This window comes from Pseudomonas sp. MLB6B, from assembly GCF_054508135.1.
On the sequence record NZ_CP199313.1, the window covers coordinates 1713698 to 1771368 of the forward strand.

Sequence of the window (57671 nt, forward strand, 5' to 3'; positions counted from 1 at the left end):
GAAGGCGGCCATATCGGGCAGCCAGGCGGTGAACCCGTTGCCTTTGAGCGCGCTGACGGTCATCCCCAGGCGTTCGCAGACCGCCACCTTGGCTCCGATGTCGTCGCGGTCGGCCTGGCGCGACGCTTCGATCAGCGCGCGCAGCGCCGGGTCCGCCGCCACTTGGCCGTGGATCAGCACCGGCCCTTGATCCCAGGCTTCCAGGGGGCAGTCCTTGGCTTCTGGGCTCAGGGGAATATGCGGGTTGATTTCCATGGGGTAGATGCGACAGACCAGCGGGCGCGTTTCGTAGATGGTGCACAGGTCGGCCGTGTCGAGGTGCATGCAGCGGCCAGGATTGAAGGCCGCGAAGGTGACCGCGACCTGTACCTCGCCCGTGCCGCACGGCACGCCCAGCGAGCGGCGCATGGCATGCTCGCGCTGCTCGACCGGCATGCCGGGCCCGTCGGCGACGAAACCTTCGATCAGCACGATGACCTGCCCGCCGGCCTGCGCCCATTGCCGTGCCTCGCCCAAGGTCAACGGCACGTGGTGGCCGGTGCAGCATTTGCCGCAGCCGGTGCAGGCGAAACGCAAGGCGGCGCTCATGACTTGCCGATCACCCACTCGCTGACGAAGGCTTTCTGCACGCGCCGGTCATACAGGCACAGCTCGGTGCCGATCTTGCCTTTTAGGGCCTTCTGCGGATAGACGCCTTCGATGAGCAAGGCGCTGTAGCCGACCTGGTCGTCGAACTCGGCGGGCTTGCCCAGCACATGGACGTCCTTGAGCTGGCTTGCCGCCAGGCAGGACTTGAGCAGCGCCTGGCGATATTCGTTCCAGGCCTGGCTGCTCGACGCATGGGCGGCGCCGCTGGCCAGGGCGCAAGTGATGAGGAGTGAGCAGAAGAACTTCATATGCGATACCGGCATTTTCATCTGAAGACGCTGGATTATGCCCGACTGAGGTCAGGCATCAACCCTGAGGCTGTGTCTTCATCTGTACGCCAGCGGCCTAACGCTACGGCTCGCCGAACACCACCGCGCGTGCCGCCACCAGCAGACAATCGGTCAGTTCCGGCGAAGAGAACTTGGTGAGAATGGCGTTGGCCCCGGCCAGGCGCGCCTTTTCGCTGCTCATGGCACTGTCGAGCGAGGTGTGCAGCAGCACGTACAGGTGCTTGAAGTCCGGCGTTTCACGCAGTGTGCGGGTGAAGGCATAACCGTCCATCTCGGACATTTCGATGTCCGACACCACGATGTTGATCTCGCTGGCGGTGCCTTGCAGTTCCAGCAGCACTTCGATGGCGTCTTTCGCGCTGCGCGCCGTGCGGCAGTCGATGCCCAGGTTGCGCAGGGTGTGGATCGACTGCTGTAACGCCACCTGGCTGTCGTCGACCACCAAGATGTTGGCGGCGGCCAGCAGGCTGGCGGCATTTTCGTCCAGGCCATTGCTGGGCGCCACGGAGGGCGGTGGGGCGATGCCGTGGATCACTTTCTCGATGTCCAGCACCTGCACCAGGGCGTCGTCGACGCGCGCGACGCCGGTGATGAACGAACGGTTGCCCGAACCGAACGGCGGCGGTTTGATGTCGGTGGTGCGGCAATGCACGATGCGCACCACGGCCTGCACGTGCAGTCCCTGCCGCGAGCGGCTGATCTCGGTGACGATCAGGCAACCGCCGTTGGGATCTTCCAGCGGTCGCTCGCCAATGGCCCGCGACAGGTCGATCACCGACAGTGGATTACCACGCAGGGTCGCCACGCCTTTGACGTGCGGGTGGGCCTCGGGCAAGCGGGTCAGCGCCGGACAGGGAATGATTTCGCTGACCTTGAGCAGGTTGATCGCCATCAGCTTGCCGCTGCGCAGGGTGAACAGCAGCAGCGACAGCGAGTCTGCGCGGGCATTTTGGGTAGCCATGGGGCGAGCTTGCACTCAATGAGGGAGGATGCCGGGTTATCGGCTTGAACGCGCGGGGCTTTAGCCCGTGCCGGCAAGCGCCTTTGGCATGGCCGCCCCACGCTGGAGCGCAAGCGTGTGCGAGTAGTCAGGCGACCCTAAGACGTTGTACCTCTACCGCTATTGCCTCGCCGTGCTCGGATTGAGCTTTCTGCAACTCGTAAGTCATTTGTAGATTGAGCCAAAACTCCGGAGTGGTATCGAAGCAGGTTGCCAGACGCAATGCCATGTCGGCGGACACGCCGCCGCGTTCCAGGAGAATGTTGTTGACGGTAGGGGTGGAGACGTTGAGAGCACGTGCCAAAGCGGCAGCGCTCAGATTCAACTCACGTTGGAAATCTTCACGAAGCACCTCGCCAGGGTGCACGGGTCGCATACCGTTTTTAAACATGCTGCACCTCAGTGGTAATCGATGATTTGGACATTTTCAATACCCGTGTCGGACCAGATGAAACACAGACGCCATTGATCGTTGATCCTGATGCTGTGTTGTCCTATGCGGTCTCCTTTCAAGGCTTCGAGTCGGTTTCCAGGAGGAGAGCGTAGATCGCGAAGCTCATTGGCAGCATCCAGCATGGCAAGTTTACGCTCTGCAACCGCCTTGATATCGCTCCAACGCCGCGTCTTCCCAGTGACAAAAAGTGCTTGGGTGTCCGCACAACAAAAGCTTTTGATCATGAGTTGTAACGCTTAACGTTATGCTTTCTAGCGTACTTTACTCGCTTTTTTCGACTCATCAACCCTAGGTTCGCATGAACACGCGAATACGGTCGTTGGTCGGTCAACCTGGCCCTCCTACCGCTCCCGCAACGCCTCCCGCGCCCGGTTCATCGGCTTGATCAGGTAGTCCAAAATGGTCTTCTCCCCCGTGCGGATGTCCACCGTCGCGACCATCCCCGGCGTGATCGCGAACTGCTTGCCGGCCTTGTTCTCCAGGCTGTCGCGCTGGGTACGGATGAACACGCGGTAGTAGTAGATCTCCGGTTTGACCTCGTCTTGCAAGGTGTCTGGCGAGATGCCGACCACCTGGCCGTCGAGGCTGCCATACACCGAATAGTCGTAGGCGCTGATCTTCACCTTGGCCGCCTGTTCGGGGTGGATGAAGGCGATGTCGCGGGGCGAGATGCGGGTTTCGATCAGCAGGCGCTCGTCCATCGGCACGATCTTCATCACCTGCCCGCCGGGCTGCACCACGCCGCCCAGGGTGTTGACCTCGATGTCCTTGACGATGCCGCGCACTGGCGAGCGCAGGGTCAGGCGGGTCAACGAGTCGGTACGGCCGCGGATCACTGCCTTGAGGCTGTCGGCTTCGGCGCTGGCCTTGGCCAGCTCTTCGCGGGCCCGCACCAAGTAATCCGAGCGTGCCTCGGTGGCCTTGAGTTCGAGTTCCGAGCGCTGGCGGTTCAGGCGGATCACCTCGACCCGGCTGGAGGCGCCGAGCTTGGCCAGGTTCTCGGTGATCTGCAGCTCGCTGCGCACCAGGCGCAGCGAGTCCTGGATACCAGCCAGGGTCTGCTCCAGGCCACGGCGGCGGGTCTGGTACAGCGCGGTTTCGGCTTCGGTCAGCTCGGTCGAATCCTTGAGGCTGGCGGGGAAGGTCAGCGGCTTGCCGCTCACTTCGGCGCGCAGCCGCGCCACGCTGGCCAGCGCGGCGCGGTACTTGGCCTCGCTTTCGCCGACGGTGGATTCGGTCTTGGTCGGGTCGAGCTGGGCCAGCACCTGGTCGCGCTGCACCATGTCGCCTTCGGCGACGTTCATCTGCGCGACGATGCCGCCCTCGAACGACTGGATCACCTGCTCACGGGAACTGGGAATGACCTTGCCGGTGCCGGTGGACACCTCGACGATCTCGAACCAGGCCGCCCAGGCGACGAAGGCGGCGAGCATCAGGGCGCAGACTGTGATCACGCGCCCGGCGCGCAGTACCGCGTGGTCGTCCTGGCCGTCCAGATAGGAAGCGGGTAGCGACGGTTGGCTCATGCTTGGCCTCCTTGGCCTGGCGCTGTCGATGGGGCGGCGAGCGGACCATGTAGGCGCTCGCCACAGGCAACGGATGAAAACGGACGGCTCATGCCTGGCCTCTCTGGCCTAGCGCTGTCGATTCGGCGGCGCGCGGAACATATCGGCGCTCGCCACTGGCAGCGAACGAAAACCCACGGCTCATGCCTGGCCTCCCTGGCTCAGCCGCGCCAGCGCAGCGTCGCGCTGGTCGTCGATGACGATGCGCCCGCCGTCGAGCACCAGCACCCGGTCGACCCGTTGCAGCACGCTCATGCGGTGGGTGGCGATGACCAGCGTGCGGCCCTGGCAGAAGCGCTCGAGGTTGTCCAGCAACGCGCGCTCGGTGACGTCGTCCAGCGCGGCGGTGGGCTCGTCGAGCAGCAGCACTTGCGGCTGGCGCAAGAGCAGACGCGACAGCACCAGAGCCTGGCGCTGGCCGCCGGACAGGCCCAGGCCGCCTTCCAGAATCAGGTGGTCGAGGCCCTTGGGCAGTTGCCGCACGAAGGCCAGGGCGCCGCTGGCCGCCAGCGCCGCGACCAGCTCCTGGTCGCTGGCCTGGCCGCTGCCCAGGGTCAGGTTTTCCCGCAAGGTGCCGTGGAACAGCCGTGCGTGTTGCGCCAGCAGGCCGACGTCGCGACGCAGGTCGGCCGGGTCCAGGTGGGCCAGGGCGATGCCGTCGAGGCTGATCTCGCCCTGTGCCAGGTCCATGGCGCCGCCGAGGGCTTGCAGCAGGGTGGACTTGCCCGCACCGTTGCGCCCCAGCACGGCGATACGCTCGCCGGGGGCGATGTTCAGCTGGCCGATGCTCAACGCCGGCGCGGCTTCCGGGCTGTAGCGGAACACCGCCTGGCGCAGGTGGTACTCGCCATGGATCGCCGGCAGGTGCACGCGGGCTTCGCCTTCCGGATGGTCGACCGGGCTCTGCATCAGCTTGTCGATGCCTTCCAGGGCCACCTTGGCCTGTTGCCAGCGGGTCAGCACGTGGGTCAGTTGCGCCATCGGCGCCATCATGCGCGAGGCCAGCATCGAGGCCGCCACCAAGCTGCCGGTGGTGAGATCGCCGGCGATCACCATCGGCGCGCCGACCACCACCACCACGGCGAACACCGCGCCCTGGATGTTCTGCGTCCAGGTGACCAGGCCGTTGGTCAGGGTGCGCAGGCGCAGGCTGTTGTGTGCGCAGGCGGCGTTGTACTGGTTCCATTGCCGCTCGAAGCGCGCTTCGGCTTGCAGGGCCTTGATCTCGTCCAACCCCTGGATGCTTTCCACCAGCATGGCGTTGCGCAGCGCCGACTCGCGCATCGACGCATTGGCCAGACGCGCCAGGCGGCGTTGGGCGAGGAGGCCGGGCAGGAGCATCAGCACCAGTGCCGCCAGCGGAATGATCACCAGCACGCCGCCGATCAGCCAGAACACGAACAGGAACAGCAGGAAGAACGGCAGGTCGGCCAGCGCCGTGGCGGTGCTGGAGGTGATCAGGTCGCGGATCTGCTCCAGTTCGCGCAACTGCGAGATGAACGAGCCGGTGGACTTGGGCCGCACCGAGTTGCGCAGGCGCAGCGCATGGCCGTAGACCAAGTCGGAGATGCGCAGGTCGGCGCGCTTGCCCAGCAGATCGGTGACCTTCAGGCGCAGCAGGCGCATGGTCAGGTCGAACACCAGCGCCAGCAACACGCCGCCGAACAGCACGTACAGCGTGGGCAAGGACTCCGCCGGAATCACCCGGTCGTACACCTGCATGGAGAACAGTACCCCGGCCAGGGCCAGCACGTTGGCCACCAGGGAGGCGAGCATGACCTGACCATAGGGGCGCAGGTCGCGCAACACGATGCGCGCGAACCAGTGACGGTCGTAGGGCGCGGTGTAGTCGTCGGTGCGTACGTCGCGTAGCGGCCGCGCCGGACGCAGCAGGGCGACACGGACGATGCGGCCCTGCAACTGGTCGCGGTGCAGGCGGCTGGCCAGGCCCTGGTCGCCGGCGAAGACCACGGCCAGATGGTCGTCCTCGGTCACTGCCTCGACCACTGCCAGTTGGCCGTCGTCCAGCTCCAGCACCAAAGGCGTGCGCCACTGCCGCAGGCCCTTGGCGTCGAAGCGCACGAAGCGCAGGGTCAGCCCGGCCTGGCGGGCCATGTGCCGGAGGATCTCGTCCAGGGGCCGTGCGTCTTCGGCGGCGGCCAGACGGATGCGTTGCGGCGACACGTCGAGGCGATAGTGCCGAGCCACGTGCAGCATGCTTTCCAGCCAAGGGCCGAGGTCCGGGCGCTGGCCAGGGTGGTCCGGCGTAGGGTTGCCAGCGCCGGGGCCACCTGTAGCGGCGTCGGGGGTGGCAGCGACCGGTTTGCTCAGGTTCACGGTGTCGTTCATGGCAGGATCTCCACCCCTTGCAGGCGCTGGCCTTCGAGACCCAGCACCGGGCGCAGCGCGCCGTTGTTGTATAGGCAGTCGACGTTCAGGCGCAGCAGGTCGGAACGGGTGGCGGCCATGTCGAAGCGCGATTGGTAGATTTCCTGCTCGGCGTTGAGCAGGTCGAGCAGGGGCCGGGTGCCGAGCTCCAGGTACTGCCGGCCGTAGAGCATGCGCGCTTCCTGGATGCTGTCCTGGCGCAGCTCCAGCGAGCGCAGCCGGCGGCCCAGGCCCGAGGTCTGCGCCTGGGCTTCGGCCAGGCCGCGGCGCGCCTCCAGGCGTGCGGCGTCTTCGGCCGAGTCGGCGGCGCTCAGCGCATGGCCGGCGGCGCGGGCGCGGGCGCTGGTGGCGCCGCCCTGATAGATCGGCACTTCGACATTGAGGTAGATGCCGGCCTGGGTACGGTCCAGGTTGCGGTTGTCGCGGTTGTAGTCGTTGTCCAGGTAGTGGTTGACCTGCGGTTGCAGCGACAGGGTCGGATACGCCTCGGCCTTGGCCTGGGCCAGCTCGGCCTGGGATTGCGTGCGCTGGGCCAGGGCCATCAGCACCGCCGGCAGACGGTCGTCGCCAGCCAACGGGCGCTGGCAGGCCTGGCCCAGTTCGGCCGGCGCCTCGTCGCTCAGCGGCGGAGGCGAACTTTTCCCCAGCAGGGTAGCCAGTGCCGCCCGCCAGCGCTGGTATTGCGCCTGGTATTCCTCGAACACCGCCTGCGCCGCCTCGGCCCGCGACTGCGCCTGGACCACGTCGGAGCGGGTGCTGGCGCCCATGTCGCTGCGCTGGCGGGCCAGGCCGACGATTTCGCCCACACCCTGGATCTGCGCGCGGGCGATGTCCATCAGGTGCGCGTAGCGTTGGGTCTCGATCCAGGCATAGGCGGTGTCGCGCGCCAGTTCGTCGATCACCAAGAGGATGTTGGCCTGGGCGCGTGCGGCAGCCGCGTTGGCCGCATCGACGGCGTAATCGACCTTGCCGAAGTCGTAGAGCATCTGTTTGAGCGAGAGGTTGAGCGCCTGGCTGCTGCGATCGCCGCCGTAGCCGGAGTCGAAACCGGTGCGCACGCCCCCGGTAATCTGCGGGTAGTAACCGGAGCGGGCGACGTTGACGCCTTCGCCCCGACGATAGAGATCGCCGATGGCCTCGGCGATGCGCGGATGCCATTGCACAGCAAGCAATGCAGCCTCGGCCAAGCCCAAGCGATCCTGGGCCGCCGTCGTCTGCCCCGTCGGTGGTCGCGCCGGCACGGCTTGCGGGCTGTCGCGAATGGAGGAGGGGCTGATCTGGCGCAAGGCCGGATCGATATCGTCGTCGGCCAAGGCGGCCGGTTGCAGCATCAGTGCCAGAAGCCCCAAGGCGCCTGGCAACAACGGAAACAGCGAACAGCCTGGTTTCACATCATTCCCTTAATACCGTGTCGTCCGTGACCGCCGGGCACAGGCCCGACGCGCTTGCAGGTGTTGCCATCGATTCAGAAATAGGCCGGTTCACCGCACCGGCGGGATCGAGTACAGGCAGGACCGAAATCCTGCCTGTGCTCGCCTTGCGTTACCGTCGTATCAAGACGTTTCCTACAACCATAGACCAGCTTTCCTTAAACCACATGCACGCTGTTCTGGATCCACAGTTGCTGGCTCGGGTCTTGCTGGGCCGTGTACTGGTCGTAGTCGATGCCGTCCGCCACGCCCTGGCCCGCCAGGCTCCACTGCTCGCCGAGCAGCACCGAGTCGGCACCGTCGCCTTTGATCAGCAGTGGGCTGCCCGCGCCGTCGTTCAGCGCCAGCACGTCCTCCAGGCTGATGCTCAGGCTCACCGCGCTGGTGGCGTTGAGGTCGAGCACTTCCAGCGCCTGCACCTGACCGACCAGGCTGCCCAGGTCGATGCTGGCGTCGCCGCCTTGCCAGAGCAGGGTGGTGCCCTCGGCGACGTCCTCGACCTGGGCGAAGGCGTCTTCGCCCAAGGGCGCGTCGGTCGTGGCAGTGGCGTCGGCACCCTCGTCGGCCGTGGAGGCGTCCCGTGGGTCGTCGCCGACCGCCTGGGCCGACTGCTCGTCCGTCTCGGCCGCAGCGGCCATCAGCAAGGTGGCCTCGGGGTTGTCGTCCAGTGCCGCCAAACGCTGTACCCCCGTCACCGCCCCCTCGGCTACGGTGATCTTCAACTGCGCGGTGTCGACGCTGCCGTTCGGGTGGGTGAGGGCGTAGGTGAACTGATCCACCTGGCCCACCACCGAACCGCCCAGCCCGGGCTTGAGCGTGTAGCTGTAGCTGCCGTCGGCCTGCACCAGCAGAATGCCGTACAGTCCGACCACGCTGATGCCGTTGTAGCCGGGCACCGCATAGATGTTGGCAGCGGTCTGCACGCTCAGGGTGGTGAGGTTCGAACCCAAGGTGTCGCCGGTCAGCAAGTTGCCAGTGGCGACGCTGGAACGGTCGACCACGAACTCGGTAAGCGACTTGGTGCTGGTGTTGAGCGTGGAGCTCAAGCTCGACCCCAGGCCCACCAAGCCGCTGGCCTTGACCGTGACCTGATAGGTGCCGGCGCTCTGGTTGGCGAAGGTATAGCCGCGCGCGGTGTTGTTCACCAGACTCAGCAGGTCGTTGCCGTTGACGGTCTGCACGGTCACGTACTGGCCACTGGCATTGAGCTTCTGCAACTGCACCGAGGCACCGCCGAGCAGCGCCAGCAGGTTGTTGGAAGTCAGCACCACTTGCAGGTCGGCGGTGGTGCCGGCGGCCACGGTGTGGCCCAACACGCTGGATTTGACGCCTGCCAGCGCCGGCAGGTCTATGCGGGCGAAGTCCTGGGTCGCCGTCGTGACCTTGTTGGCCAGTACCACGTTGCTGCGGCCCACGTCGTCCACGGCGTCCACCAGCCTGGCCGGCGCGGCGAGGTTGCTGTCGTTCCACACCTCGGTCGCCTGTGGGCTGTCGATGCGCACGTAGAGGTTGGCGGTGTCGCTCTTGCCGTTGGGGTGCGCCAACTGATAGCTGAACACATCGACCTTGCCGACGCTCGCGGTGCTGCCGTTGGGGGTGTAGGTATAGCTGCCGTCGGCACGGATCAGCAGGCTGCCGTACTGGCCCTGGACCGTGGTGCCGGCCCCTGCCGTGACGTAGCTGCCGGCCTTGAGCACCTGCAATACGGCGCCGCTGTCCGGCCCGAGAATGTCGCGGGTGCCATCGGTGCCCAGGTCGCTGACGACGTTGCCGACCAGCGCCGTGCCCGTGCCGGTGAACTGGGTCAGGCTGGTGGTTTCGATGTCCAGACGGGTATTGACCGTGGTCAGCACGCCCAGCCCACCGGAACGCGTCACCAGTTGGTAGTCACCGGCCTGCAACGTGCCGATCGTGGCGCGCAGCCCCACCCCCGGCAGCAGCACCAGGGTCAGCAACGCCGAATCGTTGGCGGTGGCGATGTCCACCCAGGCGCCGCTGGCATTCTTCACCTGCAAGGTGAAGGTCGAGCTGTTGAGCAGGCCCAACAAGTTGTCGGTGCTCAGGGTCAGGACCGGATTGGCGGTGGTGCCGGCGGCGACCGTCCAGCTGAAGGTCTTGCTGGTGTTGAGGCCTACCAGCAGGGTGTAGCTGTCGTTGATCGGTGCTTGCGTGACGACCACCGGCGCCAGGTTGACCACGGCGGTCGCCAGGTTGTCGCTGGCCACTACCGGCAGGTTTACGTCGATGTCCGGCGCCACCACCGTGGCGTTGGCCGACACGTTGCCGCGCGGGTCGGTGAGGCTCACGGTCAAGGCCTGGCCGTTGTCCTGCGCCGGGTTCAGCACCACGCTGAACAGCCCCGTGGCGCCGATCACCACACCGCTTTGCAGCACGCTGCCGTCGGCGCCGCGCACGGTGACGCTGGCGCCCACTTCGCCGCTGCCGGTGAGCAGCGTGCCGGTGGCGTTGACCAGCAGGTTGCCCGCCAGGCTCGGTGGGGTGAAGTCGGGCGCCACCACGGTGCTCACCGGCGAGACGTTGCCTGCCCCGTCGGTCAGGGTGACGCTGAGGGTTTCGAAGTTGGCCTGTGGCGTGGTCAGCGTGACCACGTAGGTGCCGTTGGCCGCCACCGTGGCACTGCCGACGACCGCGCCATTGCTGCGCACGGTCACCCGCGTGCCGGCCTCGCCCGTGCCAGTGAGCACGGTGCCCGCCGCGTTGATGGCCACGCTCGGCGCGGTGGGCGCCGTGGTGTCGGCGGCGGTGAGGGTGGCGCTGGCCGACAGGTTGCCGGCGCGGTCGGCCTGGCGCACGGTCAGCACCTGGCCATCGAGCTGGGCGCTGGGCAGCGTCAGTTCGAACTGGCCGTTGGCACCGACCTGCACCGAACCCAAGGACACGCCGCCGCGGCCGCTGACGCTCACCAGGGCGCCAGCCTCGCCCGTGCCGACCAGGCGCAAGCCGCCGTCGAGCAGTTGCAGGTTGCCCGGTGCGCTGGGCGCTTGCACGTCCGGCACGCTGTAGTCGAGCACGACCGAGCCATTACCGGCGGCATCGGTCTGCTGCACGCTGAGGGTCTGGCCGTTGAGCTGCGGGCTGGCCAGGGTAACGACGAAGGTACCCGCCGCCGAGACCAGTGCGGTGCCCAAGGTAGCGCCCAGCGCGCTGCGTACCGTGACCGTGGCCCCGGCCTCGCCCGTACCGCTGAGCACCAGGCCGTTGCCCGACAAGGATACGACCACGGGCTGCGCAGGTGCCGTGACGTCCGCGGCCATCAGCACGAACGGCTGCGACGCGCCGCCGCTGGAGCTGGCGACGACTTCGAGCATCTGGCCGTTGAGTTGCGCTTGCGCCAGGGTGATCTGGAAGGTGCCCTGCAGGGTCGCCTCGGCAACACCGAGCTGGCCCCCGGCGGCGTCGAACACCCGCACTTCGCTGCCGGCCGTGGCGAGGCCCGTGACGACCAGGCCATCGGCGCTGAGCAACACGCCGGTAGGCGCTGGCGGTACGGGTTCGAGCGGCGTGTCGAAGTCCGCAGGCAGGGATGGATTGCCGGCCACGTCGGTCTGCGTGATCGACAGCGCCACACCCGGTGTGGCGGTCGGTACCAGCGTCACCTGGAAGGTGCCATTGGCCGCCACCACCGCGGTGCCCAGCGTCGTGGCGCCTTCGGTGACACGTACCGTGGCACCCGCCTCGCCGCGGCCGGTCAGCACGTCATAAGCGGTGTTGATCGACAGGTTGGTCACCAGCGCCGGTGGCGTGACGTCCAGAGCGACCACGGTTTGTGCGTCGGACGTATTGCCCGCGGCATCGGTCGCACTCACGGTCAACGTCTGGCCGTTGAGCTGCGCAGGCGCTATCGGCACCCCGAAGGCGCCACCGGTCGGCACTTGCACTTCGCCCAGCACGGCGCCGTTGGCGGCACGCACGATCACCGTGCTGCCCACTTCACCCGTGCCGGTGAGCAGCGTACCCGCCGCATTGAGGCTGAGGTCGAGCAGTGGCGCAGGCGGGGTGAGGTCTTGCGCGGTGAGCAACAGCGGCACCGACGGGTTGCCCGTGGCGTCCTGCGCCACGATTCTCAGCACTTGGCCGTTCTGCTGCGCGGCGGCAAGGTTCAGAACGAACTGGCCGTCGGCGTCGATCACACCTTGGGCCACGACGTTGCCCGCATCGTTGACCACCGTCACCCGCGCGCCGGCTTCGCCGCTGCCACTGATCTGCGTACCGTCGGCATTGAGGGTGGCGACCACCTGCGCCGGTGGCGTGACGTCCAGCGCGACCAGGGACGTAGGTAGCGACACGTTCTGGCTGGCGTCTTCGAGGGTGACTTGCAGGCGTTCGCCGTTGCGTTGCGCGACCTCGAGTTGCACCACGAAGCGGCCGTCGGCACCCACGCTGGCGGTACCGATCGTCAGACCTCCCAGGCTGACCCTGACCGTGGTGCCGGCCTCGCCCGTGCCGCTAAGCTGGTTGCCCGCGCCGTTGAGCGCCAGGTTGTCCGGCGCCACTGGTGGGGTACGGTCGGGTGCGGTGATCTGCACCGCCTGGCTGAGGTTGCCAGGCGGATCGGCCTGCTGCACGTCGAGGATCTGGTTGTTGATCTGCGGTGGATCGAGCTCGACGCGGAAGGTCTCGTCGGCCTGCACCAGACCGCTGCCCAGCACTTGGCCTGCGACACCGCGCACGGTCACCGTCGACCCCGGTTCGCCGCGCCCGGTGACCACGCTGCCGTCGACGCTGATCTGTACCGCGCTGAGCGGCTCGGGCGGGGTGAAGTCCGGGGTGTTGAGGACCAGCACTGGCGACAGGTTACCGGCCGCATCGGCCTGGACGAGGCTCAGGGCCTCGGCATTGGTCAGCGCCGGAGTCAGGGTCAGGCTGAAGTTGCCGCTGGCATCGACGGTCGCCGTGCCCAAGGGTTCGCCAGCCGTATTGCGCACTGTCACCACGGCGGCCACTTCGCCGCGACCGGTCAACGTCACACCGTCGGCGGAAATGCTCACGTCGCGCAGCAGGGCGGGCGCCGTGGTGTCTGGGGCCGTGAGGTCGGTGGCCGCCGAGCGGTTGCCGGCCGCGTCGGTGAGCACCACGTGGAGGATCTGGCCATTGGCCTGAAGCGGCGTGAGCGCCACTTCGAAGGTGCCGTTGAGCAGCACCGTAGCGCTGCCCAACAAGGCGCCGTCGGCATCCAGCACGCTGACCTGGGCACCCGCTTCGCCTGTGCCCAACAGCACCCCGCCACCGCTGGTGAGGCGCAGATCGGCCGGGGCTTCGGGTGCCGTGCGGTCCGGCGCCAGCAGAGCGATGCTGTCGGAGGTGTTGCCGGCCGCATCGGCCTGTGTGGCGTTGAGACGCTCGCCGTTGAGTTGCGCGGCATCGAGGGTGACGCTGAAGCTGCCGTCGGCCGCCACCTGGGCCGTGCCCAAGATCAGGCCGCCGCTACCGCTGACGCTCACCGTGGCGCCGGCTTCGCCCTTGCCGCTGAGCACCAGGCCATCGGCGGACAGCGACAACTGCGTCAGGGGCTGTGGCGCGATCAGGTCCGGCGCTTGCAGCGTGGCTGGCAGCGACAGCGTGCCGGCGGCACCCTCGGCGCTGATTTCCAAGCGCTCGCCGTTGGCCTGGCGGCTGTTCAAGGTCACGTTGAAAGTGCCGTCCGCAAGCACCGCCGCGCTGCCCAGCAACAGCCCGTTGGGGCCGTATACCTGCACCGTGCTGCCGGCGCTGCCGACGCCACTTATGCTCAGGCCGTCGTCGGCCAACAGCAGTTGGGTGGGCGTCTGTGGCGCGGGGATGGCCGGCACGTCGAAGGTCAGGGCAGGCGATGCGTTGCCGTTGGCGTCCACTTGCACGATGCCGAGCGGCAGGCCCGGTGTGGCAGGCGGATCGAGGGTGATCGCGAAGCGCCCGTCGGCATCGACCACGCCGGTGCCGAGCACGGTGCCATTGGTGTCGATGACGTTGACCGTGACGTCGGCACCTGCCTCGCCATGGCCGGTCAGGGTCGCGCCATCGGCCGACAGTGCCAGGTTGCTGACGAAGTCGGGCGGGGTGGTGTCGGCGGCGACCAGATCGGCCACCGCCGAGCGGTTGCCGGCGGCATCGGTGGCGGTCACCTGCAGCGCTTGGCCATCGACCTGTGGCGTCGCGAGGGTCAGGCGGAAGGTGCCATTGGCCTCGACCAGGACGGCACCCAGCAGCAGGCCTTGGGCATCGCGCACTTGCACGATGCTGCCGGCTTCGGCGCTGCCGGTGAGTTGCAGGCCACCGCTGGCCAGCAGCAGGTCGCTGGGCGCGGCGGGCGGCGTGAGGTCGGGGGCGATGACCGGTACGGCAGCCGAGGCGATGCCGCCGGCGTTCACCTGCACCGCGCTCAGCCGCTCGGCGTCGAGCTGTGCGGCGTCCAGCGTCAGGACGAAGGTGCCGTTGCCGGCGACCGTGCCGGTGCCGATCAACGTGCCCGCCGCGCTGCGCACCTCCACCGTGTTGCCCGCTTGGCCCAGACCGCTCAGGGTCAGGCCGTCGTTGTTCAGCACCAGGTTGCTCAACGAGGCGGGCGGTTGCAGATCGGGAGTGGTCAGAGCGATCGCCGGCGACAGGTTGCCGGCTGCGTCCGCTTGGGTCACGCCCAAGGTCAAGCCCGTGGTTTGTGGCGGTGTCAGCGTGACCGCGAACAGGCCGTTGTCGGCCACGGTCGCGCTGCCTATCAAGGTGCCCTCGGGCGTGCGTACACGCACGCTGGCACCGGGTTCGCCGGTACCGGTGAGCTGGCTGCCGTCGGCGCTCAACACCAGTTGCCCGACCGCCAGCGGTGGGGTGCGATCCGGGGTGGCCAGGGCGACCGGCTCGGAGGTGTTGCCAGCGCGGTCGGTCAAGGTGATTTGCAAGGGCGCACCGCTGACCTGGGTGATCGGCAGGGTGATCTGGAACTGCCCGACCTGGTTGACCGTGCCGGTAGCGAGCACCAGGCCGTTGGCATCGCGCACGGTCACCAGCGCACCGCTTTCGCCCTGGCCGCTGACCACCGTGGCGGCATCGTTCAGACTCAGGCCCGAGGCGATGGCCGGTGGCGTGATGTCAGGCGCATTGGCCGAAATCGCCAGCGAAAGATTGCCGGCCGCATCGGCTTGGCGCACCAGCAGGGTTTCGCCGTTCACTGGGGCTGGGTTCAAGGCCACGGTGAAAGCGCCGGTGGCATCGACCACGGCGCTGCCGAGCAGGGCGCCGCCGGAATCGCGCACGGTGACGGTCGCGCCCACTTCGCCACGCCCGCTCAAGGCCGTGCCGTCGCGTTCGACCAGTGTCACCAGTGGGGCATCCGGCGCCGTAACGTCCGGCGCGACCACGCTGACCGGCGCCGACACCACGCCTTGCAGCGAAGCGTTGACCTGTAGCGTCTGGCCGCCGAAGGCGGCGATGCGCAGGAACACCAGGAAGGTGCCATCCGAGCCCACCGTGCCGGTGCCCAGGGTCACGCCCCCGGCGACCACGCTGATCTGGCAGCCGGCCGTGCCCACGCCGGTGAGGCTGAAGCCGTCGGCGCTGAGCTGCACTTGGGAGGGAGTTTCGACGACGATGCCGAGCGGGCCGTCCACCGGTGTAGGCACCGGGTTCTCGTTGCCGGCGGCATCGACCACCACCAGCTCGGCACTGTCGCCAGCCAGCAGCGCCGGCAGCAGAGGCACCACGAACGTGCCGTCGTTGCCGACCTGTACGCGGCCCAACTCAATGCCTGCGTTACGCACGACCACCGTGCTGCCCGGCTCGGCGTTGCCGCTGATGCTGGCACCGTCCAGGCTCACCGAGACGTTGAGCGCGGCTTCGGGTGGGGTCGTATCAGGGGCGTTTAACAGCGCCTCGACCGAGGTCAGGCCGGCGCCATCGGTGGCGATCAGGCTGATCAGCTCGCCGTTGGCCAGCGCGGCGGGCAGGGTCGCGGTGAAGGCACCGTCGGCTTGCACTGGCACGGTGATCAACTCGAGCCCGGCGGCATCGCGCAGGGTGATGCTCACGGCGCCAACGGCCGTACCGCTGACGGTGCTGCCGTCGACGCTGACGCTGCCCAGCGGCGCCTCCAGCGGCGCAGTGTCGGGCGCGGTCACGTCTGTGGGGGTGGAAGTGTTGTTCGCCGCATCGGTGAGGGTCACCTGCAGGGTCTGACCCTCGTTTTGCAGCGGCGCCAGGTTGACCACGAACAGGCCGCCGGGCTGCACCACGCCCTGGCCGAGCAGAACACCTGCGCCGTTGCGTACTTCCACGCGGCTGCCCACTTCGCCCGTGCCGGACAACTGGTTGCCGTTGGGGCTGATCTGTAGGTTCTCGGGTGCCAGGGGGGCGCTGGTGTCATTGGCCGTGTAGCGTACCGCCGCCGAGGCGTTGCCCTGTGCGTCGATCACCACCACATCCAGCAGCTGGCCGTTGATCTGCGCAGGCAGAACGACCTGGAAACTGCCGTCGGCACCGACCAGGACATCGCCCAGCACCACGCCCAGCAGGGTACGCACCTCCACGGTGGCGCCCGGTTCGGCGGTGCCGATGAGCAACGTGCCGTCGACGCTGAGTGACAACCCCGCGGCAATGTCGGGCGCTTGCAGATCCGGCGCTTGCAGGTCGACGCCCGTGGACACGTTGCCGCCGCCGTCGGTCAGGGTCACAGTAAGAAGCTGGCCGTTGAGTTGGGCGGGTTGCAGCGTCACGCGGAAGCTGCCGTCTTCGGCAACGATGGCTGTACCGACCACGCCGTCGGCGTTGCGCACGGTGACGGTGGTGCCGGCTTCGCCCACGCCGATCAGCACGCTGCCGTCGGGCAGCAGTTGCAGGGCGCTGGCAGGCTCTGGCGTCTGCAGGTCCGGGGCGCCGACCGTTGCTGGAGTGGACAGGTTGCCGGCCACATCGCGTTGTTCGACGGTCAAGGTCTGGCCGTTGGTTTGCACGGTATCCAAGGGCACGCTGAAGCTGCCATCGGCGGCCACCAGCGCGGTCCCTATAGGCAGGCCGTCGGGGCCCCGTACGGTCACGGTGGCGCCTGCTTCGCCCTGACCGCTGACCGTGGTGCCATCGGCGCTGACCAGCAACTGGGTGACCGGCAACGGCGGCTCGATGTCGGGCACGGCGAAGGTCACCGTGGCCAGGTTGCCGGCGGCGTCGCTGGCTTCGATGTCCAGCGCTTCGCCGTTGCGTTGCGCCGGGTTGAGGGTGAGGCTGAAGCGGCCTGTGGCGTCGACCGTGGCGCTGCCCAGCAGGTTGCCGTCGCCGTCGCGCACCCTGAGGGTGGAGCCCGCCTGGCCGAAGCCGGTCAGCAGCGTGCCGGTAGCGTCGACGGCAAAGCCCGAGGGCTGCAGCGGGCCGAGCAGGTTCGGCGCGGTAATGCTGCCGGGCGTGGAGACGTTGCCGGCGCCATCGGTAAGGACGACGTCGATCCCTTGGCCGGCGACCTGCGCCGGGTTCAGTACCAGGCTGAAGCTGCCGTTGCCGTTGACCACGCCATTACCCAGCGCTTGGCCATCGGCGCCGACCACCTGCACATTGGCACCCGGCTCGCCGCGGCCGTTGAGGGTGGTGCCGTCGGCGCTCAGTTGCAGGCCGGACGGCGCCGATGGCGCGGTGATGTCTGGGGCTACGGCCGGGGTGGGCAACGAACTGTTGCCGGCGGCATCGACCACGACCAGGCTGAAGTCTTCGCCGTTGGCCAGTGGCGGAACGAGCGGCAACTGGAAGTTGCCCGCGGCATCGGCGCGCGTCTCGCCCAATGGGTTACCGGCGGCATCTTGCACCAGCACCTGGCTGCCCGCTGGCGCGGTGCCACTGACGCTGGCACCGTCTGCGGCCACCACCACGTTGGCCGGGCTTGGTAACACGGCCTCGCCAGGCACGTTGAGCGACAGCTCGGCAGAGCGGTTGCCGGCCGTGTCGATCTGTACCAGGTTCAGCGCATCGCCTGCGGCGACCGCAGTGTCCAGGGTAACGAGGAAGGTGCCGTTGTCGGCCACCACGGCGGCGCCCAAGAGCGTGCCATTGGCGTCCCGTACTTCCACGCGGGCACCGACTTCGCCGCGGCCGGCGACCAGCCCATCGAGCACGCTCACCACCACGCCGAGCACCAGCCCTGGCGGGGTGACGTCCGGTACGTTGTAGTCCAGCGGCGTCGAGCGATTGCCCGCGCCATCGATCACTTCGATCAGCAGGGCTTCGCCGTCGAGCAACGGGTCGTCCAGGCTCAGGCTGAAGCGGCCTTGAGCATCGACCAGGGCCTGCCCGACCAGGGTTCCGTCGGCATCGCGTACCTCCACCCGCGCACCGGCTTGGGCGCTGCCGCTCAAGGTCTGGCCGTCCACCAGCAATAGGTCGGTGGGTTGCGCGGGCGCAGTCAGGTCGGGTGCGTCGAGCGAAGCGCTGGCAGTGTTTCCCGCCGCATCGGTGAGGGTCACGCGCAGTGCGCTGCCGTCGATGACGGCCGGCACCAGGTCGAGGATGAACTGGCCATCGAGCGCCACTTGGCCCTCTGCCAGGACTTGGCCTTCGGCGTTCAGCACACGCACCGTGGTACCGACTTCGCCACGCCCGGACAGCGTGGCGCCGTCGAGGCTGATGGCCAGGGCCGTCGGTGCGGCCGGTGGCGTGGTGTCGACCGGTACGTCGATTTGCGGTGCCGTCACGCTGCCGGCCAGCGACGTATTGCCTGCGTTGTCGGTGGCGCTGACCTGCAACGGCTGGCCAGCGACCTGGGCCGGTTGCAGGGTGACGCTGAAGCTGCCCGTGGCATTGGCCTGGGCGCTGCCGAGCAGATTGCCCTGGGCGTCTCTGACCTGCACTTGGCTGCCCGCTTCGGCACGGCCGATGACGGTTCGCCCGTCGGCGCTGACCAGCAAGGCGCTGGGCGCATCGGGTGCGGTGATGTCGGGCGCGACGATGGGCACGGGCAGCGAAGCGTTGCCTGCGCCGTCGACCACGACCACTTGCAGTTGCTCGCCGTTGGCCTGCGGTGGATCGAACACCACGTCGAAGCGGCCCTCGGCGCCCACACCGACGCTGCTCAGGACCTCGCCGTTGGCGTCGCGCACTTGCACCGTCGTGCCCGGCGTAGCGCTGCCGCTGAGGCTGCTGCCGTCTGCGGCCAGCACCAGATCACTGGGGCTGAGCGGCGGCGGGGTCAGTGGCACGAGGTAGTTGACCGGGACCGACGTGAGGCCGGCTGCGTCGGTCTGTACGAAGGTCAGGGCGCTGCCTGGCAGGATGGCGTCGGTCAATGGCAGGAGGAAATTGCCATCGACGCCCACCACGCCGCTCGCCAGCAACTGGCCGCCCGCATCGCGCACGCTGACCGTAGCGCCGGCTTCACCGCGCCCGGCGATGAGCAGGCCGTCGGCACTGACCACGATGTTGCCGACCAGGTCGGGGGCGGTGCTGTCAGGCGCTTGGAAGACCAATGGCGACGAGCTGTTGCCCGCCGCATCGATCAGGCGTACGTCCAGTTGCTCGCCATTGAGCTGGGGTGTGTCGAGGATGAGGTTGAAGCGCCCGTCGTCATCGACGCTGCCACTGCCGATCAGCACGCCGGCGGCGTCGCGCACTTCGACCTGGGCGCCGATCTCGCCGGCACCGCTGAGCAGGTTGCCGTCGATCAACTGCAGGTCGCTGGGCTGTTCCGGTGCGGTGAGGTCGCGGCTGGTGATCAGGGTCGGCTCCGAGACATTGCCGGCGGCATCGACCAGGGTCACTCGCAAGGTGCTGCCGTCGATCACTGCCGGTGCGAGGTCGAGGCTGAAGCGGCCATCGGCGCCTACCGTGCTGCTGGCGACGAGGTTGCCTTGGGCGTCGCGCACCTGCACCTGGGCATTGGCTTCGCCGCTACCGGTCAGGCGTACGCCGTTCGGGGCGAGCGCCAGGTCGAGCGGCGCCTGTGGCGGCGTGACGTCGACGGGCGGTTCGAGGTTGGGCGCGGTGACAGCGGCCGGGCCGGAGACATTACCGGCCGCATCCTGGGCAGTGACGGACAGGGGTTGCCCTGCGGTCTGCGCCGGCACCAAAGGCACGGTGAAGCTGCCAGCATCGTTGACCACGGCACTGCCGATCTGATTGCCCTGGGCATCGAGCACGCGCACGGTGCTACCCGGTTCGCCACGGCCGGTCACGGACGCGCCGTCGGCGCTGACGACCAGTTCGCTCGGCACGCTCGGGGCGGTGATGTCGGGGGCTGTGAGTGAGGTGGGGATCGAGCTTTGACCGTTGGCGTCGATGGCGACCGCATCGATCAGTTCGCCGTTGGCTTGGGCCGGTTGCAGGGTAAGGGTGAAAGTACCGTCCGCCGCAGCAACGGCTCTGCCCAGCACGGTGCCGTCCGCAGCGCGGGCCTCGACACGGTTTCCGGGCGTGGCGGTGCCGCTCAGTTGGGTGCCGTCTGCGTTGAGGGTCAGTCCAGTCGGGCTGGCCGGGGCAGGGGTGGCGGGTACGGTGAAGTCAACGCCTGGAGAAACGTTGCCGGCGGCGTCGGTTTGCGTGAGGGCGATGGCTTGGTTTGCCGCTACAGGCGTGTCCAGCGTCAGTACGAAGGTGCCGTTGGTGGCTACCGTACCGGTGCCGATGAGGTTGCCGTTGCCGTCGCGCACCTGCACGGTGGCACCGGCTTCGCCGCGGCCCGACAGCGTTACGCCATCGGCGCCGACCACCACGTTGGTGACCGCCTCAGGCGCAGTGATGTCGGGCGCTTGGAAGGCCAGAGGGGCGGATGCATTGCCGGCACCGTCGGTCTGGCGCACGTCGATGAATTCGCCGTTGGCCTGTGCCGGATCGAGGGTCAAGGTGAAGCCACCGTCCGCACGCACCTGTCCTGTGCCGATCACATTGCCCAACGCGTCGCGCACCACGACAGTGGCGCCAGGTTCGCCCGACCCGCTCAGGGTGGTGCCGTCGGCCAGCGCCAGTGCGGTCGGCTGAGCCGGTGCCGTAAGGTCTGGCGTGGCGATCGAAGCGGGCGTCGAGGTGTTGCCTGCGGCGTCAGTGAGTCGCACTTGCAACGCGCTACCGTCGACGATCGCAGGGGCAAGCGCGAGGACGAAGCTGCCATCGGCGGCTACCGATCCTGTGCCGATCACGTTGCCTTGGGCATCGCGTACGGTCACCGTCGTGCCTGCTTCACCACGGCCACTCAACTGTCCGCCACCGGGGCTGAGCACCAGGTCGGTCGGGCTGGCCGGCGGCGTGACGTCGACGGGCGGTTCGAGGTTGGGCGCGGTGATGCCTACGGGCGTCGAGACGTTGCCGGCGGCATCCTGTGCGGTCACGTTAAGGGCCTGGCCCGCGGTTTGCGGCGGGTCGAGCGGCACGGCGAAGCTGCCGGCGGCGTTGACCACGGCGCTGCCGATCTGATTGCCCTGGGCATCGAGCACGCGCACGGTGCTACCCGGTTCGCCACGGCCGGCCACGGACGCGCCGTCGGCGCTGACGGTCAGTTCGCTCGGCACGCTCGGGGCGGTGATGTCGGGCGCGGTGAGCGAAGTCGGGATCGAGCTTTGACCGTTGGCGTCGATGGCAACCGCATCGATCAGTTCGCCGTTGGCTTGGGCCGGTTGCAGGTTGATGGTGAAGGTGCCATCCGCTGCGGCCACGGCGCTACCCAGTAAGGTACCGTCCGCAGCGCGGACCTCGACACGGTTTCCGGGCGTGGCGATGCCGCTCAGTTGGGTGCCGTCCGCGTTGAGGGTCAGTCCAGTCGGGCTTGCCGGGGCTTGGGTGGCGGGTATGGTGAAGTCGAAGTCTGGAGAAACGTTGCCGGCGGCGTCGGTTTGCGTGAGGGCGATGGCTTGGTTTGCCGCTACAGGCGTGTCCAGGGTCAGTACGAAGGTACCGTTGGCAGCCACCGTGCCTGTACCGATGAGGTTGCCATTGGCGTCGCGCACCTGCACGGTGGCACCGGCTTCACCCCGGCCCGACAACGTCACGCCATCGGCAGCGACCACCACGTTGGTGACGGCCGCAGGGGCAGTGATGTCGGGTACTTGGAACGCCAGCGGCACGGAGGTGTTGCCTGCTGCGTCGGTCTGGCGCACGTCGATGAATTCGCCATTGGCCTGAGCTGGGTTAAGGGTAAGGGTGAAGCTGCCATCGGCACCCACGGTGCCGGTGCCGATCAGATTGCCTTGAGCGTCGCGCACCTGGACGGTAGCGCCAGGCTCGCCGGTGCCGGTCAGGGTGACACCATCTGCCACAGCCAAATCGGTCAGCGGCGCCGGTGCGGTCAGGTCGGGTGACAGCACCGACTCTGGTTGTGAGACGTTGCCAGCGGCATCGGTCAGATCGACTTGCAAAGCACTGCCATCGATCACGGCCGGTTCCAGCGCAACGGTGAAGCTGCCATCAGCAGCGACTACGCCTGTGCCGATCAGGTTGCCTTGAGCGTCGCGCACGTTGACCGTACTGCCGGCCTCACCACGGCCGTTCAATTGGTTGCCGCCTGGGCTGACGACCAGACCGACGGGTGCTTCAGGTGCAGTGACGTCGACCGGAGCTTCCACGTTGGGCGCAGTGGCCGCGACGCTGTCCGAAACGTTGCCGGCTGCGTCCTGTGCCGTCACCGCCAATGTCTGCCCTGTGGTTTGTGGTGGGTCGAGCGGCACAGCGAAAGTGCCGGCGGCATTGACCACGGCGCTGCCGATCTGATTGCCCTGGGCATCGAGCACTTGCACGGTGCTACCCGGTTCGCCACGACCACTCAACACGGTGCCATCGGCACTGACGACGAGCTGGGTGGGTTCGTCCGGTGCGGTGATGTCCGGTGCGACGACCGAGGTAGGAATGGAGTTCTGCCCGTTGGCGTCTATCGCCACGGCATCGATGATTTCACCGTTGGCTTGAGGCGGTTGCAGGGTGATGGTGAAGGTGCCGTCCGCCGCGGCCACGGCGCTGCCCAGCAAAGTACCGTCCGCAGCGCGAGCCTCGACACGGTTTCCGGGCGTGGCGGTGCCGCTCAGTTGGGTGCCGTCCGCGTTCAGGGTCAAGTCAGTCGGGCTGGCCGGTGCAGGGGTAGCGGGTATGGTGAAGTCCAGGTCTGCCGAAACGTTGCCAGCAGCATCGGTTTGCGTAAGGGCGATGGCCTGGCCGGCCGCTACAGGCGTGTCCAGCGTCAGCACGAAGGTGCCGTTTGCAGCCACCGTGCCGGTGCCGATGAGAGTGCCATCGGCGTCGCGCACCTGCACGGTGGCACCGGCTTCGCCGCGGCCCGACAGCGTTACGCCATCGGCGCCGACCACCACGTTGGTGACGGCCGCAGGGGCAGTGATATCGGGCACTTGGAAGGCCAGCGGCACGGAGGTGTTGCCTGCCGCGTCGGTCTGGCGCACGTCGATGAATTCGCCATTGGCCTGAGCTGGGCTCAGGGTGAGCGTGAAGTTACCGTCGGCACCCACGGTGCCGGTTCCAATCAGGTTGCCCTTGGCATCACGCACCTGGACCGTGGCGCCAGGCTCGCCGGTGCCGGTCAGGGTGACGCCATTGGCGACTGCCAGATCGGCAAGCGGCGCGGGTGCGGTCAGATCCGGCGCCAGCACCGACCCCGGTTGCGAGACGTTGCCCGCGGCATCGGTCAGGTTCACTTGCAGAGCACTGCCGTCGATGACGGCGGGATTGAGCGCAACGTTGAAGCTGCCATCAGCGCCTACGGTCCCGGTGCCAATCACATTGCCTTGAGCATCGCGCACATTGACGGAAGTGCCGGCCTCGCCACGGCCGCTCAGCTGGCTGCCGCCTGGGCTGACGACCAGGTTGGTGGGCGCATCGGGCGCAGTGGTATCGACCGGCGCATCCACATCGGGCGCCGTCACCGCTGCGCCGGCCGAAGTGTTCCCGGCCGTATCCTGCGCAGTGACCGACAGCGCCTGACCGTCGATTTGCGGCGGTGTGAGCGTGACCGCGAAACTGCCGGCAGCGTTGACGGTAGCCGTACCGAGCACGTTGCCTTGTGCATCGACCACACGCACGGTACTGCCAGGTTCGGCGCGGCCGGTCAGTACCGTACCGTCGGCGCTGACGGCCAATTCGGTGGGAGTGTTGGGGGCGGTGATGTCGGGGGCTGTGAGCGAAGCGGGGATCGAGCTTTGACCGTTGGCATCGATGGCCACGGCATCGATGATCTCACCGTTGGCTTGAGGCGGTTGCAGGGTGATGGTGAAGGTGCCATCTGCTGCGGCGACGGCGCTGCCCAGTAAGGTACCGTCCGCAGCGCGAGCCTCGACACGGTTTCCGGGCGTGGCGGTGCCGCTCAGTTGGGTGCCGTCCGCGTTCAGGGTCAAGTCAGTCGGGCTGGCCGGTGCAGGGGTAGCGGGTATGGTGAAGTCCAGGTCTGCCGAAACGTTGCCAGCAGCATCGGTTTGCGTGAGGGCGATGGCCTGGCCGGCCGCTACAGGCGTGTCCAGCGTCAGCACGAAGGTGCCGTTGGCGGCCACCGTTCCGGTGCCGATGAGAGTGCCATCGGCGTCGCGCACCTGCACGGTGGCACCGGCTTCGCCGCGGCCCGACAGCGTTACGCCATCGACGCCGACCACCACGTTGGTGACGGCCGCAGGGGCAGTGATATCGGGCACTTGGAAGGCCAGCGGCACGGAGGTGTTGCCTGCCGCGTCGGTCTGGCGCACGTCGATGAATTCGCCATTGGCCTGAGCTGGGTCAAGGGTAAGGGTGAAGCTGCCATCGGCACCTACAGTGCCGGTACCGATCAGGTTGCCTTGAGCGTCACGCACCTGGACTGTGGCGCCAGGCTCGCCGGTGCCGGTCAGGGTGACGCCATTGGCGACTGCTAGATCGGTCAGCGGTGCGGGTGCGGTCAGGTCCGGCGACAGCACCGATCCCGGTTGCGAGACGTTGCCCGCGGCATCGGTCAGGTCCACTTGCAAAGCGCTGCCATCGATGACGGCAGGATTGAGCGCAACGTTGAAGCTGCCATCGGCAGCGACCACTCCCGTGCCGATCAGGTTGCCTTGGGCATCGCGCACGTTGACGATAGTGCCGGCCTCGCCACGGCCGCTCAGCTGGCTGCCGCCTGGGCTGACGACCAAGTTGGTGGGCGCATCGGGCGCAGTGGTATCGACCGGCGCATCCACATCGGGCGCGGTCACTGCCGCGCCGGCCGAAGTATTCCCGGCCGCATCCTGCGCAGTGACCGACAGCGCCTGACCGTCGATTTGCGGCGGTGTGAGCGTGACCGCGAAACTGCCGGCAGCGTTGACGGTAGCCGTACCGAGCACGTTGCCTTGCGCATCGACCACACGCACGGTACTGCCGGGTTCGGCGCGGCCGGTCAGCACCGTGCCGTCGGCGCTGACGGCCAATGCGGTGGGCGCGTTGGGGGCGGTGATGTCGGGTACCTGGAACGTCAGCGGCACGGAGGTGTTGCCCGCCGCATCGGTCTGGCGCACATCGATGATCTCGCCGTTCGCTTGCGCCGGGTTGAGGGTCAGCGTGAACCCGCCGTCGACGCCTACGGTACCGCTGCCGATCAGATTGCCAGCGGCGTCGCGTACCTGGACCGTGGCGCCAGGCTCGCCAGTGCCGGTCAAGGTGACGCCATTGGCCACAGCCAAATCGGTCAGCGGCGCGGGTGCGGTTAAGTCTGGCGACAGTACCGAGCCCGGTTGCGAGACATTGCCCGCGGCATCGGTCAGGTCCACTTGCAGGGCACTGCCGTCGATCACGGCAGGATCGAGCACGACGGTGAAGCTGCCATCGGCGCCCACGGTGCCGGTGCCGATCACATTGCCCTGGGCATCGCGCACGTTGACGCTGGCGCCGGCTTCGCCGCGGCCGCTCAGTTGGTTTCCGCCCGCGCTTACGGCCAGGTCGGTGGGCGCGTCCGGCGCGCTGGTGTCGGGTGGGGTGTTGGTCGCGGGCGCAGTGACGACCGTGCTGCCGGACGTGTTGCCGGCCGGATCGGTCACGCTGACCTGCAAGGGCTGCCCGCCCGTTTGCGGCGGCTGCAAGGTGACGCTGAAGCTGCCATCGCCCGCTACTACGCCGCTGCCGAGCAGGCTGCCGTCCGGGCCACGCACCACCACGGTGGCGCCCGGCTCGGCGGTGCCGGAGACGACCGTGCCCTGAGTGTCGATCGCAAGGTTCGTGGGCGGTTGCGGCGCGGTGATGTCGGGCGCTGTGACCGTGGCGGACTCGGAAGTGTTGCCAGCGGCGTCGGTCAGGCTGACGCCCAGCGCTTCGCCATTGGCCTGGGCCGGCGTCAGGGCGATGTCGAAGCTGCCGTCGCCGCCTACCGTACCGCTGCCGATCAGATTGCCCGCCGCGTCGCGCACGTTGACGGTGCTGCCGGCTTCGCCGCGCCCGCTCAAACGCAGGCCGTCGGCGCTGACCAACAGGTCGGTCGCAGCGGCCGGGGCCGTAGTGTCCGCAGGGGCACCGCCGCCACCGCCACCGCCACCGCCGCCACCCCCGGCCGCCGCTGCGGCGCCCCCGGCGCCGAGCAGGCCCAGCCCGGCAATGGCGAAGGTCGGTGTGGCATTGCCCGCTTCGCCCAGGCCGGCCATCAGCTGGTCGAGCGAGGCGACGTCGTCGAAGGTGAACCCGGTAAAGGCGTCGGCGTCGTAGAGGCCGTGCCAGAGCGTGCCGTCCTCGCCGACGAAGACGATGTCGTTGCCGATCCCGGCGTCGTTGACCACGAAGAAGTTGCCGAGGGTGACCTTTTCGCCGGTCTTGAGCGTGACGACTAGGTTCTGCCCATCACGCACGACGTTGGCCACACGATCGGGCGAGACCGGCAGTTGCACCAGGCTGGGCTGGTTGAGGGTGAGATCGCCCCAAGCGGACTGCGACAGTTGTTCGGTGCTCTTGTCGGCGACGACGATGTTGTCCATATGTGCTCCCTGCTGGATGGAGGGCTGTTACACCGCACAGCGGTGACCGGCCAATCCTGTTCGTCCGCATGCGCGAACGAACCCGTAACAGCCCTGTTACAGATCGTTAAAAACGTATAGGCAGAGCTGACCGAACCGACCAGTTTGTAGGGCGCGCCAAATATTCAACGGTCTAACAATTGGCGCGTCAGTCGATACCCAGACGCTTGCACAGACGACTCAGGTTGGCCCGGTCGATACCCAGGTCACGCGCAGCAGCGGCGCGGTTTTGCGCGTGGTGGGCGAGCGATCCTCGGATCAGCTGGCGTTGGAAATCGTCCAGGCTTTGGCGTAAACCACCGGCAGATTGTCCGACAAACGGTATCGCTGAGCTCTCGGTAGCCGTGGCGATGACCGCGCTGGAAGGCAGGTCGAGGTCGCTCGCGGTCAAGCTGAGGATGCGCGGACGTTGCATCTGGCGGCCCAGTGCCTTGAGTGCGCTGCGGCCGATCAGGTGCTCCAGTTCGCGCACATTGCCCGGCCAGTCGTAACGCAGCAGCGCCGCTTGCGCATCGTTGGCCAAGCGCAAGCCGTTCAGGCCCAGGCGAGAACGGTTCTGTTCGAGGAAGGTGCCGGCCAGGAGCAGGATGTCGCGCCCGCGTTCGCGCAGCGGCGGCACCCTCAGCGGGTACACGCTCAAGCGGTGATAGAAATCGGCACGCAGACGGCCCTGGCGCACTTCTTCGGCCAGGTCGCGGTTGGTGGCGGCGATCAGCCGCACATCGACCCGGTGCTCGCGGTCCGAGCCCAGACGCTGCAACTGGCCGCTTTGCAGCACCCGCAACAGCTTGGCCTGCACGGTCAGGCTCAACTCGCCCACTTCGTCGAGAAACAGCGTGCCGCCATGGGCCAGCTCGAACTTGCCGCGTCGGTCGCTATGGGCGCCGGTGAAGGCGCCACGCACGTGCCCGAACAACTCGCTTTCCACCAGGGTGTCGGGCAGGGCCGCGCAATTGAGGCTGATCAAGGGTTTGTCGGCGCGCAGGCTGGCCTGGTGCAGGGCTTGGGCGACCAGCTCCTTGCCCACGCCGGTCTCGCCGGTGACCAGTACGGTCAGCTCGCTGGCCGCGACCAGGTGCACCTGGTCGAGCAGTTGCCGGTGTGCTTCGCTCTGGCCGATCAGCTGCCGCTCGGGGTGGCTGGCCTGGCGGTAGAGTTCGGCGCGTTGGCGTTCGTCTTCGGCGCGCAGGGCCAGGTGGGTGATGCGTTCGGCGACGGTGACGGTGGCCGCGGCCAGGCTGGCGAAAGCTTGCAGCGCGTCCAGCTCGACCCGCTGGAATTGCTCAGGGCGCAAGGCGTCCAGGGTCAGCAAACCCCAGGGGCGGTCTTCGACCAGCAGTGGGCAGCCCATGCAGTCGTGTACGTGCAGATCGACCTGCGGAGCGTTGACCAGACCGTCGTAAGGGTCGGGCAACGGGCTGTCGCTGGGAAAGCGGGTAGGGGTGGGCTGGCTCAGCAGGATCTGGAAGCGCGGGTGCTCGCTGATCTTGAAACGCCGGCCCAGGGTGTCGGGCGTCAAGCCATCGACCGCCAGCGGCACCAGCCATTCGCCGTCCAGACGCAGCAGCGCGGCGGCGTCGCAGGGCAGCAGGTCGCGCAGGGCTTGCAGCAGGCGGCGGTAGCGTTCGTCCTCGGGCAGCTCGCGGGACAGGTCGCGAACCAGGGGCAGCAGAGCACGGAGCAAAGGGGTGGCGGTCATAAAGACTCCTCGTGGTCGAAATGACTATAGCTGCACAAGAGTCATTTCGACACGGGTCTCTTTTAAGGCATTGATTTAAAAGGGCTTCGGAGTTGGCACACATTGTGAAACATCCAGGCATCCGTTTCCCATATTTGCCTCCAGGAGTCACCCCATGCTCACCGCCGACCAACGCGCTATCGTCCAAGCCACCGTCCCGCTGCTCGAAAGCGGCGGCGAAGCGCTGACCACGCATTTCTACAAGATGATGCTCGACGAGCACCCCGAGGTGCGTCCGCTGTTCAACCAGGCCCACCAGGCCAATGGCGACCAGCCCCGGGCGCTGGCCAACGGCGTGCTGATGTACGCCCGGCACATCGACCGGCTGGACCAGTTGGGCGGCTTGGTCGGGCAGATCATCAACAAGCACGTGGCGTTGCAAATCCTGCCCGAGCACTACCCGATCGTCGGTGGCTGCCTGCTGCGGGCCATCAGGGAAGTGCTCGGCGAAGACATTGCCACACCGACGGTGATTGATGCCTGGGGTGCGGCCTACGGCCAACTGGCGGACATCCTCATCGGCGCCGAGGAAAGCCTGTATCAGGCCAAGGAGCACGCTAGCGGCGGCTGGCGCGGCACTCGCGCCTTCAGGCTGGCGCGTCGCGAACAAGAGAGCGCGGAAATCGTGTCCTTCTACTTCGCGCCGGTCGATGGCCAGCCGGTGCTCAAGGCCGAGCCCGGTCAGTACATCGGCTTGCAGGTGTTCGTCGATGGCGGCGAGCAGCGCCGCAACTATTCGCTGTCGACGCTGTGCGATGGCCGCGAGTACCGCATCAGCGTCAAGCGCGAGGCGGGCGGCAAGGTGTCCAACTACCTGCACGACCGCTTGCAGGTGGGCGATGTGCTGCAACTGTTCCCGCCAGCGGGGGATTTCACCCTGACGGCCAGCGACAAGCCGCTGGTGCTGATCAGCGGCGGCGTGGGCATCACGCCTACCTTGGCCATGCTGCAAGCGGCCCTGCAAAGCGGCCGGCCAGTGCGCTTCATCCACTGCGCGCGCAACGCCGCTGTGCATGCCTTCCGTGACACCGTCGATGCGCTGGCGGCGGCGCACCCGCAGCTCGAGCGTTTCTACTGCTATGGCGAAGACGATGGCGGCGCGCCTGCCGACGCGGTCGGCGTGATGAACCAGGCGCTGCTCGGTGAATGGCTGCCTGTCGAGCGCGACGTGGACGTGTATTTCCTTGGGCCGAAGCCGTTCATGGCGGCGATCAAGCGCCAGCTCGCGGCATTGGGCATCCCACCGGAGCAAAGCCGTTTCGAGTTCTTCGGGCCTGCGGCCGCACTGGCGTGAGGTGCCGTGTTGCCGTCGGTGCGTCGGGCCTCTGGCGGGCCGACGCGCCTCAACGTCGGATCAGCACCGGCAGCAGGCGCACGTAGATCAGCTCGGCGACCAGCTCCACCAGGGTCTGGGTCATCACGGCGGCGGCGGCGAGGGTGCGCAGTTCGGGCGGCAGGGCCAGGGCCAGAGGCAGCACCACCAGCGAGTTGCGTGTGGCGGTGCTGAAGGCGAGCGCGCGTGCCTGCTGCACGGGCAGGCGCCACAGCCGGGCCATAAGCAGGCCGATGCACGGTGCCAGGACGGCGAAACCCACATACACCGGCAGCACCGGCAGCAGCCGGCCCACATCGGCCACCACCTCGCCGATCTGCGACGCCACCACCAGCATCAGCACCAGCGCCATGGCTGGCACCGGCAGCCAGGCGCAGGCCCTGTCCCAGACGGCCATGCCGGCGAAACGTCGGGCGCTGGCGCTGGTGGCCACGGCCAGCAGCAGCGGCAGCGCAATCAGGCCCAGAAAGGCGCTGATGAAGGGCGTGAGGGTGAGCGGTACCGTCATTCCCTGGGCCATCATCGCGGTGACGTAGATCGGCAGCAGCAGCAATTGCACCAGCAGCAACACCGGGGTCGCGGCCAGCATCGAGCGGGCATCGCCTTTGCCCAGGTGGGTGAACACCACCACGTAGTCGATGCACGGCGTCAACAGCACCAGCAACGCGCCGATCAACAGCGCCGGATGCGCCACCAGGCTGCGCGTGCCTACCCACACCAGCAGCGGCACCAGCACGAAATTGGCCAGCAGCAGGGCCGCCATGAAGCGGCCTCTGGGCAGATTGGCGCGCAGGTCGAGGAAGGGGATTTGCAGGAACATGGCGTACATCAGGAGCGCGATGGCCGGACTGACCAGCCCGGTGAGGCCCGCTGCGGTGTTGGGAGCGAGCAACCCGACGACCGCGGCGAGCGCCACGGCAAGGAAGTACAAAGGGATCTGACGCTGTTCGAGTTGGTCTCGGGTCAAGGTGGGGCTGCCTGCGCGGTTCGGTGGGCTGCCTGGCGACGGGTGTGTCAGGCCGGACCGGGCAGGTGAGGGCTGGCATTATGCCTCAGGGGTGTGGTTGAGTTGAGGGGAATGGCCAAGGGCGCTCTGACTTACCCGTGGTGACTGACACCGTGGAGCGGCCATTGGGCCGGCGGTGCCGGCCATCGCGACTAAAGTCGGTCCCACAATGGGGGGAGGAGTGGCTCCTGAACACTTGGACACAGTCTATCCCTGTGGGAGCGGCTTCAGCCGCGATGGGCGGCATCGCCGCCCCGAGTCCAGACACTGCATACTCACTGTCGGAAAAGTGTCAGCGCCATGGGATCGGCAGTACCGGCCCATCACGACTGATCGGAACGCCGAACCGGCCGCGCCTGCAATGGGGTGGCGAAATCGGAGGCCTGGATACGGAGCGCGCAGTTCCGCTTGCCGTCAACGCTCGATGGCCAGCGCCACGCCTTGCCCGCCGCCAATGCATAGAGTCGCCAGGCCCTTGTGCGCATCGCGCTTGAGCATTTCGTGCAGGAGCGTCACCAGCACCCGGCAGCCCGAGGCGCCGATGGGGTGGCCCAAGGCGATGGCGCCGCCGTTGACGTTGACCCGCGTCGCGTCCCATTGCAGTTCCTGGCCGACTGCCAGTGCCTGGGCGGCGAAGGCTTCGTTGGCTTCGATCAGGTCCAGGTCCTGCAACTGCCAGCCGGCCTTGTCCAGGCAGCGACGGGTGGCCGAGACCGGGCCGATACCCATGACCGCCGGGTCGACGCCGGCGCTGGCATATGCCGCGATGCGCGCCAGGATCGGCAGCCCCAACGCCTCGGCCTTGGCCACGCTCATCAGCAGCACGGCCGCCGCGCCGTCGTTGAGGGTCGAGGCGTTGCCGGCGGTGACGCTGCCGTCCTTGCGAAAAGCCGGGCGCAGCTTGCCCAGGGCTTCGGCGGTGGTGCCGGGGCGCGGCTGCTCGTCGGTGGCGAAGACGGTCGGCTCGCCCTTGCGCTGCGGGATTTGAATAGGGGTGATCTCGTCGCTGAAGCGCCCGCTGTCGATGGCCGCCAGGGCCTTGCGCTGGGACTCGGCGGCGAAGGCATCCTGCTGCTCGCGGGTCAGGCCATAGGCCTCGACCAGGTTTTCGGCGGTGATGCCCATGTGGTAGTCGTTGAAGGCGTCCCACAGCCCATCGGTGATCATGCTGTCGAGCATCTGCCCATGGCCCATACGCTGTCCGGTACGAGCACTGGGCAGTACGTAGGGCGCCAGGCTCATGTTCTCCTGGCCGCCGGCGATCACTACCTCGGCGTCGCCACAGCGGATCGCCTGGGCGCCCAGGTGGATGGCCTTCAGGCCCGAGCCGCAGACCTTGTTCAAGGTCAAGGCCGGCACCGCGTGGGGCAGACCGGCCTTGACCGCGCTTTGCCGCGCCGGATTCTGGCCGCTGCCGGCGGTCAGCACCTGACCGAGGATCACTTCGTCGACCTGGGCCGGGTCCAGGCCGGTCTGCGCCAGCAGGCGGCGGATCACCGCAGCGCCCAGCTCGACGGCGGAGACCGTGGCCAAGGCCCCCTGGAAGCTGCCGATGGCAGTGCGGGTGGCGGCGACGATAGCGACTTCGTTCATGGCGGTGCTCCCTGGACAGGCTGGAAAGCCCCACAGCATCTACGCCCTCGTCGAGCTTGAGAAGTTTGTTTTTCTGGCCGATTGATCGCCTTTTCAAATCAATGGCGGCGATTGGCGGCGATTGCGCGAGTGTTTGAAACCTGCGGCACAGCCCTTAAGATGTGTCGCGGCGTGGGCGGGTGTAGTCTCACCCTCCCAGAAATCCCGGAAATTCCCGACACGCATGCGCTCGCTTCCGTGCGAACGCAGCCTGCTCAACACCTGACGAGGTACAGACATTGGCCATCATTCATCCTAAGGTTCGCGGTTTCATCTGCACCACGACCCACCCGAAGGGCTGCGAGCTCAACGTCCGTGATCAGATCGAAGCTACCCGCAAACTGGGCGTGCGCGAAGATGGTCCGAAAAAGGTCCTGGTCATCGGCGCCTCCAGCGGCTATGGCCTGGCCGCGCGCATCACCGCTGCCTTCGGCTTCAAAGCCGACACCCTGGGCGTGTTCTTCGAAAAGCCCGGCACCGAAACCAAGGCCGGCACCGCCGGCTGGTACAACTCGGCGGCGTTCGACAAGTTCGCCAAGGCCGAAGGCCTGTACAGCAAGTCGATCAATGGCGATGCCTTCTCCGACGAAGCCCGCGCCAAGGTCATCGAGCTGATCCAGCAAGAGATGGGCGGCAAGGTCGACCTGGTCATCTATTCCCTGGCCTCCCCGGTACGCAAACTGCCGCAGACCGGTGAAGTGGTCCGTTCGGCGCTCAAGCCCATCGGCCAGCCGTACAAGTCGACCGCCATCGACACCAACAAGGACGTCATCACCGAAGCCAGCATCGAGCCGGCCTCGGAACAGGAAATCGCCGACACCGTCACCGTCATGGGCGGCCAGGACTGGCAGCTGTGGATCGACGCCCTGGCGGGTGCCGACGTACTGGCCGACGGCGCACGCACCGTGGCCTTCAGCTACATCGGTACTGAAATCACCTGGCCGATCTACTGGCACGGCGCTCTGGGCAAAGCCAAGCAGGACCTGGACGACACCGCGCTGCGCCTGGACGAGAAACTGGCCTCGCAGGTGCAGGGCGGCGCCAACGTGGCGGTGCTCAAATCGGTGGTGACCCAGGCCAGCTCGGCCATCCCGGTGATGCCGCTGTACCTGTCGATGGTGTTCAAGATCATGCAGGAGAAGGGCGTGCACGAAGGTACGGGCGACCAGCTCAACCGCATGTTCCGCGAGCGCCTGTACCGCACCGACGGCCAGCCGGCCGAGGTGGACGAGAAACGCCGCCTGCGCCTGGACGACTGGGAACTGCGCGACGACGTGCAGGACGCCTGTAAGGCGCTGTGGCCGCAGGTCACCACCGAGAACCTGTTCGAAGTGACCGACTACGCCGGTTACAAGAAGGAGTTCCTCAACCTGTTCGGCTTCGAACGCGCCGATGTCGACTATGACGCCGACGTGGCGACCGATGTGAAGTTCGACTGCATCGAGCTGTAAGCCGCCAGGCGCCCAGGCCGGGCTCGCCGGCCTGGGCGGCCGAACGCCGAGCCGCCGTGCAGGGGTTCGGCGCGCCATGAAGGACCGCTACGCGAGGAGGGGCGACGCCGACCCTTGCAGCGGTCCTGTCTATCTAGGCGTTACCTCAGTCCAACCGCTGCAGCGGCTGCGCCTGGAACGTGATGCCCGCAAGCCCCCCTTTCATCAGCGCGCGGATGTTGCCGTGGTCGCTGCCCTCGGGTGTGCTCAGCACATCACGGTAATGCTCGCCGAACGCCAACAGCGCCTCGTCCTTGGTGAAGTTTTCCAGCAGCGCCAGGCCGAGGGTCTTGCACGACCCTTCGTTCTGCCCGGCGGCGCTGACCAGCCCATTGTTGTCGAAGCCTTGCGGGGTGTAGCGGTAGTGCTCGGCGACGAACGCGAGCGTATCCGCGAAGGCATGCTCGCCGCTGTTGAGCGAATCGCGCAGGGTCAAAAGGTCGGTCACGGTGCTTTCCTCTGGTCGAACGCCGCTTGTTGCTCGGCATTGGCTTCTTTCTGGTATTGAGCTTTCCACTCGGCGTAGGGCATGCCGTAGACCGCTTCACGAGCCTCGTCGAGGCTGAGTTCGACCTGGCGCTCGTCGGCGGCGGCCTTGTACCACTTGGACAGGCAGTTGCGGCAGAAGCCGGAGAGGTTCATCAGGTCGATGTTCTGCACGTCGGTGCGTTGTTGCAGGTGGCTGACCAAACGGCGAAACGCGGCGGCTTCGAGTTCGAGCTGTTGCTGTGGGGTCATGGTATCGGCTCTCAGAGCATGCGGTTCTTCAGGTGTCGGCCGCCGTTGATCGTCACTTGGCTGCCGGTGCTGTACTGGCTTTGCAGCAGGAACAGCACGGCTTCGATCAGTGGCTGGGGGCCGGGTTCGAATTCGAGCAGGGCCTTTTGCAAGGCGTGCTGGCGGTAGTCCTCGTCGCCTTCGGGCTTGAACATCAGCAAACCAGGGAGGATGCCGTTGACCCGCACCTGTGGCGCGTACTTTTCGGCGAATGACAGCACCATGTTCTGCAAGGCTGCCTTGGTGGCGGCATAGCCGATGTGGCTCTTGCTGCCGCGCGAGGAGGTTTCGTCGCAGATGTGGATGATGTCGGCCTTGCCGGCGCCCTGCAGCAGTTCGCCCAGCGCCAGATTCAGGTGGTAGGGCGCCTCGACGTGCAGGCGGAACATGGTGTCCAGGTTGTCCAGGCTGTCGTCGAGCCACAGCGAGGCGTTGTGGATGACCGCGCGCAGGCTGGTGCAGTGGCGCCGCAGGTGCGCGACCAGCGCTTCGCGGTCGGCGGCTCGGCACAGGTCGGCTTGGAAGTGCAGCAGGTTCGGGTGGGCCGGAGGCTGGCTACGGCTGGCGCAGACCACCGTGTGGCCGGCCTCCGCCAGGGCCTGGGCCAAGGCCAGCCCGACACGCTGGCTGGCGCCGGTGAGAAGGATGGGGCTGTTCATTTCGGGGCGGTCGACCGTGGTGTCCTTGCGATGGGGCCAAGCATACCCGAACTGTTTCCCCCTGTGCGGGCACGCCGCAGTGTGCCAGCGGCCGGCACCCGTGACCGGTCGAATCGAGCGGTCGGTGAGTCCGGGCCACCTGCGGGCTGACCTGCTACTGCTGCGTTCGCATCGGGTCCTCGCTCGGCAAGCGCGCCTCGGGCGACGGGTGCTTCAGCTCGACCTGGCGAGCGACGTCCGTTTGCAGACGGACCTGATAAGTGCGCTGCAAGAGGAACAGGTGAGGGGCAGCAGCAGCTTGCTTTTTCGTGCGTGTCGAAAGCCAGTATCCTACGACTTCATTCACCTCTGGAAATCCCTTCCCGATGAAAATCGCCATCCTGTGCGGCTCGGTCTATGGCGCGGCCGAAGACGTCGCCCACCACGCCGAAACCGTGCTCGCCGCCGCCGGCTTGCAGGCCTGGCATGCCCAGCGCGCCACCCTCGACGACATCCAGCGTTTCGCCCCCGAGGCAGTACTGGCCGTGACCTCGACCACCGGCATGGGCGAGTTGCCCGACAACCTGGTGAACCTGTACAGCGAACTCAGGGACACCCTGCCTGCCACTTGGCGCGGCCTGCCAGGCGCGGTGATCGGCCTGGGCGATTCGAGCTACGACACCTTCTGCGGTGGCGGCGAGCTGATGGGTGAGCTGTTCGACGAGCTGGGCGTGCAGGCCGTGCTGCCGATGTTGCGTCTGGACGCCGCCGAAACGGTCACCCCGGAGACCGACGCCGAGCCGTGGCTGGCGCAGTTCGCGGCCGCCTTGAAAGCACGCTAGAGGCTGCTCGCCCATCAAGCAGCGCCTACCGCTGTCCCGCACGGCCATCAAGCTGGCTGCCAACGCGACGCAGTGCCCGGACCGCCCTGGCTAGACTCCACCTCGAGAGCGAGAGCACACCCATGTGCCAAGAGGTGATTCGTCATGCGTGCAGTCTTGATGGCCTCCCGTTGTAACGACCTAGGGGGGCACGCCTGATGCCCCTCGCCGAAATCCCCCTTTGTGTCTGGCGCACACGTGCGCAGTCCTTCACCTTCGCCGGGCAGAGCGTGCGCTACTGGACGGCCGGGCAGGGCGAGCCGCTGCTGTTGCTGCATGGTTTTCCCATGGCCAGTTGGGACTGGCACTACCTGTGGGCACCGCTGGCCCAGCGCTTTCGCCTGATCGCCTGTGACATGCTCGGTTTCGGCGATTCGTCCAAGCCCCTCGCGCACGACTACAGCCTGCTGGCCCAAGCCGACCTGCAGCAGGCGCTGTTGTCGCATTTGTGCATCGACCAGGCCGTGCATGTGCTGGCCCACGACTACGGTGGCCATGTGGCCCAAGAGCTGCTGGCCCGGCAGCGCGAAGGCCGCGCCGAGCTGGCCAGCTGCGTGTTTCTCAGCACAGGCCTGCTGCCCGAATGCCACCCCCTGCAGCTGGCCCACAAGCTGTTGCTCAGCCCTTTGGGTTGGCTGGTGGGGCGTGCCTTCGGCAGGGAGGATCTGGTGCGCAGCCTGTCGCAGACGCACTGCCTCGACACGCACCTGAGCGAGAGTGCCCTGGACGACTATTGGAGCCTGATCCTGTCGAACCGCGGCACACGCATTCTGCACAAGCTGATGGGCTTTGCCCGCGAGCGCGTGCGCTACCGCCAACGCTGGCTCGACGCCTTGCAGCAGAGCAATGTGCCCGTGGCGGCGATCAATGGCGCGGACGATCCGCTGTGCGATGCGCCGGCGCTGGCCCGCTATCGGCAACTGCTGCCCGGGCTCGAGATCGACCTGCTGCCTGGCGTCGGCCACTTTCCCCATACTCAAGCGCCTGCGCAGGTATTGCAGCGGTACCTGGCGTTGCGCGAGCAGCCGCTGTTCCCTCTGGCGCACAAAGCCACTTGGGACGAGGTGCGCCAGGCACAGCCATAAAAAAAGCCGCTGCACCGGCAGCGGCCAAGGAAGACGGCAGATCAAGGAGCTTCAAAATCGGCCTGGATCCCCGGCCGGCACCGGTCACTGGGGGTTCGGGGTGCAAGGGCCGGGGAGGGGCAGCATATGCCGCCAGTTCCCTTGGAAAAATAGGGTTTGCGGACAATCACCGTTACATGTCCGGTAACAGTGACGGGTGCGGCCTGCATCAACCCGGTTCGAAACCCATCCGCCAGCTGCTGGCCTGCGCCGCGGCGCGCAAGTGCTCGGCCGCAGGGCCCTGGCTGTCGGCGTTGAACATCGAGGTCGGCCCGACCACGGTCATCACGGCCGCGATTCGACCCAGGGCGTCGAAGATTGGCGCCGACAGGGCGTCGACGCCCGGCATCAGCAACCCGTGGATGTGATGCAGCCCTTCGGCACGGATGGCCTGAAGCGTGGCCTCGTAGTCGCCGGCCGTGCGCTTGGATCGGGCCAGTTCCTGCTCGCGCAGTTCGGCGATCTCGCGTTCCGGCAGGTAGGCGGCGAACACCAGCCCGGTTGACGACCCCAGCAACGGCAGCACCGAACCGATCTGCGTCACCACCGTGACTGCGCGCACGGCCGGCTCGATGCCGACCACCGTCGCCCCCTGGTTACCCCAGACCGCAATGAAGCAACTCTCGTTGAGGGTGTCGCGCAACTGCGCCAGCGGCTCGGCGGCGACCTTCAGCACATCGATGCTGCCCAGTGCGGCCAAACCCACGCGCAACGCTTCGCGACCCAGGCCGTAGTGGTTGGTGGCCGGGTTCTGCTCGGCGAAACCGCTGGCGATCAGCGCCTGTAGGTAGCGGTGCACCTTGCTGGCGGGCATGTCGACGAATTCGGCCAGGCGCGACAGCGAAGTGGACGGCGCCAGCTGTGCCAAGGCCTTGAGGATGTCGGTGCCGACTTCTGCCGAGCGGACTTTCTGCTTGCCGCTGTCGGCAGGCGTTTGGGGCTGGGTCATCGAAGCGTTCTTCCGGTGGAGGTGGCGACCTTATAGCTTGACGCCCGGCATTGAGCAAATTACGTTATACGTAATCCGATTACGATAAATACAATTCAGCGGTCTGCTGCGGTGCGATACCGCCTGGCAGCCCGCCCGATCCGGAGGCCCCATGCAGCGCACCCCGTCCGCCGATGTGCAGTACCTCAGCGGTTTCGCCAACGAATTCGCCAGTGAAGCCCTGCCGGGCAGCCTGCCGCAGGGGTGCAATTCCCCACAGCGGGCGCCCTATGGGCTGTATGCCGAGCAGTTGTCCGGCACCGCCTTCACCATGCCGCGCCACGAGCAGCGCCGCAGTTGGCTGTACCGCCTGCGCCCGAGCGCCCTACACCCGCGCTTCGAACGCCTGGCACGGCAACCGTTGGCCGAGGCCGAAGGGCAGATCACGCCCAATCGCCTGCGCTGGAACCCGCAGCCTCTACCGACCGAGCCTACCGACTTCATCGACGGCTGGTTGCCCATGGCGGCGACCGCCGCCGCCGAGGCGCCCAGTGGCGTCAGTGTCTACCTCTATGCGGCCAACCGGTCGATGCAGCGGGCGTTCTACGACGCCGACGGCGAACTGCTGGTGGTGCCGGAACTGGGTCGCCTGCGCATCCTTACCGAACTGGGCGTGCTGGAGCTGGCGCCGCTGGAGATCGCCGTGATCCCGCGCGGCATGAAGTTTCGCGTGGAACTGCCCGATGGCGAGGCCCGTGGCTATCTGGCGGAAAACCACGGCGCTGCGCTGCGCATCCCCGACCTGGGGCCGATCGGCAGTAACGGCCTGGCCAACCCGCGCGACTTCCTCGCCCCGGTCGCCCACTACGAAGACACCACCGGCCCCGTGCAGCTGGTGCAGAAATTCCTCGGCCAGTTCTGGGGTTGCGAGCTGAACCATTCGCCGCTCGACGTCGTGGCCTGGCACGGCAACAACGTGCCGTACAAGTACGACCTGCGGGCCTTCAACACCCTCGGTACGGTGAGCTACGACCATCCCGACCCATCGATCTTCACCGTGCTGACCTCGCCCAGCAGCGTGCCGGGCATGGCCAACATGGACTTCGTGATCTTCCCGCCGCGCTGGATGGTGGCGGAAAACACCTTCCGCCCGCCGTGGTTCCACCGCAACCTGATGAACGAGTTCATGGGCCTGATCGCCGGCGCCTACGACGCCAAGGCCGAAGGTTTCCTGCCGGGCGGCGTGTCGCTGCACCCGTGCATGAGCGCCCATGGCCCCGACGCCGAAACCTGTGAAAAGGCCATCGCCGCCGAACTGGCGCCGCACAAGATCGACGGCACCATGGCCTTCATGTTCGAGACCAGCCAAGTGCTGCGCCCCAGCCGCCAGGCGATGCGCAGCCCGCAATTGCAAACCGACTACGACCGCTGCTGGGCCAGCCTGGCGACGACTTTCGACCCGCAGGGAGCCAAACCATGACCTCGTCCACCCACCCGTCCGCCATCGCCCGCAGCTGGGTGGAGCACGCCAATGGGCACCGCGACTTCCCGTTGCAGAACCTGCCCCTGGGCATCTTCAGCCGGCCGGGCGAAGCGCGCCGCGCCGGCGTCGCCATCGGCGAGGCGATCCTCGACTTGCCGGCGGTGCTGGAGGCCGGGTTGTTCGATGGCCAGGCCAGGGTCGCGGCCAAAGCCGCATCGGGCGACTCGCTCAACGACCTGTTCGCCCTCGGCAGCGGCCCGCGCGTGGCCCTGCGCGAACGCTTGACGATACTGCTCGGCGAACACAGCGAGCATCAGGCCACCCTGCGCCCGCTGCTGTACCCGGCCCGGGATTGCGAGATGCACCTGCCGGCGCGGGTCGGCGACTACACCGATTTCTACGTGGGCATCCAGCACGCCACCAACGTCGGCAAACTGTTCCGCCCCGACAATCCGCTGCTGCCCAACTACAAGTACGTGCCGATCGGTTACCACGGCCGCGCTTCGACCTTGCGCCCGAGCGGCGTCGACGTGCGCCGCCCCAAGGGCCAGACACTGCCGGCAGGGGAAAGCTCGCCGCGCTTCGGCCCGTGCGCGCGGCTCGACTACGAACTGGAACTGGGGGTGTGGATCGGCCAGGGCAACGCCATGGGCGAGACCATCGACATCGCTCGGGCGGGCGAGCACGTCGCCGGTCTGTGCCTGCTCAACGACTGGTCGGCGCGCGATATCCAGGCCTGGGAGTACCAGCCGCTGGGGCCGTTCCTGTCGAAGAGTTTCATCACCAGCCTGTCGCCCTGGGTGGTCACCGCCGAGGCGCTGGCGCCGTTCCGCTGCGCGCAACCGCCGCGCCCCGAAGGCGATCCGCAACCGCTGGCCTATCTGTTCGACGCCGACGACCAGGCCCAGGGCGCCTTCGACATCGAACTCGAAGTGCTGCTGCTCACCCAGCGCATGCGCGAGCAAGGCCAGGCGCCCGAGCGCCTGGCGCTGAGCAACAGCCTGAGCATGTACTGGACCGTGGCCCAACTGGTGGCGCACCACAGTGTCAACGGCTGCCAATTGCAACCGGGCGACCTGTTCGGTTCGGGCACGCTGTCCGGGGCGGGGCAGGGCGCCTATGGCAGCCTGCTGGAGATCACCGAAGGCGGCAAACAGCCCGTGCGCCTGGGCAATGGCGAGCAACGTACCTTCCTCGAAGACGGTGACGAAATCATCCTGCGTGGGCGTTGCGTGCGCGAGGGCGTGGCCAGCATCGGCTTCGGCGAGTGCCGTGGCCGCATCGTGGCCGCCAACTGAACGAGGCCGCGGTGATGGAACTGTTCACCTATTACCGCTCCACTTCGTCCTACCGGGTGCGCATCGCGCTGGCGCTCAAAGGCCTCGACCATCGGGCGATCGCCGTCAACCTGCTGGGCGGCGAGCAACTGCAACCGACCTACCGGGCGCTCAATCCGCAGGCGCGGGTGCCGATGCTGCGCACCGACCACGGCGACCTGCTGTTGCAGTCGCCGGCGATCATCGAGTACCTGGAAGAGGCCTACCCGCTACCGGCGCTGCTGCCCAGCGACGCCGGCACACGGGCCAAAGTACGTGCGGTCGCGACGCTGATCGCCTGCGACGTGCACCCGCTGCACAACGTCAGCGTGCTCAACCGCTTGCGCGGCATGGGCCAGGACGAGGTGCAGGTGGCGGCGTGGGCGGCGCACTGGATCGGTGAGGGCCTGGCTGCGGTGGAACGACTGATCGGGGAGGAGGGCTACTGTTTTGGCGCCGAGCCGGGCCTGGCCGACCTCTATCTGGTGCCGCAGCTATATGCCGCGCAGCGTTTTCAGGTCGACCTGGCCGCCTACCCGCGCATTGGCCGCGTCGCGGCCTTGGCGGCGCAGCATCCGGCGTTCCAAGTGGCGCATCCGGCGCGCCAGATCGATGCGCCCATTCAGTGAAGCGAGCGGTGCGCCAAGGGTAGCTGCTCCAGGCGTTCGGTCAGTTGCAGGCGTTGCACCGGATCGTCGCTGAGCAACAAGGCATGCTCCAGGTCGAAACGTTCGGCCTGCGGGCAGTTCAGCCGCTGGTACAGCGCAGCCCGCGCCAGGTAGTCGGTATTGAGCACCGGGCCCAACTGCATCACCCGTTCGGCGTCCACCAGCGCGGCCAGGTAGTCGTCGTGCTGGGTATGCAGGTGCCTGAGGTTGCGCGACAGGCGCTGCAGCATCTGTGCCGGTGTGGCGGCGGCCAGGTGTTCGGCGTTCAGGGACGCACCGGGGCCGTACTGGCGCTGCAACAGCTCGCGGCAGTCCGAGGGGTACAGACGGCGACCGCCGCACGGGTCGAGCAAGTAATCGGCGCCCGGCACGCGCAGCAGAAAGTGGCCTGGGAAATTCACCCCTTCCAGTGGAATGGCCAGACGCTGGGCGACCTCCAGCGCCAGGAGCGCCAGGGCCAGGGGCTGGCCGCGACGGCGTTGCAACACTTGGTCGAGCAGGGCGGCCTGGGGCCGGATGGGCTGATATTCCTCCTGCTGGAAACCCAGCGCGCTCAGGGTGCGCAGCAGAGGCTGGGCGAGTTCTCGGGGCGGCAGTATCGGCAGTTGGTGGGCGACGTCCAGTTGCAGGTGTTGCAAGCGCTTGAGGCTGTCGCCGGGCAACACGCCAGGATCGTGTTCGGCGGCGATCCACAGCGCCGCTTCGAAGGATGCGGCGGGGGTGCGTTGCAGGCACAGCAGGCAGTGTTGACGTGGGTTCATCGAGGCCTCCACACGGCGGTCGTCTTCGGACGTGGCAGTGCGTCTCGGTACGCGCGGTCGGCCGGTGGTCCGACGACGGTTCGCACTGCGGGGCGCTGCCTATACTGGGAATCTGCACCTTTTATGGGAGCCCGTCGATGTTCGCGCTCATGCATGCCACACGCGCCCAGGCCTTGCACCTGTGGAGCGACCCCGCGACCGGCCTGCGCGCGGTGGCGGTGATCCACAACGAGCAGTTAGGGCCTGCCATGGGCGGCTGCCGTTACCTGCCCTATGCCGACGACGAAACCGCCATCGCCGACGCTCTGCAATTGGCCCAGGCCATGAGTTACAAGGCCGCGCTGGCCGGGCTGCCGGTGGGCGGCGGCAAGGCGGTGATCCTGCGCGGCGCCCAGGGCGGCGACCGCGCCGCGCTGTTCCAGGCCTTCGGCCGCTTTCTCGAGACCCTGGGCGGGCGCCTGGTGGTGGCGGTGGACAGCGGCACCTCCATCGACGACATGGACTGCATCGCCCGCAGCACGCGCCATGTCGGCAGCACCCGCGCCGCCGGCGACCCTGCGCCGGTCGCTGCGCTCGGGGTGCTCGCAGGCCTGCGCGCCACGGCCCAGGCCCGCCTCGGCAGCGGCAGCCTCGAAGGCTTACGCGTGGCGATACAGGGGTTGGGCCATGTGGGTTTCGCATTGGCCGAAGGCTTGCACGCGGCGGGGGCGGAATTGCTGGTCAGTGATCTGGACCCCGATCGGGTGCGCCGCGCGGTTGAGCGATTCGACGCCTGGCCGGTAGCCCACGACGCACTGCTGAGCACGCCCTGCGACCTGTTCGTGCCCTGTGGCGTGGGGCCGGTGCTCAATGCCCAGAGCGTGATGCAGTTGCGCTGCGCCGCAGTGGCCGGCTCGGCCAACAACCCGCTGACCACCTTGGAGGTGGCCGACCAATTGCAAAACCGCGGCATCCTGTACGCGCCCGATACCATCATCAATGCTGGAGGCCTGATCCACGTGGCATTGACCTACCGTGGCGAGGCGCCTAAACGCATCACCGCCCACCTGGCGCGCATCCCCGAACGCCTCACCGAAGTGTTCGGCCATGCTCAGGCGCAGAATCGCTCGCCGGCGCGGGTGGCGCAGGCGCTCGCCGAGCGGTTGCTCTACGGATGCGCGGGAACCTGAGCGCCGTATTGGGCTCAGAAGCCCATGGAGGCTCTGGTTGGACGCTCGCGTCGCACGCCTTTAGACTCCGCGCCCCGGCGTTCGGGCTCGCCTTCGAGCCGCGCCTGCTGCACCGCGCCCTGCCTTGCGGCGTCCCATTCGAACGATAAGGTTTTCCATGACGACACAACACACCGCACCCCATGTGGGCACGGCGCTGGTGCTGTTCGCGTTGGCGGTCGGTGGCTTCGCCATCGGCACCACGGAATTCGCCACCATGAGCCTGCTGCCCTTTTTCGCACCGGACCTGGGCATCGACGCGCCGACCGCCGGCCATGTGATCAGCGCCTACGCCCTCGGCGTGGTGGTTGGCGCGCCCTTGCTGGCCGTGCTGGGCGCACGCCTGGCGCGGCGTACCCTGCTGATCGGGCTGATGGGCCTGTTCGCCCTGGGCAACGGCCTGTCGGCGCTGGCGCCGGACTACCACTGGATGCTGGTCTTCCGCTTCATCGCCGGCCTGCCGCACGGTGCCTACTTCGGCATCGCGTCCCTGGTCGCCGCTTCGCTGGTGCCGCCCAATCGCCGCACTTGGGCGGTGGGCCGCATGTTCTTCGGCCTGACCATCGCCACGATCATCGGCGTGCCCCTGGCCAATTGGCTGGGCCAGTTGTTCGGCTGGCGCTACAGCTTCGCCTTGGTGGCGCTGCTGGGTGTGGGCACCATGCTCGCCCTGACCCTATACGCGCCGCGCGATGCCGCCAACCCCACGGCCAGCCCGCTGCGCGAGCTCAGCGCACTGCGCAACGCGCAGGTATGGTTGACGCTGGGCATCGGCGCCATCGGCTTCGGCGGGCTGTTCGCCGTGTACACCTACCTGGCCGACATCCTCGGCGCCGTCACCCATGTTTCCCACAGCACCGTGCCGCTGGTGCTGGCGGTGTTCGGTGTGGGCATGACCCTCGGCACCCTGATCGTGCCGATCTTCGCCGATCGCGCGCTGATGGCCACCGCCGGCGGCATGCTGGTGTTCAGCGCCGTGATGCTGGCGCTGTTCCCCTTCGCGGCGGGCAACGTGTGGACCATTTCGCTGTGCGTGCTGTTGATCGGCTCGGGCGGCGCGCTGGGCACGGTGTTGCAGACGCGCCTGATGGACGTTGCCGCCGACGCCCAGGGCCTGGCCGCCGCTCTCAACCATTCGGCCTTCAACTTCGCCAACGCCCTCGGTCCATTCCTGGGCGGGCTGGCGCTCACGGCCGGCTATGGCTGGACATCGCCAGGATGGGTGGGTTGCGGCCTGGCCTTGGGCGGGTTGGCCATCTGGGCCGTGTCCGCCGGGCTGGACCGCCGCACGGTCGGGAGCCCGGCCGAACAGACGCCTTCTTGACCCGCGGAAACGAGAAGGGCGAGATTTGATATCCCGCCCTTCGATCGCCCCACATCACTCGCCGGCTTCGGCCTTGGCCTCTAGCTCGGCCAGCGCGCCGGCATTGCTCTTGAATGCCGTAGCGAATACGGCGCGGTTCTTCGCCATGAAGATACTGGCCTCTTCGGCCAGGTTCTCGTCCAGCCCGGCTACGTTTTTCACCAGGACCTGGGTAAGCACCTCGGCCAGTTCCAGCATCTGGTCATGGGCATCTGCAAGTTTGCGGTCCAAGAACGTCGTCTCCAAATCGCGAGTGCTGCGGTAAAGAATCTCAACAGCCATACGAGGCCTCTCAGTCAGTGATGTCAGGGGCGCCGGCACGGCGCGGCCTGGGTCGCAACGAAAGCCGCTGCGGTAGTTGGCGACATCTTCGTTCGAACGGGGTGGTGATTCGGTTACAGATTGACTGTATCGATATACAGTATACGCGGCGATTGCCTTCATGCAACCGCCACGTATCCGCGCGATAATTTTCCGACGCCTCCCGGATGCCCTGCGGCATTGCAGATGCCTGCGGCATTACAGATGCCTGCGGCATTCGGTCGCCTTTCGCAATGCGAAGCTGGCCTTTTAACTGCATGGCTTAGGCGTGATGCCTGCGGCAGGCTGTTCCTGGCCGCACTCGAGGGGAGAGGGAAACATGAAATGGGCAGATAGAATGCGGGTCCGGCTGCATGCCGGGGCCAACAGCCTGGGTAATCTGGGCGTGGAGTTGTTCCATTACCTGGCGTTGTTCGGCATCGGCGCGATCACCGTGTATGCCGGCATCAACACCTTCATCGACATGCTGGGGCAGGACAAGGTCAGCGTCGACGACATCCTGCTGCTGTTCATCTACCTCGAACTGCTGGCGATGAGCGGCATCTATTTCCGCACCAACCACATGCCGCTGCGGTTCTTGTTGTACATCGGCGTCACGGCATTGATTCGGCTGTTGATCAGCGACGTTTCACACCACAAGTCGCCGGATGCGGGCATCTTGTACCTGACCGGGGGCGTGGTGCTGTTGTCGGTTTCGATCCTGGTGGTCAGGTATGCGTCGGCGCGGTTTCCTTCGGTGCAGGAGAAGACCGAGTGAGCGGCTCGTGTGGACGTTTCACTTTCGGCAATGCACCTGGCTGAATCGCCTGACCGCGACGACGATCACTAGCGCACCGAAAAGGGTGACCCAGGAAATCGTATTGCCGAAGACGATGTAGTCCAGCACGACGGTCACCACCGGAACCAAATAGAAGAGCACCCCCACCTGACTCGCGGCCTTCCTGCTCAGCATGTAGAACAACAGCAGCACCGCGCAGGTGGACACGATGAGAATCATCCATGTGGCCGCTACCAGGAATTGAGGGGTGACGTTCAGCGCTACTTGGGTAAAGGGTAGGGCAAGCACGAATACGCAGGACGCGGTGAGCGTCTGGTAAAAAGCCGAGGCGACAGGGTGGATCACCGAGCGTTTCTGCATGACCGAGCCCGCGCTGATCGCAAGTACGGAAACGAGCCCGAATAGAACGCCGATCGCTGTTACAGCGCCCACTTCGCGTGCACCGAGGATCGCGATAATCAGGCCTGCAAGACCAAGACCCAAGTAGCAGCAGCTCGCTCGCTCCAGGCGTTCTTGGGCTAGCGCAGGTGTCAGAATGGGCTGTAGGCCCAGGATGATTGCCAATACGCCGGGCGTCAGTTGTTGATCGAGCGCCAGGAAATAGGCGGCCTGATAACCCACTTGGATCAGCAGGCCGATCACCATGGCCCTCAACAACAACGGCCTGGGCAGAACCAGCAATGTACGCATGTTCGCTCGCTGGACGATGACCGCACAGACGACGCCCAACGCGAGCGTAGCCCCTATGGCACGCACCGTCAGGAATACCGAAACCGACGCGTCCTCCAGGCCGAGCTTCACGAAGATAGCGCCGCTGCTCCACATCAGCAGAAACAATAGCGGAGCATATCTTTCCAAGGCACTCACCGAGCGACTCCACCCTGGAAGGTCCAGTCGTTCAAGGCGTAGCGTTCACCCATCGCTCTGTGTTCGATGAGGTACCGACGCAGTGTCTTCGCTTTTTCCAGTACTGGTGCATTGTTCGCCTGTTCGGCCGCGCTGACGATCCAGTCGTAACAGGAGGCCACAGGCACATCATAGAGAAAGTGATATTTGGATAACGCGAACACGATGTCCTTGAAGGTGAAGCATTCGATCAATGTGGCGGTCGCTGCGACGATTTCGCGTTCTTGCAGGGGTTGGAGCGGCAAGCGCTCGATATAGATGTCGCTACGCTGGAAGTGGGCGGATCGACGATCTTTGAAAATGTCGGCCGGTTCGAAGTGCGCTTCGTATATGAAGTCCAGGCAGAGGAACATGCGGCTGTTCAGGCCAAAGTTTACCGCCGCATGGCTGATACCGGCATCTAGAAACCAGACTTCGCCCGCGCGCATCTGAAAAACGCCCTGTTCATCGGAATGGAACGCTTGTTCGTTGTCTTCGAGTGCTAGAAATACGCGGTAATAAGTGACCGTTGCATCCAACTCCACAAAGTCACGGTGGGGAATGACGATGCCGTCCACTAGGCTGCGGGCGCGGACCATCCTGAGAGCCGTGGGCTCGAACTGCTCTTGGATGAGCCTCGCGATGGCTGGGCACTGGCGCAGGTATTCCGTAGGCAGGCAGCGCTGTGCGTTTCGGTAGCGGGTGTCGCTCGCTTCGCCGGTTGCATTGTAAAGGGATATGTTTTTCCAGTGCCCTTGGCCGAACTCGTCGTATTCTTCGGGCTGTTTCCTGATCGACCTGAGGCGCTCGATGTCATGACCGAGTTGGTAATGTTCAATGTTTATCGTTCCTATGATTTCAGAGGCCATCGCTCGCTCCTTATGCAGTCGCCTCATCCTAGGCAATGCAATGGCCTACCGTCGTTAATAGTTATGATAAAGGCCATCACCGATGGTGATGAGCAGGCAGTGCGATGAACTTGGACATGAACCAGTTGCGCGCTTTCGTTACGGTCGCCGAACTCAAGAGTTTTTCCAGAGCCTCGCATCGGTTATGTCGCGTGCAGTCTGCCATTAGCCAGCAGATTCAAAAGCTCGAGCGCTCGGTCGGCGCGGTGCTGTTCGTCAGGGGTGGACGTACGCTCGAACTTACCGCCCAGGGTGAACAACTGTTGGCTTATGCGCTGAAGATTCTGGCGTGGAACGATGTCGCCGTGACCGAATTGACCGAGGTATGCACGGCGCGCGTGGTCAGGATCGGCACTTCGGATACCTACGCGACATGCCATCTTCCGCACATCGTAAAAACCTGTGCCCAGCGGCTACCTTCAATGGAAATCGAGGTGCATTGCGACTACAGCGGTGCGCTGTGGAGGCGTTATCGCGCTGGGGAGCTGGACATCGTGCTGACTCAAGATTGCCCTGCGGACATTTCGGCGCAGTTGCTCTATTCGCAGCCCTTGGTCTGGGTCGTCGCAAGACAAAGCAACGTGTTCGAGCGCGAGACGGTCCCATTGGCGCTTTTCACCCAAGGGTGCGGTGACAGAGCGCTGGTGCTCGATGCCCTCAATCGCACCGGCAAGCCCTACCGAATCGGCTACCACGGTACGAGCCATGCCGGCGTAATCGCCGCGTTGTCCACGGGTTGCTACGTCTCGGCCGTGCTGCCGAGCAGCGCCGATCCAAACCTGCGGGTCCTGGACGAAGCGCAGGGGTTTCCACCCTTGGGTAGCTTGGACATTTCGCTTGCCTGTCGAGAAAAGTCCCACAACGCTCTGATCGGCCTGTTCGCGGAAGTGTCCCGCAGCTACTTTCACCGTTTGAACGCCACGCCCTCCCGTTTCGAAACTCACTCGGCGCCAATCGATGCGGGGATGGATGTGCTGCAAGATTCCGTCCGTCTGGGCTGAAGCCGTCACCACGATACGCCATGGTTTCCTTTTCCGCAGGTGCTCGAGAGCGTGCATCTGACGACCATTGAGGCGCCTTCGACGTCTCAAGGTGCTGATTATCTAAAGATGCGGCTGCGCCCGAGTACTTTCCAATACCGCGACTCGGCCTCCCAGCGGCTTTTCCGACCGCTGGCCGTCGGGTATGGAATCGAGGAATTCGTCATGAACGAACAAGAACACGTCATCGACTTTCTGGAAGGCTATCTGCAACCGCTTGGGCTGGACCTGGAAAACACGTACATCAACGAGATCAACAACGTCATCGAGCCACAGGTGATCGCGTCGCGCTCCATCGTCGACGAGGTCATGCGCTGGATGAGGTTGGGCCAGGAGCCGACCTACGACCCAGGTCTGGTAGGGGTTTTCCGCGAGCCCCATAGTTTTGCGGACACGCATCGCGAACCCAGGCTGCGCCTGGCCGAACTCGAAAGGGCGATACGCGCGCTGCTCGACTTAGCGGGCTGACGGGCGGGGCAGGTGCTTGGGCGGCGGTGGCAGGCGTTCGGCAAGGCTTGCCAGCACAGCGGCGGTGTCGTCGGCACGGGTCGCCAGTTCCAGCTGGATATGTTCGACCAGCCGCTGCAACTGCCATGGATCGTTGCGCTGTGCCGGGGCGATCAGTTGTTTGGCCACGATGCCGGTCGCGTCGGACAAGGTGAGCATGATGCTGCCATCCAGACCCGCCACGCGCAAGTTGACGCGATAGTCGTTGGCGAAGGCCTTGTTGATCAGTTCGAAGGGGTTGTACATGGTCATGTTCTATCACGTGGACATGTGGAGATGACCGGCGTCGTGCCGGGAAGGTTCACCACCCAAGACCTGTGGGCCGCAACGAAAAACGCCCGGCATTGGCATGCCGGGCGTTTTCAGACGAGACGTGCGATCACGCGTCAGGGTCTTCGTTCAATTCGAGCACCGGGCGCTTGCTGCGCAGTTTGCCGTAGAAGTGCTCCAGAGCGTGGTTGAGCTTGGTGGTGGCGCCATCGACCGCCAGGTCGAGCGAGTTGGCGGTGTGGCTGACCGAAATCGGTGCATGGCCCTTGGGTCGAGCTTCCATCTGGCAGCGCTTGTCGTGGGGACCAGGCTTGGCGCCGTTGTCGTCGCTCAGGTGGACTTCGATGCGGGTGAGGTCGTCTTCGTAGCGCTCGAGACCACTGTGCAACGTGGTGCGGACCCATTCTTCCAAGCGCACATCGCCCTGGATCTGGTTGCTGCTGTTGACCTGGATTTGCATGATTCCGATCCTTATTCAGCTGGCTCGCAAAAGGCGGCTCCCGGCGTTCGTGCCATGGGAAATGCTGCGCCCTTGACTCTAAGGTCAGGCAACGCCCGGTCGAATTCAACCCTGGTGGAAAAATAAATCTCCTGTTGCAATTAGTATCGAACCAAGGCGTCAAAGGGCACCCCATAGACCGTCTTCGGGGTTTCGCAAGCGACACAGGCAACTCATCAGGCAAACTTTGCTTATGAGAATTGAAATCATTACTATTGCATCCCCCGAAACCCCGGACCTCCTCCATGAAACCCAAAGCCACGGGTCTGCCTCTGCATTACCGCCTGGCGGTCGTGTCCCGCTGCCTGGCCGCCTTGCTGGGCGGCTATGTGCTGGCTTCGCTGACCAGCGTGTGTCTGGCGCTGCTGGCGCCCCTGCCGCAGGTGGACGCCGTGCTGTTGGGCATGATGCTGGCGTTCGTCGTGTATCTACTGGCCTTCCTCTGGTGTTTCGCCTGCCGTAGCGCTTGGCAGGCCTGGGCCGGGGTGTTGGCGCCGAGTCTGGTGCTGGGGGCGATCGATGCGCTGGCCTACTGGATGAACCTGCCATGAGAGAAGGCTTCCGCCAGGCGATGGCCTGGCTGCACACCTGGACCGGGCTGATCTTCGGCTGGTTGCTGTTCGCGATTTTCCTGACCGGCACGATGTCCTATTTCAAGGAAGAAATCAGCCACTGGAGCCAGCCGGAGATCCAGCGCCATGCCCTCGATCCGGCCAACAGCCTGGCCTTGGCGCAACGCTACCTGCAACGCAACGCAGGCTCGGCCAACGGCTGGTTCATCCGCCTGCCAAACGAACGCGAGCCGGCCATCAGCGTCGGTTGGCGCACGCCCGAAGGCGGCCGTCGCGGCTTCATGCGCAAGGACCTGGATGCGTCCAGCGGCGAAGAGGTGCAAGCACGCGACAGCCGCGGCGGCGAGTTCTTCTATCGCTTCCATTTCCAATTGGAGATGCCCCACCCCTGGGGGCGTTGGCTGTCGACCCTGTGCGCCTTCATCATGTTCCTCGGGCTGATCACCGGGATCATCACCCACAAGAAGATCTTCAAAGAGTTCTTCACCTTCCGCCCCGGCAAAGGGCAGCGTTCCTGGCTGGATGGGCACAACGCCATCGGCGTGCTGGTGCTGCCTTTCCACTTGATGATCAGCTACAGCAGCCTGGTGCTGTTCATGTATATGGTCATGCCGGCCGGAATCCTGGCCAGCTACGGCGGCGACACCAACCGCTACTTCAGCGACCTGTTCGGGCGCGACCTCGACGTCACCCCTGCTGGCGTGGTGGCGCCCATGGCTGCGCTGCCCACGCTGTACGCCAAGGCGCTGGAACAGGCGCCCGGCGCGCACCTCGACACGGTCCAGGTGCAGAACCCCAACGACCAGAATGCCCGGGTCAGCTTCACCCGCGCCTCGTCCGACGACGTCGCCTACCGCCGTAGCCAGACCTGGAGCTTCGACGGCGTCAGCGGCCAGTTGCTGTCCAGCGGCGCGCCGGAGAGCGGCATGATGATGACCTCGTTCAGCTTCGCCGGCCTGCACATGGGCAATTTCGCCGGGCCCTGGCTGCGCTGGCTGTACTTCTTCTTCGGCCTCGGCGGCACGGCGGTGATCGGCACCGGCCTGGTGATGTGGCTAGGCAAGCGCCAGCTCAAGCACGCCAAGCGCGCACGCATGCCGGCCGAGCTGCGCCTGGTCGAGGTGCTCAACGTCGCCAGCATGAGCGGTTTGTTGCTGGGTGTGGCGGCGTTCTTCTGGAGCAACCGCTTGCTGCCGCTGGGCATGCAAGGGCGCGGCGATATGGAGGTCAATGCGTTTCTCGGGGTATGGGCCTTGTCGTTGCTGCATGCCGTGCTGCGCCCTGGCCGCCGCGCCTGGGCCGAGCAATTGGGGCTGGGCGCGCTGGCTTTCGCGTCGCTGCCGCTGCTCAACGGGCTGACCACCGGGCAGGGCCTGAACCATTCGCTCGCGGTGGGCGATTGGGCGATGGCCGGCTTCGACCTCACTGCGCTCGCCGTCGGCCTGTTCCTGGGCTGGACCGCGCGCAAGATGCTGACACCGCCCACCGTCGCCGCCAAGCGTGCGCCGCGAGCATTGCCCGCGCGCCGCGACGGCGGCGCCGAAGTGGAGGCGCATTGATGTTCGGTATCGCCCTGATGGGCTTCGCTGGCTTCGCAGCGCTGTGCCTGGCCATGGAAAAGCACTTCAAGGAGCTGCTCAAACGCAGCCCTGACGCGCGTCACGGCAAAGCCTTGCGCCTCGGCGGCTGGGCGCTGTTGCTGGCCTCGCTGTTGCTGGCGGGGCAGCTGCGCGGCTGGGCGCACGGCCTGGTGGAATGGATCGCCGTGTTGATGGCGGGGGTGGTCGCATGGGTGTTCGTGCTGCCTTATCGACCGCGCCTGTTGTTGGGCCTGGCGGCCGCCAGCGCTGTGCTCGGCCCGCTGTTGGCCGTGTTTACGCTGTGACGCTGTGAGCGAACCGGGAGAGCGCACCGAACCTGTCGGCGAGCCGGCCTGCGGGCGGGCGCGGTTCGTCCAGGTGTTCCAGGCTCAGCGCGCCCGCATGGAGGCACTGGTCAGCCGCCGCGTCGGCTGCCGCGCCACGGCCTCGGACCTGGTCCAGGAACTGTTCCTGCGCTTCTGGCGCCGGCCGCAGATCGAGGTCGAAGCGCTCGACACCTACCTGCTGCGCTGCGCCGGCAACCTGGCCATCGACCATCTGCGCAGCGAAGGCAGCCGCGAGCGTACGGCCGAAGCCGTGGCGCCGGCGCTTGAGGCGACCACCGCCCTGGCCCCGGAGCAGGCGCTGGAAGTCGACCACGACCTGCAGCGCATCGAGGCCGCCTTGCGTGCCTTGCCCGAACGCACCCGGCACATCTTCCTGCTCAACCGCATCCACGGCCGCAAGTACGGCGAGATCGCCAGGGCCATGCAACTGTCCCAGAGCGCGGTGGAAAAGCATATGATGCGCGCCCTCCAAGCGTGCAAGGCGAGTGTCGCCGAGCCCACGTCCATGTCACGCCGGCCAGGAAGCGCCCGTCGATGAGCCCATCACCGTCGATCACCGAAGCGCATTTGCAGGCCGCCCTGCATTGGCTCAGCCGAATCAACGAGCAGCCCGCGCGGGCCGAAGGCGCGGCCTTCAAACGTTGGCTGCTGGCCGACCCCAGACATCGCGACGCCTATGCGCAGGCTCGATCACTCTGGCGAAGCAGCGCCGCGCCGGCACTGCGCTTGGCCGAAGAAGAGGGCGACAGCCTGCAACGCTACCTCGACGCCATGAGCCGTCCGGTCAAGGGGTCTTGGCGGCGACGCAGCGCGGCCCTGGCGCTGGCCGCCTGTCTGGTATTGGCCGTGGGCATCGGCGGTGGCTGGCAGCCGGGCCGCTGGCTATCGGACACCCAAGCCGACTACAGCACTGCGCAGACCACCCGCCAGATCACCCTGGCCGACCACTCGCGGGTCACCCTCGACGCGGGCAGCGCGATCACGGTCGACTTCGCCCAGGGCGAGCGCCGTGTGCGCTTGCTGCACGGTGCGGCGTTCTTCCAGGTCAGGCACACCGGCGAAGCGTTCCGGGTCGAAGCCGGTGGCGGCGAGGTGCGGGTGATGGGCACGCGATTCGAAGTGCGTGCGCTCGAGGACGGCGCGCAGGTCACGGTCAGCAGCGGGCGCGTGGCCGTCAGCCCTGCGCCGGGGAGCAGGGCGCAGGAACTGACGGCCGATCAGCAACTGAGCTACCGCAAAGGGCAGTTGGACACCGTGCAGCGCGTCGACAGCGATAGCCGCCTGGCCTGGCGCCAGGGTTGGCTGAACTATTACCAGGCGCCGCTGGGGCAGGTGGTCGAGGACCTAGCACGCTATTACCCCGGACGCATCCTGTTGCTCGATGACACCTTGGCGCACCGCACCGTCAGTGGCAGCTTCCCTGTGGCCGAGCCGTTGCGAGCGCTGGACTCGCTTGGCCAAGTGCTGGGCTTCTCGCGGCAGACGCTGTTGGGGCGGCTGACCTTGATCCGCTAGGCCAATGCGGATCGAAAGATCCAGAAAATATTTCCAATGACGGGTGAGGTCGCCCGGGTCGGCATCCGTGTAATGAGTGGAACTGCGATTGATTCGCAGTCATAGCCCTCTCACAGGTCAGCGTTCATGAAGTTCACCCCGCGTTGCGTCCCTCTCTGGCTCGGTCTCGCCCTGCTGCCGGTCACGGCATTCTCCTCCCCGGCCAGCGCCGCCGCGCAGCAGCAGACCTATGCGTTCGCCCAGCCGGCCCAGCCCCTGGCCCATGCCCTCGACGCCTTTAGCCGCGCTACCGGCCAAAGTGTGGTGTACACCCTCGAATTGCCCGGCGCCCAGGCGCCGGCGCTCGACGGCCGTTACAGCGCCGAGCAAGCGCTGCAACGTCTGCTCGGCAGTACGGGCCTGACCTGGCGTCGCCTCGATGCCCGCACGCTGACTTTGGAAACGCCAGCCTTGGATACCGCAGGCACCGTCAACCTGCAGGCCACCACCGTCGACTCGCTGCTGGACGACGACAGCTACCAACCGCCGGCCAGCGCGTCGATCATGCGCGGCCAAGGTTCGAGCCAGGACATTCCCCAAGCGATCAACGTGGTACCGGCCCAAGTCATCCGCGACCAGGCTCCGCGCAACCTCGACGACGCCCTGACCAACGTCAGCGGCGTGACCCAGGGCAACAACTTCGGCGGCACCTCCGACACGGTGATGAAGCGCGGCTTCGGCGACAACCGCGACGGTTCGATCATGCGCGACGGCATGCCCATCGTGCAGGGCCGCAGCCTCAATGCCAGCACCGAACGGGTCGAAGTGCTCAAGGGGCCGGCGTCGTTGCTGTACGGCATCCAGGACCCGGGCGGGGTGATCAACGTGGTCAGCAAGCGCCCGCAACGCGAGCAGTACAACGCCCTGACCGTGCGCGGCTCGACTTACGGCAGCGGCAAGAACGGCAGCGGCGGCAGTTTCGACAGCACTGGCGCCCTGGGCGACAGCGACCTGGCCTACCGGCTGATCGTCGACCATGAGGACGAAGACTACTGGCGCAACTTCGGTACGCACCGCGAGTCGCTGGTAGCGCCGTCGCTGGCCTGGCTGGGCGAAGACACCCAGGTGGTGCTGGCCTACGAGCACCGCGAATTCCTCTACCCGTTCGACCGCGGCACGGCGTTCGGCAGCAACGGCCACCCGCTGGACATTCCCGCCACCCGGCGCCTGGACGAGCCGTTCAACGACATGGAAGGGCGCTCCGACCTCTATCGCCTGGAAGTCGACCACCAGCTGGACGACGTCTGGAAGCTGCACATGGGCTACAGCTTCAACCGCGAAACCTACGACGCCAGCCAGGTGCGCGTTACCGGCGTGAACCAGGCCGCCGGCACCCTGACCCGCAGCATCGACGGCACCCACAACGCCATGAGCCGCGACCAGTACGCCATCATCCACCTCAATGGCAACGTCGAGCTGGCCGGCATGCAGCACGACCTGTTGTTCGGCGTCGACCACGAAGACCGCAAGGTGTTTCGCGGCGACCTGATCCGCCAGACCGCGCGCTCCCGATTCAGCTATCTCAACCCGGTCTATGGCCGGGAAGTGGAGGGCAGCACGGTCCGCGCCAGCGACAGCGACCAGACCGACAAACTGCGTACCGATGCGCTGTTCATGCAGGACGCCCTGCACCTGGACGACCACTGGATTCTGGTCGCCGGTGCGCGCTTCCAGCAATACGACCAGTACGCCGGGCGCGGCCGCCCGTTCAGCGCCAACACCGACAACAGCGGCCAGTCCTGGGTGCCCCACGCCGGCATCGTCTACAAGGTCGACGACCAGCTGTCGTTCTATGGCAGCTACAGCGAGTCGTTCAAACCCAACTCCAGCATCGCGCCGCTGAGCGGTGGCCTGGTGCTGGATTCCTCGATCGCGCCCGAAGAGGGCAAGTCCTGGGAGCTGGGCGCCAAGCTGGACATGCCAGGCAGCCTGACCGGCACCTTGGCGCTGTTCGACATCACCAAGCGCAACGTGCTGGTGTCCAACTTCGACAGCGGTACGGGCGAGACGCTGTACAGCAATGCCGGCGAGGTCAACTCACGCGGCGTCGAACTGGACCTGACCGGCCAGCTCAGCGACCGCTGGAGCCTGATCGGCAGTTACGCCTTCACCGACGCTGAAGTCACCAAAGACCCGGACCTGGAGGGCAACCGCCTGCAAAACGTCGCCCGCCATAGCGGCTCGCTGTCGGCGGTATACGACTACGGCAGCCTGTTCGGCGGCGATCGTCTGCGGCTTGGGGCAGGTGCGCGCTATGTGGGGGAACGTTCGGGCAACGCCACCAACACCTTCGACTTGCCGTCGTATACGGTGGCCGATGCCTTCGCCACTTACGAAACCAAGCTCGATGAGCACAAGGTACTGTTGCAGTTGAACGTGAAGAACCTGTTCGACCGGGTTTATTACAGCTCGGCGGTGAACCAGTACTTCGTGGCGATCGGCGATGCGCGGCAGGTGAGTGTGTCCACTACGCTGCAGTTCTGAGACGGCCCGAGCGGCCGCGCTGCAGCAGGGCCGAGGGTATGCGTGGTCGAATCGGGGCGGCTGCGCCGCCCATCGCGGCTGATCGGAACGCCGAACCGGCCGCTCCTACAAAGCGGCTGATCGGAGCGCCGAACCGGCTGTTACTCCAGGGGAGACGTGTACTCCCAGGAGTGCATTGACCAGTGGGAGCGGCTTCAGCCGCGATGGCCGGCACAGCCGGCCCAATGGCCGTCGCGCCTTCCTACAGCTCCCGGCGCGGAGCGTCAGCCCTTCCACACCTGCGGATTCACCAGGTTCTGTGGCCGCTCGCCCAGCAGCGCCGCGCGCAGGTTATCCAGCGCCCGGTTGGCCATGGCCTCGCGGGTTTCGGCGGTGGCCGAGCCCAGGTGCGGCAAGGTCAGCGCGTTGGGCAGCTTGAACAGCGGCGATTCGCGCAAAGGCTCCTGCTCGTACACGTCCAGGCCGGCGCCGCGGATGGTGCCGTTTTGCAGCGCTTCGATCAGCGCCGCTTCGTCCACCACCGGACCGCGGGCGATGTTGATCAGGAAGGCACTGGGCTTCATCAGCTTCAACTCCCGCGCGCCGATCAGCTTGCGCGTGGCGTCGGACAGCGGCACCACGATGACCACGAAGTCCGCCTCGCCCAGCAACTGCTCAAGGCTGCGGTACTGAGCGCCCAGCTCCTGCTCCAGTGCCGCCTTGCGGCTGTTGCCGGCATACAGCACCGACATGCCGAAACCGAAACGTCCACGCCGGGCGATGGCCGCGCCGATGTTGCCCAGGCCGACGATGCCGAGGGTCTTGCCGTGCACGTCACTGCCGAACTGCGCCGGCCCTACGGTGGCCTGCCAGTTGCCAGCCTTGGTCCAGGCATCGAGTTCGGCGGTGCGCCGGGCGCAGCCCATGATCAGC

Annotated in this window: 41 protein-coding genes (2 of these 41 running past the window's edge); 18 read left to right on the plus strand and 23 right to left on the minus strand. The window is 66.6% G+C overall.

Annotation, left to right across the window (positions count from 1 at the left end; translation table 11 throughout):
• The 10 genes from ACSMEV_RS07445 to norR form a co-directional block, all read right to left on the minus strand.
• Positions 1-588, minus strand: the 5' portion of a protein-coding gene (locus ACSMEV_RS07445) for a YkgJ family cysteine cluster protein (RefSeq protein ID WP_459207849.1). 147 nt of this gene lie to the left of the window's left edge; only the first 588 of its 735 coding nucleotides appear in the window; the start codon lies at positions 586-588; its stop codon lies off the left edge, out of view.
• On the minus strand, positions 585-896 hold the full coding sequence (locus ACSMEV_RS07450; protein WP_459207850.1) for a hypothetical protein: 312 nt from the start codon (positions 894-896) through the stop codon (positions 585-587). Before ACSMEV_RS07450 ends, ACSMEV_RS07445 begins: the two co-directional genes overlap by 4 nt.
• Before the next feature lie 103 nt (positions 897-999).
• Positions 1000-1899, minus strand: coding sequence for a chemotaxis protein (locus tag ACSMEV_RS07455; RefSeq protein WP_459207851.1), 900 nt, complete (start codon positions 1897-1899; stop codon positions 1000-1002).
• Between the two features lie 127 nt (positions 1900-2026).
• Positions 2027-2329 (minus strand): HigA family addiction module antitoxin, encoded by a 303-nt coding sequence (locus ACSMEV_RS07460; RefSeq protein ID WP_459207852.1) that lies wholly within the window; start codon positions 2327-2329, stop codon positions 2027-2029.
• Between the two features lie 8 nt (positions 2330-2337).
• Positions 2338-2616 carry a type II toxin-antitoxin system RelE/ParE family toxin gene (locus tag ACSMEV_RS07465; RefSeq protein ID WP_459207853.1) on the minus strand — a complete coding sequence of 93 codons (279 nt, stop codon included), beginning with the start codon at positions 2614-2616 and terminating at the stop codon, positions 2338-2340.
• A 117-nt stretch (positions 2617-2733) separates the two neighbouring features.
• Complete coding sequence (locus ACSMEV_RS07470; RefSeq protein WP_459207854.1) at positions 2734-3918, minus strand: HlyD family type I secretion periplasmic adaptor subunit; 1185 nt, start codon at positions 3916-3918, stop codon at positions 2734-2736.
• Between the two features lie 180 nt (positions 3919-4098).
• Positions 4099-6306 (minus strand): type I secretion system permease/ATPase, encoded by a 2208-nt coding sequence (locus ACSMEV_RS07475; protein ID WP_459207855.1) that lies wholly within the window; start codon positions 6304-6306, stop codon positions 4099-4101.
• Positions 6303-7676 (minus strand): TolC family outer membrane protein, encoded by a 1374-nt coding sequence (locus ACSMEV_RS07480; protein WP_459208305.1) that lies wholly within the window; start codon positions 7674-7676, stop codon positions 6303-6305. The genes ACSMEV_RS07475 and ACSMEV_RS07480 overlap by 4 nt, the downstream gene beginning before the upstream one ends.
• Before the next feature lie 257 nt (positions 7677-7933).
• Positions 7934-26629 (minus strand): BapA/Bap/LapF family large adhesin, encoded by an 18696-nt coding sequence (locus ACSMEV_RS07485; RefSeq protein WP_459207856.1) that lies wholly within the window; start codon positions 26627-26629, stop codon positions 7934-7936.
• 187 nt (positions 26630-26816) lie between these two features.
• A complete protein-coding gene (gene norR / locus ACSMEV_RS07490) occupies positions 26817-28367 on the minus strand; it encodes a nitric oxide reductase transcriptional regulator NorR (RefSeq protein ID WP_459207857.1) in 1551 nt (516 codons plus the stop codon).
• Positions 28368-28521: 154 nt separating this feature from the next.
• Here norR and hmpA point away from each other — a divergent pair, with 154 nt between their 5' ends.
• Complete coding sequence (gene hmpA, locus ACSMEV_RS07495; RefSeq protein WP_459207858.1) at positions 28522-29700, plus strand: NO-inducible flavohemoprotein; 1179 nt, start codon at positions 28522-28524, stop codon at positions 29698-29700.
• 49 nt (positions 29701-29749) lie between these two features.
• Here hmpA and ACSMEV_RS07500 read toward each other — a convergent pair whose 3' ends face one another.
• Both ACSMEV_RS07500 and ACSMEV_RS07505 read right to left on the minus strand, forming a co-directional pair.
• Positions 29750-30706 (minus strand): arsenic resistance protein, encoded by a 957-nt coding sequence (locus ACSMEV_RS07500; RefSeq protein WP_459207859.1) that lies wholly within the window; start codon positions 30704-30706, stop codon positions 29750-29752.
• Positions 30707-31159: 453 nt separating this feature from the next.
• Complete coding sequence (locus ACSMEV_RS07505) at positions 31160-32338, minus strand: acetyl-CoA C-acetyltransferase (RefSeq protein ID WP_459207860.1); 1179 nt, start codon at positions 32336-32338, stop codon at positions 31160-31162.
• A gap of 278 nt (positions 32339-32616) precedes the next feature.
• Between ACSMEV_RS07505 and fabV the strand changes: the two genes are divergently transcribed.
• Positions 32617-33828, plus strand: coding sequence for an enoyl-ACP reductase FabV (gene fabV / locus ACSMEV_RS07510; RefSeq protein ID WP_459207861.1), 1212 nt, complete (start codon positions 32617-32619; stop codon positions 33826-33828).
• Positions 33829-33973: 145 nt separating this feature from the next.
• Here fabV and ACSMEV_RS07515 read toward each other — a convergent pair whose 3' ends face one another.
• Genes ACSMEV_RS07515 through folM form a run of 3 tightly spaced genes read right to left on the minus strand, consistent with a single transcriptional unit; the run spans position 33974 to position 35303 of the window.
• A complete protein-coding gene (locus tag ACSMEV_RS07515) occupies positions 33974-34315 on the minus strand; it encodes a HopJ type III effector protein (RefSeq protein ID WP_459207862.1) in 342 nt (113 codons plus the stop codon).
• Complete coding sequence (locus ACSMEV_RS07520) at positions 34312-34605, minus strand: DUF1244 domain-containing protein (RefSeq protein ID WP_459207863.1); 294 nt, start codon at positions 34603-34605, stop codon at positions 34312-34314. Before ACSMEV_RS07520 ends, ACSMEV_RS07515 begins: the two co-directional genes overlap by 4 nt.
• A gap of 11 nt (positions 34606-34616) precedes the next feature.
• Complete coding sequence (gene folM / locus ACSMEV_RS07525; protein WP_459207864.1) at positions 34617-35303, minus strand: dihydromonapterin reductase; 687 nt, start codon at positions 35301-35303, stop codon at positions 34617-34619.
• A gap of 365 nt (positions 35304-35668) precedes the next feature.
• Between folM and ACSMEV_RS07530 the strand changes: the two genes are divergently transcribed.
• Positions 35669-36124 carry a flavodoxin gene (locus ACSMEV_RS07530; protein ID WP_459207865.1) on the plus strand — a complete coding sequence of 152 codons (456 nt, stop codon included), beginning with the start codon at positions 35669-35671 and terminating at the stop codon, positions 36122-36124.
• A 197-nt stretch (positions 36125-36321) separates the two neighbouring features.
• Complete coding sequence (locus tag ACSMEV_RS07535) at positions 36322-37248, plus strand: alpha/beta fold hydrolase (RefSeq protein ID WP_459207866.1); 927 nt, start codon at positions 36322-36324, stop codon at positions 37246-37248.
• A 208-nt stretch (positions 37249-37456) separates the two neighbouring features.
• Here the strand turns inward: ACSMEV_RS07535 and ACSMEV_RS07540 are convergent, their stop codons facing one another.
• Positions 37457-38236, minus strand: coding sequence for an IclR family transcriptional regulator (locus ACSMEV_RS07540; protein ID WP_459207867.1), 780 nt, complete (start codon positions 38234-38236; stop codon positions 37457-37459).
• Between the two features lie 151 nt (positions 38237-38387).
• On the opposite strand from ACSMEV_RS07540, the gene hmgA reads away from it, so the two are divergent.
• From hmgA to maiA, 3 genes are read left to right on the plus strand one after another with little or no spacing between them, the layout of a single operon-like run.
• A complete protein-coding gene (gene hmgA, locus ACSMEV_RS07545; RefSeq protein ID WP_459207868.1) occupies positions 38388-39695 on the plus strand; it encodes a homogentisate 1,2-dioxygenase in 1308 nt (435 codons plus the stop codon).
• Entirely contained in the window at positions 39692-40996 is a 1305-nt protein-coding gene (gene fahA, locus ACSMEV_RS07550) for a fumarylacetoacetase (protein ID WP_459207869.1), read from the plus strand. The genes hmgA and fahA overlap by 4 nt, the downstream gene beginning before the upstream one ends.
• A 14-nt stretch (positions 40997-41010) precedes the next feature.
• Positions 41011-41643, plus strand: coding sequence for a maleylacetoacetate isomerase (gene maiA, locus ACSMEV_RS07555; RefSeq protein ID WP_459207870.1), 633 nt, complete (start codon positions 41011-41013; stop codon positions 41641-41643).
• Here the strand turns inward: maiA and ACSMEV_RS07560 are convergent.
• Positions 41637-42443 (minus strand): SirB1 family protein, encoded by an 807-nt coding sequence (locus ACSMEV_RS07560; protein WP_459207871.1) that lies wholly within the window; start codon positions 42441-42443, stop codon positions 41637-41639. The genes maiA and ACSMEV_RS07560 overlap by 7 nt on opposite strands.
• Before the next feature lie 137 nt (positions 42444-42580).
• Between ACSMEV_RS07560 and ACSMEV_RS07565 the strand changes: the two genes are divergently transcribed.
• Together ACSMEV_RS07565 and ACSMEV_RS07570 are read left to right on the plus strand one after the other, a co-directional pair.
• Positions 42581-43612: a Glu/Leu/Phe/Val dehydrogenase family protein gene (locus ACSMEV_RS07565; RefSeq protein ID WP_459207872.1), complete on the plus strand. Its 1032-nt coding sequence runs from the start codon at positions 42581-42583 to the stop codon at positions 43610-43612.
• 157 nt (positions 43613-43769) lie between these two features.
• Positions 43770-44975: an MFS transporter gene (locus tag ACSMEV_RS07570; protein WP_459207873.1), complete on the plus strand. Its 1206-nt coding sequence runs from the start codon at positions 43770-43772 to the stop codon at positions 44973-44975.
• A 54-nt stretch (positions 44976-45029) separates the two neighbouring features.
• Here the strand turns inward: ACSMEV_RS07570 and ACSMEV_RS07575 are convergent, their stop codons facing one another.
• Positions 45030-45296 carry a YebG family protein gene (locus ACSMEV_RS07575; RefSeq protein ID WP_296265316.1) on the minus strand — a complete coding sequence of 89 codons (267 nt, stop codon included), beginning with the start codon at positions 45294-45296 and terminating at the stop codon, positions 45030-45032.
• A 358-nt stretch (positions 45297-45654) separates the two neighbouring features.
• Between ACSMEV_RS07575 and ACSMEV_RS07580 the strand changes: the two genes are divergently transcribed.
• On the plus strand, positions 45655-46092 hold the full coding sequence (locus ACSMEV_RS07580) for a phosphate-starvation-inducible protein PsiE (protein ID WP_296264526.1): 438 nt from the start codon (positions 45655-45657) through the stop codon (positions 46090-46092).
• Positions 46093-46110: 18 nt separating this feature from the next.
• Here ACSMEV_RS07580 and ACSMEV_RS07585 read toward each other — a convergent pair whose 3' ends face one another.
• Both ACSMEV_RS07585 and ACSMEV_RS07590 read right to left on the minus strand, forming a co-directional pair.
• Positions 46111-46980: a DMT family transporter gene (locus ACSMEV_RS07585; protein WP_459207874.1), complete on the minus strand. Its 870-nt coding sequence runs from the start codon at positions 46978-46980 to the stop codon at positions 46111-46113.
• Complete coding sequence (locus ACSMEV_RS07590; RefSeq protein ID WP_459207875.1) at positions 46977-47867, minus strand: aspartyl/asparaginyl beta-hydroxylase domain-containing protein; 891 nt, start codon at positions 47865-47867, stop codon at positions 46977-46979. The genes ACSMEV_RS07585 and ACSMEV_RS07590 overlap by 4 nt, the downstream gene beginning before the upstream one ends.
• A 116-nt stretch (positions 47868-47983) precedes the next feature.
• On the opposite strand from ACSMEV_RS07590, the gene ACSMEV_RS07595 reads away from it, so the two are divergent.
• Together ACSMEV_RS07595 and ACSMEV_RS07600 are read left to right on the plus strand one after the other, a co-directional pair.
• Positions 47984-48907, plus strand: a complete 924-nt coding sequence (locus ACSMEV_RS07595) for a LysR substrate-binding domain-containing protein (RefSeq protein ID WP_459207876.1) — start codon at positions 47984-47986, stop codon at positions 48905-48907.
• A 204-nt stretch (positions 48908-49111) separates the two neighbouring features.
• Positions 49112-49414, plus strand: a complete 303-nt coding sequence (locus tag ACSMEV_RS07600; RefSeq protein ID WP_459207877.1) for a hypothetical protein — start codon at positions 49112-49114, stop codon at positions 49412-49414.
• Here the strand turns inward: ACSMEV_RS07600 and ACSMEV_RS07605 are convergent.
• Positions 49403-49699 (minus strand): DUF3509 domain-containing protein, encoded by a 297-nt coding sequence (locus ACSMEV_RS07605; RefSeq protein ID WP_459208306.1) that lies wholly within the window; start codon positions 49697-49699, stop codon positions 49403-49405. The genes ACSMEV_RS07600 and ACSMEV_RS07605 overlap by 12 nt on opposite strands.
• 133 nt (positions 49700-49832) lie before the next feature.
• Positions 49833-50183 (minus strand): HPF/RaiA family ribosome-associated protein, encoded by a 351-nt coding sequence (locus ACSMEV_RS07610; RefSeq protein ID WP_459207878.1) that lies wholly within the window; start codon positions 50181-50183, stop codon positions 49833-49835.
• 284 nt (positions 50184-50467) lie between these two features.
• Between ACSMEV_RS07610 and ACSMEV_RS07615 the strand changes: the two genes are divergently transcribed.
• The 6 genes from ACSMEV_RS07615 (at position 50468) to ACSMEV_RS07640 (ending at position 56759) form a co-directional block, all read left to right on the plus strand.
• A complete protein-coding gene (locus ACSMEV_RS07615; protein ID WP_459207879.1) occupies positions 50468-50773 on the plus strand; it encodes a DUF3649 domain-containing protein in 306 nt (101 codons plus the stop codon).
• Entirely contained in the window at positions 50770-52353 is a 1584-nt protein-coding gene (locus tag ACSMEV_RS07620; protein WP_459207880.1) for a PepSY-associated TM helix domain-containing protein, read from the plus strand. The genes ACSMEV_RS07615 and ACSMEV_RS07620 overlap by 4 nt, the downstream gene beginning before the upstream one ends.
• On the plus strand, positions 52353-52679 hold the full coding sequence (locus tag ACSMEV_RS07625) for a DUF3325 domain-containing protein (protein WP_459207881.1): 327 nt from the start codon (positions 52353-52355) through the stop codon (positions 52677-52679). Before ACSMEV_RS07620 ends, ACSMEV_RS07625 begins: the two co-directional genes overlap by 1 nt.
• A 4-nt stretch (positions 52680-52683) precedes the next feature.
• Positions 52684-53259, plus strand: a complete 576-nt coding sequence (locus tag ACSMEV_RS07630) for an RNA polymerase sigma factor (RefSeq protein WP_459207882.1) — start codon at positions 52684-52686, stop codon at positions 53257-53259.
• Positions 53256-54236, plus strand: a complete 981-nt coding sequence (locus ACSMEV_RS07635) for a FecR family protein (RefSeq protein ID WP_459207883.1) — start codon at positions 53256-53258, stop codon at positions 54234-54236. The genes ACSMEV_RS07630 and ACSMEV_RS07635 overlap by 4 nt, the downstream gene beginning before the upstream one ends.
• 126 nt (positions 54237-54362) lie before the next feature.
• Positions 54363-56759, plus strand: a complete 2397-nt coding sequence (locus tag ACSMEV_RS07640; RefSeq protein WP_459207884.1) for a TonB-dependent siderophore receptor — start codon at positions 54363-54365, stop codon at positions 56757-56759.
• Positions 56760-57022: 263 nt separating this feature from the next.
• Here the strand turns inward: ACSMEV_RS07640 and ACSMEV_RS07645 are convergent, their stop codons facing one another.
• Positions 57023-57671: the 3' portion of a 2-hydroxyacid dehydrogenase gene (locus tag ACSMEV_RS07645; RefSeq protein ID WP_459207885.1), read on the minus strand. The gene runs 326 nt beyond the window's last position; only the last 649 of its 975 coding nucleotides appear in the window; its start codon lies beyond the right edge, outside the window; the stop codon is at positions 57023-57025.

Coding starts and splice junctions, on each gene's coding strand:
- ACSMEV_RS07450 (WP_459207850.1), bottom strand. CDS start 896: ATGAAGTTCTTCTGCTCACTCCTCATCACTTGCGCCCTGGCCAGCGGC.
- ACSMEV_RS07455 (WP_459207851.1), bottom strand. CDS start 1,899: ATGGCTACCCAAAATGCCCGCGCAGACTCGCTGTCGCTGCTGCTGTTC.
- ACSMEV_RS07460 (WP_459207852.1), bottom strand. CDS start 2,329: ATGTTTAAAAACGGTATGCGACCCGTGCACCCTGGCGAGGTGCTTCGT.
- ACSMEV_RS07465 (WP_459207853.1), bottom strand. CDS start 2,616: ATGATCAAAAGCTTTTGTTGTGCGGACACCCAAGCACTTTTTGTCACT.
- ACSMEV_RS07470 (WP_459207854.1), bottom strand. CDS start 3,918: ATGAGCCAACCGTCGCTACCCGCTTCCTATCTGGACGGCCAGGACGAC.
- ACSMEV_RS07475 (WP_459207855.1), bottom strand. CDS start 6,306: ATGAACGACACCGTGAACCTGAGCAAACCGGTCGCTGCCACCCCCGAC.
- ACSMEV_RS07480 (WP_459208305.1), bottom strand. CDS start 7,676: ATGCTGCAACCGGCCGCCTTGGCCGACGACGATATCGATCCGGCCTTG.
- ACSMEV_RS07485 (WP_459207856.1), bottom strand. CDS start 26,629: ATGGACAACATCGTCGTCGCCGACAAGAGCACCGAACAACTGTCGCAG.
- norR (WP_459207857.1), bottom strand. CDS start 28,367: ATGACCGCCACCCCTTTGCTCCGTGCTCTGCTGCCCCTGGTTCGCGAC.
- hmpA (WP_459207858.1), top strand. CDS start 28,522: ATGCTCACCGCCGACCAACGCGCTATCGTCCAAGCCACCGTCCCGCTG.
- ACSMEV_RS07505 (WP_459207860.1), bottom strand. CDS start 32,338: ATGAACGAAGTCGCTATCGTCGCCGCCACCCGCACTGCCATCGGCAGC.
- ACSMEV_RS07520 (WP_459207863.1), bottom strand. CDS start 34,605: ATGACCCCACAGCAACAGCTCGAACTCGAAGCCGCCGCGTTTCGCCGT.
- folM (WP_459207864.1), bottom strand. CDS start 35,303: ATGAACAGCCCCATCCTTCTCACCGGCGCCAGCCAGCGTGTCGGGCTG.
- ACSMEV_RS07530 (WP_459207865.1), top strand. CDS start 35,669: ATGAAAATCGCCATCCTGTGCGGCTCGGTCTATGGCGCGGCCGAAGAC.
- ACSMEV_RS07535 (WP_459207866.1), top strand. CDS start 36,322: ATGCCCCTCGCCGAAATCCCCCTTTGTGTCTGGCGCACACGTGCGCAG.
- ACSMEV_RS07540 (WP_459207867.1), bottom strand. CDS start 38,236: ATGACCCAGCCCCAAACGCCTGCCGACAGCGGCAAGCAGAAAGTCCGC.
- hmgA (WP_459207868.1), top strand. CDS start 38,388: ATGCAGCGCACCCCGTCCGCCGATGTGCAGTACCTCAGCGGTTTCGCC.
- fahA (WP_459207869.1), top strand. CDS start 39,692: ATGACCTCGTCCACCCACCCGTCCGCCATCGCCCGCAGCTGGGTGGAG.
- maiA (WP_459207870.1), top strand. CDS start 41,011: ATGGAACTGTTCACCTATTACCGCTCCACTTCGTCCTACCGGGTGCGC.
- ACSMEV_RS07560 (WP_459207871.1), bottom strand. CDS start 42,443: ATGAACCCACGTCAACACTGCCTGCTGTGCCTGCAACGCACCCCCGCC.
- ACSMEV_RS07565 (WP_459207872.1), top strand. CDS start 42,581: ATGTTCGCGCTCATGCATGCCACACGCGCCCAGGCCTTGCACCTGTGG.
- ACSMEV_RS07570 (WP_459207873.1), top strand. CDS start 43,770: ATGACGACACAACACACCGCACCCCATGTGGGCACGGCGCTGGTGCTG.
- ACSMEV_RS07575 (WP_296265316.1), bottom strand. CDS start 45,296: ATGGCTGTTGAGATTCTTTACCGCAGCACTCGCGATTTGGAGACGACG.
- ACSMEV_RS07580 (WP_296264526.1), top strand. CDS start 45,655: ATGAAATGGGCAGATAGAATGCGGGTCCGGCTGCATGCCGGGGCCAAC.
- ACSMEV_RS07590 (WP_459207875.1), bottom strand. CDS start 47,867: ATGGCCTCTGAAATCATAGGAACGATAAACATTGAACATTACCAACTC.
- ACSMEV_RS07595 (WP_459207876.1), top strand. CDS start 47,984: ATGAACCAGTTGCGCGCTTTCGTTACGGTCGCCGAACTCAAGAGTTTT.
- ACSMEV_RS07600 (WP_459207877.1), top strand. CDS start 49,112: ATGAACGAACAAGAACACGTCATCGACTTTCTGGAAGGCTATCTGCAA.
- ACSMEV_RS07605 (WP_459208306.1), bottom strand. CDS start 49,699: ATGTACAACCCCTTCGAACTGATCAACAAGGCCTTCGCCAACGACTAT.
- ACSMEV_RS07610 (WP_459207878.1), bottom strand. CDS start 50,183: ATGCAAATCCAGGTCAACAGCAGCAACCAGATCCAGGGCGATGTGCGC.
- ACSMEV_RS07615 (WP_459207879.1), top strand. CDS start 50,468: ATGAAACCCAAAGCCACGGGTCTGCCTCTGCATTACCGCCTGGCGGTC.
- ACSMEV_RS07620 (WP_459207880.1), top strand. CDS start 50,770: ATGAGAGAAGGCTTCCGCCAGGCGATGGCCTGGCTGCACACCTGGACC.
- ACSMEV_RS07625 (WP_459207881.1), top strand. CDS start 52,353: ATGTTCGGTATCGCCCTGATGGGCTTCGCTGGCTTCGCAGCGCTGTGC.
- ACSMEV_RS07635 (WP_459207883.1), top strand. CDS start 53,256: ATGAGCCCATCACCGTCGATCACCGAAGCGCATTTGCAGGCCGCCCTG.
- ACSMEV_RS07640 (WP_459207884.1), top strand. CDS start 54,363: ATGAAGTTCACCCCGCGTTGCGTCCCTCTCTGGCTCGGTCTCGCCCTG.